This window comes from Veillonella sp. ACP1, assembly GCF_000286635.1.
GTDB lineage: Bacteria > Bacillota > Negativicutes > Veillonellales > Veillonellaceae > Veillonella > Veillonella atypica.
This window is the reverse complement of sequence record NZ_ALKL01000001.1, coordinates 173,015-223,529: the sequence shown is the minus strand read 5'-3', so window position 1 is coordinate 223,529 and position 50,515 is coordinate 173,015. Positions and strand designations below refer to the sequence as shown.

Below are 50,515 nucleotides of genomic sequence, written 5' to 3'. Positions count from 1 at the left end.
TCCGTCTAATTCATAGCTATTTGTAATATATTCTTGTTTTACATTATGTAAAAATTCAGTATAATAAGTAGTAGGCATATAAGCTCACATCCTTTCTTTAGGACTTTGACACTTTTATTGTAAAGCATGTGAGCCTTATATGCTTATTTTTTTGCAAAAAAATAATGTTGGAAGTGACACCGTAGTGGTGTCACCCCAACATTTATTATAGAGCCAAAAAGTCGGCTCTCGCCGACTTTTTTAATGTACTTTTATGCGTTTATGTTGTTGTTCATCAAATACACCATCTACATCAAGAGTATCTAAGATACGTTTTAGTTCATGTACATCGATTTGACCTGGTGCCGATGCTTTGCCCGCTGAAGCAAAGGTCATAGCATTGCCAAACAAAGCTCCTGAAGCACGTGTAATAGCCCCCAATGGCCCCATGGCCATCGTAATGATTGGGTCTGATGGATATAAGGATTTCACCTCAGCCGTCGCTTCAAGAAGTGTTAATACATCACCTGTTGTATGAGGCATAACGGCTATCTTTGGCACATCCGCTAAAAATCCTTTCATTTGAATGAGTCGATTTACAATAACATCTCTACTTGGTGTACCATTAAAATCATGATTGCTCATGACGATTGTTACACCATGAACCTTGGCGAATTCTATGGTTTTGACCATTCTATCTTGATCAAAGAATAACTCAATATCAATAGCATCTATCAAGCCCGTGGGGATAAGGCGTTCTAACATTGTAAAGTAATCTTGTGAGGAGATAGATTTCTCGCCCCCCTCACCCTTCGTGCGCCACGTAAACAGCAGTCCACGACCTTTTAATTGAGGTTTCATGAGCATCAATAGTTCAATAATAGCATCAATGGAATGAGCTCGTTCGTAATAGTCAATGCGTAGCTCCACCACATCACAGGGTGTATTGCATGCCACCGCAGTAGCATCTAGAATTTCTTTTACCGTTGTGCCCACAATAGGCACGCATATCTTTGTACCCTTTTCTCCAAGTACAGTTTGGCCGATACGGATCATAACAACTCCTTTGCATCTCATACGAAACAAATGATTTCCTTAATACTATCTATGACTCATCATAGTGCTATTCATGTTTTTTAGATAATTTTCTAGACTGAAAGCCCATATATAACAATAACAATCCAGTAATACTGAATACGTAGGATATGCCCACATAGGTCGATACAATACTAGCAAATACAGGACCTACCATAGAACCAAATTGTTGAGCCGTCGTCGTCATACCAAACATACGACCTCTAAAGCTTGGATCTGTATTAAGGGTTACTGCTGCACTCAAGGATGGATTAATCCCTACAATGCATGAACCAATTAGAACCTGTAAAACACCAAACCACCATATACCCACTGGTAAGCTTTGCAGCAATAGAACGATACCACTACCCATCATACAGTAGGAAATGGTCTTAAAATAACCACGACGTTCACCAAGGCGAACCCATAGATTAGTCGTTAAGGAGCCTGCTAAACCGCCGATACTTAGGATAGTACCTGAAATAATAGCGGCCCCTTCCATGGTGCCTTGCATATCCCCCACATAAAGGGCCAAAATAGGCTGTAGCATCATGATGACACATTGCATAAAGAAGAAAATCCCAAGCAACCGTACTAGTACAGGTTGTTGTTGAACGGCCTTAAAGTCTTCACGTAAAGATGTAGATTTAGTAGGTTGAGTAGCTTGCGCTGTTCCATCAGGGCCTACAGCATGTAATTTTGGTTCTTTCACAAAGAACAATACAGCCAATGTCGCAATCAGTACAGCAACACCAGATACATAGAATACAGGACGCATCCCTACTACACTTTCAACAGCACCACCTAAAAATGGACCAATGACATTCCCCAAGATAAGCCCTGTCTGGAAGATACCTAGAGCTCGACCAACCTGTTTCTCATCGACACTGAGGGATACCATAGTCATTGCCGCGGGATAGAACCCATTGGCAAATCCAACGAGGGCCCGCCCCATGAGTAGTTGATATTGGTCTGTAACTAAACCAATTAATACATAACAGATAGCAATGCCAAAGCCAGCGCGCAAGGCCATCCGTTTTTTCCCTTTATTATCGGCGATTTTTCCCCAAATTGGAGCCATAATGCCCGCAATGAGGAATGTAATCCCAAAGACAAGCCCCGACCAAAGGGCTACATCCGCTTTTGGGACACCTAATTCCAAGAGATATATAGGCAAAAAAGGAATAATCATGGTGTAACATATAGCTAATACAGTCATGGCAGCCGTAATAATCCATACATTTCGCATGCCACCACGAGTATCATCTGCGATTGTACTCATCTTTCGCCTTCTTTCCACATATAAAAGTGTATAAAAATATGCTTTTACAAAATTATATAAAGAAGAGTCGCATATAAAACGCGACTCTCTCAATTATTCCACTGGAAACTTGTGATCCATTACATCTTGCAAGGAAACGCGCTCCATTACATGGCGAAACTCATCTTGTAAATACTGCCATAGAGGAGCAGTCAAACAATCATTAAACATAGGACATGGCTCTACATCATCCTCTAAACAGGACACAAGAGCAATAGAGTCCTCTGCAGCATATAAGATTTCATATACATTATATTCAGCAGGATCTTTAACCAAGCGATATCCACCGTATTTACCACGGCCACTTTTAACGAGGCCTGCAGAGGACAAGCGAGATACAATTCCTTCTAAGTATTTATCTGAAAACCCTTGGCGTTCTGCGATTTCACGGATAGGCACATTTTTTTCCGTCCCGTGTTCTGCAATATCCGCTAGGATTCGCAAGGCATACCGCCCTTTTGTAGATATTTTCATAAGTTAACCTCTAAGTCATTCACAATATATGTATAGTATAACATAAATTCATACAAAAAATGGTGGGAAATATGATACACTATAGGTATATCGAAATATTTTTATTTGATATGATTTATAATTTCATACAGGGAGGATTTATCTAATGTTAGATAAACTATTTAAACTCAATGAACGAGGTACCTCCGTTAAAACCGAGATTTTAGCGGGTATTACCACGTTTATCACGATGGCGTACATCCTATTTTTGGCGCCAAACATCTTGAGTCTTGCTGGCATGGACAAGGATGCCGTCCTCATCGCTACAGCTTTAGGTGGTGGCCTCGTAACGATTGCTATGGGTTTATTTGTTAACTATCCAATCGCACTGGCTCCAGGGGTTGGCCTCTTAGCCTTTTATTCCTTTACCGTAGTTCTCGGTATGGGTGTATCATGGCAAACGGCACTAGGTGCGGTGTTCATTTCCGGTCTCGTATTCCTCGTCTTAACGCTGACATCGATACGACAAATGATTGTTGTAGGTATACCGGCTTCTATGAAAGTCGCTATTACCGTTGGTATTGGGCTATTTATCTCCATTATCGGTTTAAAACTATCCGGTTTGATGGCGATTTCCATCAGTTTATCTCCTAACACCTTAGGCCAAGTTATACAAACACATGGCAATCTAGTACCTCCAGCATCTGAAGCATTGTTAACACTAGGTAACTTGCACAGTGGCGAAACATTGTTAGCCCTATTCAGCCTCATCTTTACCGCTCTATTGATGGCTCGTAAGATTCAAGGTTCACTCTTGATTGGTGTGTTGGTAACAACAATTGTGTCCTATGTAACGGGACTATCTACAATGCCTGAGAACTTCACAGTATTGGCAGTGCCTGACTTCTCAAAAGCCGCATTTCTTCAATTAGATATTCCTAGTGCGATCCACATGGGCTTGATTACGATTATCTTCTCCTTCACCTTCGTAGAATTGTTCGACTCTATGGGTACGTTAATCGGTACTGCTACAGAGGCGAAAATTGCGGATCCAAAATCTGGTAAATTCCCAGGTCTTGGTAAAGCGATGACTGTTGACGCTATCGGCGTTAGTGCTGGAGCATTACTCGGTACATCTACGATTACTGCTTTTGTTGAAAGTGCAGCAGGTGTAGGTGCTGGTGGCCGTACAGGCTTAACAGCTGTCACAACAGGCGTATTATTCCTAATCTGCTTATTCTTGGCTCCATTGGTATCCTTGGTACCAAATGCAGCCACATCTCCTGTTCTTATCATTGTCGGTGCCCTCATGTTAGGTGCTATCCGCAATATCGACTTCGATGATTGGACAGAAGGATTTCCTGCATTCCTCGTTATCGTTTTGATGCCATTCACATACAGCATCGCTAACGGTATCTCTGCAGGTCTTATTGCATACCCTCTACTCAAAATTATTGCAGGTCGTGCAAAAGAAGTTAACTGGATTATGTACGTATTAGCGGTACTCGTTATCATCCGTTACGTATTCTTCTAATTAATAGCTAAAAGAACCTATCTCAAAAGATATTACTGAACCGCCCCCTTAATGTTAGACCAAAAATCTTAACGTTAAGGAGGTCGGTTCACTTTGATATCTAATGGATAGGTTCTTTTTTTAGTGCTATTTAGTATTAATGAATTGTTTTTACACCAATTAAGTCTGTACGACTTGGATCGATATCTTTTAATGGCACTACATGATTTCTATAAAAGTCTGCTTCAGAGGCTTTCACAGGCACTTGGAAGAACAAGAAATACGCCATATTATCCTTGTACCACGTAACACTGCGTACTAAGCCCTTATCTACATCCCCTGTATATTGAACCTCCCCTATTGGAGTGGAGTCGCTCCACTGTACGTCATGGTACTCCCATGGGATATATTCTTCAGGCCATACAGTATCCATAGAGTAGCTCATGCGGAAGACCATAGTATGATTTACCCAACGACCGCTGCGCTCTTGATACTCTTCACCTTGCTTCCAATATACAGTTTCTAATACATCATTGTCATAAAAATGTGTAGCATAGTATGTATAGCCAAACGGTAAATAACTTGGTACAGATACGTCATAGGACATCTTATGAGATGCATTAATTACACCGCTAGGTAAACCGATGGTTTTTCTCGTAAGTATAGGCCACACAGAATTCGTATGTGTACGCAATGGCAACCCAATCGTTTCATAAGGAGGCCAATCCGGATCATCATTTTGTTTAACCTTTTTCGCATCGTTTTCTTCAACATTTTGCTTATCATTGCGGTCACCACGTAGTCGAGTATCATCAGCAGCTACGTTACTCACAGGACCTACAGAGTCTACAATTTTGCTTACAAAGCTTTGGTTTCTTGAAGAAGCAAAGTAGAGCATATACACTTTGTGATCTTTTTCCCAATAAGCGATTTGAATAGCGTCTTTACTATAACCTAACGTATGTACAGAAATCCCATTAGGGGTAGTAAAGCTAACTGCATCCTTAGCATTGTACTTTGTCTTTTCTAATATAGGTGTTACCACTGTATCGATAGCCCATCCCATACGATATACAATATCTGTATTAGAGAAGGTTAGCTTCGGACCATATTCTCCATCACGACCCGTTTCCGTATATACAATTTCTAATACGTCATGATCCTTGGCCTTTACATCACGTACCGCATAATCCTTAGGCATATAAGATGGAACTTGTATAGGATAGCCAAATTCCTGCGCGGTACTCTCAATATTAGTATTAACTAAATCATAATCATCAACTTGATCATACCAACGATAACGATCAGCGAGTTTTTTATTATCATCGATGAGATTTTTATTATCTACATCTCGTTCAACAGGAACGGTATTACCATTTTTATCTATTAACGGGTATGTAGCACTAACTGGCAGTACGCCAAAGGTGCTTACTGCAGTAGCCATCGCGGCACATAAAACAGCAGATGTTATTAGTTTCTTCATATTCTCTCCTCTTCGAGCGGTTACACACATTTTCTCTTTATTCCAAATAAATTGCTACGTGAGCTATCTCTTTTTTACAGGCGCCACATGTTCCTTATAGAATTCAGCATCAACTGATTTCACAGATTCTAAGAACAATAAGGAATATGCCATACCGTCTTTTGTCCACGTAATGCTGCGAATTAGTTGCGCTGCTGGATCCCCGGTGTAAAAGACTTCGCCAGATTCACCTTGTTCAGACCATTCAAAGTCCTTATACTCAGCAGGAACATACGGTACATCTTTTACATCTTCCACTGAATAGCCCATTCTATAAACGAAAATACTACCAGAGTTTCTCTTCCCAACTCGATATGTTTGGGAATTTTTTATAAAATATACAACCTCTAATACATCATTTTTGTCTTGCCGCACTGTATAGATTTCATAGCCATAAGGGATATAACTAGGTGCCTCAACCTCATATGGAAGCTTCTTCGCTGCCTCTATTAGATTTCCCTTAAAAGTATGCGCCTTTTTTGTATTCTCTATAGGCCAATCATGAAAGTGCCACTGCAAGCTATCAGTTCTAGGCTCAACATTTTTAAAGTTATGTCCGAGCTTAAGTATTTTAGTGGATCCAGCCTGATCTGTAGTATCAGGAGTATCTACCGTTTCTGCTGTGGCCATTCCTACAGATAATAACCCAGCAGCAATAACAGCTAAAACGGACTTATACATTGTTTTTCTCATATTTTTTCCTTTTTATAAGCGATTACAAATTCCACCGCTATTACATAATATATTGTTCTAGATACAATTTATATAACATCAGTTTATCTGCTAAGGAATCATTCGTTCTTTATTATATTCATCAATTGTTTTGTTTGAAATCTTCGTAACCGGATAGTTTCCCAATAATTCATAACGTGAGCTATCTATATTTTTTACAGGTACCACATGTTCCTTATAGAATTCAGCATCAACTGCTTTCACAGGTTCTAAGAAGAATAAGGAGAACGCCATTCCACCTTCCGTCCACGTAATGCTACGGATCAATTGTACTCCTGGCTTACCTGTATAATACACCTTGCCAGATTCACCTTGTTCAGACCATTCAAAGTCCTTATACTCAGCAGGAACATACGGTACATCTTTTACATCTTCCACTGAATAGCCCATTCTATAAACGAAAATACTACCAGAGTTTCTCTTCCCAACTCGATATGTTTGGGAATTCCTTATAAAATATACAACCTCTAATACATCATTTTTGTCTTGCCGCACTGTATAGATTTCATAACCATAAGGGATATAACTAGGTGCCTCAGCCTCATATGGAAGCTTCTTTGCTGCCTCTAATAGCTTTCCGTTAAAAGTATGCGCCTTTTTTGTATTCTCTATAGGCCAATCATGAAAGTGCCACTGTAAGCTATCAGTTCTAGGCTCTACATTTTTAAAATTATGTCCTAGCTTAAGTGTTTTAGTGGATTCAGCCTGATCTGTAGTATCAGGAGTATCTACCGTTTCTGCTGTGGCCATTCCTACAGATAATAACCCAGCAGCAATAACAGCTAAAACCGACTTATACATTGTTTTTCTCATATTCTCTCCTATTACAAAAATTTATAATATACTCCACACATATAATGATATATTTTCTTATTTATATCAAAATCAAGAAACCTATTCTGTATCTCCAGCTACTTCATAAAACTTTTATCTTTCCTTTTGTGAAAGTATCGTCACAACCAAATAATGTATCTAATGCTTAGGTTCGATATAAAAAAATCCTACTGAACGCTATATCATAATAGAGTTCAATAGGATTGTTGTGTCATTATTTAGTTAATGGAGGCATAATAGCATCTTGTTCAAGTTGTCTTCGTCTTTTGGCCGTATAGTCGACAATTTTAATTTGAACTACGCCCACAGAGTTTACCATGGCTTCCGTAAAAGTAAACTCACGACCTGTCTGATGTTTCATCAATACTTGTAAGCCATGAGACTTTTCATCAATAGCCTCTAAATAGGTAGCCTCTCCACGGCCCATCACACTGGAATAAACTGAACTATATGCACAAGGAATATCACCACCTGAAACAAGGGCTTCATCACTGCCATCAATTTCGATAAATACATGAGGATTTGCTTTAATCAAGTCAAACTTCTTTCCCTCATGATGCCCATGCACATAGATATAAAGCACCTCATCTATAAATTCAAAACCAAAATGTAAGGGTACTACGTAAGGGTAATCACCATCCATCATGCCTAGGTGAATGATGCGAGTGCTATTTAAAATGCCCTTAATTTCTTCTATATCTGTAACTCTTCTGTCTTGTCGTCTCATAATAACCTCCACTACTTTACGTAAAAGATAATCTATCAATTATTATAGCAAATTATGAAAACCTTTTAACGCATAGTATGCTTTTAAAAGTATGAATACACTTTCTTTTATTCGTATGTTAATAATACTATTTACAGGATGTGTCTACTGTAAAAATACATTTGACTTTTTATAATAGATACTGTATTATAAGAAAATAGTTTTATATATTCTATAGATTATGAAAGTTATGGTCATCCATGGCTTTTTGTATTTATAGGTAGTTTGTAGAAAAGAGGTCTTTACTATGTCTGATACGAATCAGTTAGAGCGGGGCCTTAAGAATCGCCACGTACAATTGCTCGCCATCGGCGGTGCCATTGGTACAGGCTTATTCTTAGGTTCCGGTCGGGCCATCCATTTGGCAGGTCCATCCATTCTTTTTGCTTATCTCATTACTGGTCTTATATGTTTCTTTGTAATGAGAGCGTTAGGGGAATTATTATTATCTAATCTTAATCATCATTCCTTTATCGACTTTGTAGAGGATTATCTAGGTGATCGCGCTGCGTTCATCACAGGGTGGACATATTGGTTCTGTTGGCTATCACTAGCCATGGCCGATTTAACGGCCGTCGGACTGTATATGCAATACTGGATACCATGGCTTCCTCAATGGGTACCAGCCCTCGTCGTCTTAATAGCTCTATTACTCATGAACTTAACAGCCGTAAAGCACTTTGGTGAAATGGAATTCTGGTTTGCTATGATTAAGGTTATTGCCATTGTATCCCTTATCATCATCGGCTTAATCATGATTTTCTCTGGATTTAGTACCGATGCAGGTGTTGCTGCCGCCTTTAGTAATTTATGGAATTACGGCGGATGGTTCCCAAATGGGACAATGGGCTTTATCTTATCCTTCCAAATGGTTGTATTTGCGTTCACCGGCATTGAACTTGTAGGTTTGACAGCAGGTGAAACTGAAAATCCTGAAAAGGTTATTCCAATGGCCATCAATAATATTCCATTGCGTATTATTTTGTTCTATATCGGTTCTTTAGCCATCATCATGAGTATTTACCCATGGACGGCCGTTAACCCTGCAGCCAGCCCATTTGTGGCCGTATTTACAGCTGTTGGTATTACCGCAGCAGCAGGTATCGTCAACTTTGTTGTACTTACCTCTGCAGCATCTGCCACAAACTCAGGTATTTTTAGTACAGGTCGTATGATCTATGCCCTTGCTAAACGTGGTCATGCACCTAAATCGATGCGTCGATTAACACATAGCAGCGTGCCATACCAAGCGACAATTTTCTCTGCTGCCGTACTACTTATTACAGTCGTACTTAACTATGTTATGCCAGAAGCTGTCTTTGTTATGATTACATCTATCTCTACGTTCTGCTTCATTTTCATCTGGGCTATCATGGTTGTTTGCCACTTAAAATATCGTAAGAAAAATTCTGAATTAGCGGCAAAATCTAAATTTAAAATGCCTCTATATCCAGTGATAAACTATTTAATTCTTGCATTCTTTGCGTTCATCCTCATTATCTTGGCCTTGAATGATGACACAAGAGTTGCCTTATTCTTCACACCAGTTTGGTTCATTATCTTGTGGGCCTTCTACTCCATGCTTAATACAGGGGACGAAGATACACTTGAAGAAGAACTATTAGACTTAGCAGGTGCTAAAAAACAACACAAAAAACAAACAACAGATGATCACGATGATTATGTAATTTAACACAAAGCCCCTACCTCACCGAGGTAGGGGCTTTCACTATATCCATACTATTTTAAATTAGGAAAGTTAATTTGCTCATAGTTTTGTTGATAGATTCCAATATCTCCTATATTTTCATCGTAATTCATAATGGTTCGAATGCGACGACCTTGACTGGTAACGATAATATCTATAGAACTAGGGATTTCTTGATTCGTTTGTTGTAGATACCTATATAAGTCCTGCACTGCCTGAGACTGACGTAATGAGCCAGCTCTATATTTTCCCTTGGATAAACCAGTATTTTTAATTGTTTGACCACTGTAAACTTGACCCATCGTATCCGTATAATAGAAACGGACTATATTTTCAGATGGTATTGCCTTAATATAAATGGTTTTCCAATTCTTTTTAATCATCGACTTAGTAGATACGGCCACATTATTTACCATTGTTTGTGTTTGTTTATTGATTTCTTTTGTAGTACCATTACCTACCGAGATTTCATCATTCGTCGGCATTTGTAACATAGTCATGGTTGGGTCTGGTTTAACTGATTTAGCATCTATAGATTGCATGCCACAAATACTAATTGCAGTCATAACTGCTAATGTGGATAACATAAATTTATTCATATCTCTCTCCATACTATTGGCAATATATGATATCAACAATATTTTATACAATTTATTATAGTAATTAAAATTATAATTATCAAGTATCTATCCTATATGCAAATGACCGATATTTTCCACTGTTCAGTGGTCAATACCGGTCATTTCTTATATAAAATTAGTTACTAAAATCCGTATCTACAATAGCAAATTGTGTATAATCTGGATAACGGTTATGAAGTTCCGCCTTAATCTTTTCTAATGTACCATGTGGATCTTCTTCATCAAAGTTAAAAATAATATCATAATAGATAATCTTTTTATCTTCTCGTACGTAGAAGGCATGGAGTTGGACTACATTAGTATACAAACTGATAACTTGATCAAGCGCTTTTTTGATTTCAAGAACTTCTACGCTTGGTTGATTTTCTGCGTATACGCCGACAGTCATATTAATGCCAAACTTTTTATAAAGATGAACTGCGATTCCTTTAGTTAACGGATGGACCTCACCCACTGTCATCGTATCTGGCAACGAAATATGAACAGAACCAATCACTTCACCTGGTCCATAGCTATTTAGCACTAGGTCATATACACCGCCTACATTTGGATGTTGCGCGATAGTTTCTTTGATGTTTCGAATAAGATCATCATCGGCCCGAACACCAAGCAAATGATTATACATATCCCGTAAGATCTCATAGGCTGCTTTCAAAATTAAGAGGGAAATTAAAGCCCCTACATAGCCTTGAATATCTACATTGAAGAAATATACGAGGCCTGCAGACACCAATGTAGCAAAGGTAATCACCGCATCAAAAAGAGCATCAATACCAGACGCTACAAGGGCATCAGATTTATATTTCTCACCTTGAGACTTAATGTATCGCCCCATCACAACCTTTACAACGATGGCAACAGCGATGATGGCAAGGCTTGGAATATCAAATGTGGATACCTCTGGATGAAGAATTTTATCTATCGATTCCTTAAGGGATCCAATGCCTGCACCGAGAATGATGAAAGCAATAGCCATGGTAGTCATATATTCTATACGGCCATGTCCAAATGGATGTTCCTTATCGGCTCCTTTTGCGGCCAGTTTTGTACCGGCAATTGTCAACACCGAAGAAAGAACGTCTGTTAAGTTATTTACCGCATCAAGGATTATGGCGATGGAATTCGATGCCAATCCTATTATCATTTTAAAAATGACAAGCACCACATTACCTATAATGCCCTTGATACTGGCGAGCGTAATACCCCGATTACGTTCAGCACTATTTTCTTGTAAAATCATTCTATTACACCTCTTACATACTATATGTACAATATTAAATAATTTATATGTGTACGTTTATTTGTATTATAGCTTATGGATTATCATTTGTCACTATAATTTTCGATATTTTTTCACGAAATCCATTGATTTTACTGAACTTATCAGTCATTCTCATTTCTCAATTAGGAACTTTTATATAGTTAAGAACTCATTCTACTACTGAATGCCCATTCTAGTTAAGCTTGAACGGTTATACGGTCTCCAGAACGCATATGTGTAAAAATAACCTTTATTGCACGTAGTGCAAATGGTTCGCCCGTAGATTTCGCCCCATACAATGTATCCCCTAACAAAGGATGACCTATATGACTAAAAGCCACTCGGATTTGATGTGTTTTACCTGTATATAAGCGAACTGCCACTGCTGTACAAGGCTGATTTCCTAAGTTATGCACAGAATTATCCACATTTTCACCCTGTTTATCCACAGTATTCACTGTGCTGTCCACATTTTCATGGGATATATCCACAATATTTTGTAGGTTATGCACAGAGTTATCCACAACCCCATTCGGATATCGGTGTAAAACGGTAAAATCAGTCCGTGTTTCTTTCCCCTTAGAATTTACTTCGTAATGAATGCCATCAATACTTCTATCCATAGGAAGCACCAACGAATCCGAATCTGATTCGACAATGCCTTCAACAATAGACATGTACCACTTTTCAAATGTGTTATCATCCATTTGTTGTTGATATAAACTTTGGGCTAAACCGCTTTTGGCAATCACTATACACCCTGTAGTATCACGATCAAGGCGATTTAAGAAGCGAATCTTTCTTTTAATACCTCGGTCCTTAAAATAATAAGCTATACCATTAGCAAGGGATACTTGATCTTTTGAGTTTACCGTAACACCGGCAGGCTTATCCACAATGAGCAAATCGTCATCTTCATAGAGAATATGTAAATCCATTGCAATTGGCTCATAATCAATCTTCTCTTTGGCCATAGCTATCCAAATTTCATCATCTACGGCAACCTCTGTATGAGGTGTTGCTTTGTGACCATTTACATGGATTAATTTCTCATCAAATAACTTTACCATCGCTTTTCTTGGATATTTAGTATCTAGCAGTTGCCCTAATGTTATAGCATCTGTAGTTGCATGTTGTATGGATTCTATATCCTGGGTAGTAACTGGCCAAATAATATCATCTGGTCTATGCGTTTTTCGTGCCATTACACACTCCTTTCTACGAGTTTTACATCCCTTGGCATATAATCAAGGAATGCACTTGGCGCTGTGCCTTGGCCGCGTTGTGATTCATTGGCATAGGTAATAACTAGCTCCTGTTTTGGTCGCGTAATGGCCACATAGAACAAGCGTTTTTCTTCATCCTCATTGCCCTCGCGTAAGGACATAAAACTAGGGAATGTCCCTTGATTCATACCCGCCAAAAATACATGGTCAAACTCACTACCCTTTGCTTGATGAACCGTAATAATCGGTATCTTAGATTGTTTACTCATCTGTTGTGGCTCACCAGCCGTCAAGGCAGCCAATTGCAAAATATGATTGAGACGAGCTAATCCCGTTGTACCTTCATATTCCTTATCTAATGATTCCATAATACGATACAAATCTCGTATATGTTCAACCTTGGCCATTTCGCCATGACTCTTATAATAGTCTAGTACGCCCATTTGATTCATAATATAGGCCAATAATTCCGTAGGATTATCGGTATGCATCTTTCTGCGCAAGGTTGCCATTTGAGACGCAATCGTTGTGAAAGCCGCCTTATATTGATTAATGGCTACCATGCGATCTGTCGTTGTGGGCACAATATTTTCACGGACTGCGTAGATTAATAATTGGCCCGTAGCGATAATATCATCCATCGCATTATGGGTAGGCGTATGATTGATAGGAAAATATTTTGATAAAAATCCTAACTTATGATTTTCCAGTGTTGGATAGAACCGTCTAAAGATATCTAGTGTATCATATACGGCCTTAAATTGAGGCTCTCCTAAATTATGGCGCGCTAATTCATGGCTCAAAATGCTAATGTCATAATTTACATTATGACCTACAATGATACGATTGTTAGAAAATTCTTTGAAAGCCTCCAATACGACCTTTGGACTTTCACCATGCTCTGCTAAATATTCATCTGAAAAGCCATGAACAAGTTGGGATGTGCCCACCGATTTACCAGGATTGATAAAACGTTCAAACCGTTCTATTTCATTGCCATCTTTATCAATGCGCATCGCCGCAATTTGTATAATTCGGTCTTCTGTCGTATCCGTACCAGTGCTTTCTACATCGTATACCACCACTTCACCCACCTCAAGACCTGCTACCAATTTGGCATATGGCTCAGCTTCAAAAATGGGCATATCCATAAAATCTGTCAATTTTAGCCCTACACTACGATTTTTTGGACTTTCAATATCGCGAATACGCGCGTCGCCAATGCCCGATACATAGCGTTTAATAATGCGTTTCGCACTAACCGCATCATTAGGATTCATCAAGAGCTTAAAATACGCCATGATATCCTTAATCTCCTGACGACGGAAGAATTTATATTCATCAATAATCATAAACGGACGACGTTCCGATTCTGGTTTCTCTTGATTATATCGTTCAAACTGCTCACTTAAACGCTGTGCCTTGCGATTATCACGGACCAACACACCGATAGATGCATCCTTTGGAAGCGCGCAAATACGGTCATAAATAAATTTTGATTCCGTATATTCATTACGACAACCTTTCACGAGGATAGGTGCCCCATCACTAGCACTGTTGGCCTCTGGCATTTCATCATATACATCGCCTACCAGCTGAGGAAACATAGTTTGCAATGTTTTGAAAGCCATTGTAAACAAGGTACGATTAGAGCGATAGTTTTTATAGAATATGATTTTTAGAGGATTAAAATCACGGGTAAATGCCTCTAATAAACGGAACGGATCTGAGCCGCGCCATTCGTAGATAGTTTGAAAATAGTCGCCACATAAAAGAACGTGATTGCCTTCCCAAAGCATTTCCATAACCTTATATTCTAATGAGCCCGTATCTTGCATTTCATCAACGGAAATATATTGATAGCGACTACGCCAGCGTTCTCGAATATCTGGATTTTGAAATAGTCGATGCACACCACAGATTAAATCAGTAAAATCAACGCCGTGAACGGATTGTAAACTTTCATCATAACGAGCAATCCATTCATGACCATGCGCCCAAAAGTCCGACAAGTCCTCAGTAGCAAGAGTATTGTAATTGTAAAATAATTTCTCTATTTGCTTAGATTGCTCCTGCTCTAAACGTTGTATCGTTCGTTTGTAATCATCTATCAACGATTCAGAATAGAATTCATACACAGAACGATATTCCTTTACCATGCTTATAAGGCTAGCAAAGTTCATATCCCGCATATTTCTCGGTTTATATGGCAAATATAGTTCTTTACAATCCTCTTCATCAAATATAGTCACATCTGTATAGAGCGACTCATCTCGCTTGCCCTCTTGTTGAAGAACGTAAAAACAAAAGCTGTGGAACGTACTAATATCCACAGCCTTTGCAGGTTGGCCAACGAGGGATTCGATGCGCGACTTCATCTCTTGTGCCGCCTTGTTCGTAAAGGTCATACACAAAATCTGATGCGCCTCGCAGCGGCCATTTTCAATAATATGGGCCACTCGATAAGCCAGTGTATTCGTTTTTCCCGTCCCAGCGGACGCCAACAAGAGGATGTTTCTATCTAGTTCATCGATGACGCGTTGTTGTTCGCTATTGATAACCATGATATCCTCTCCTTATTTTATAAGCCGTAGTATAGAGCGGCCAGTACCATCGGAATGGGGCCAAATAGTACGGTCAAAGCCCACACACCAAAGCCAATATCCATTGGTATATGCAATACATAAATGCATACCATGTATGTCACAATGCCTAATACTACATTTAGAGCTACCTTTTTAATGGTAAAAAAAGCAAGTTTCAAGGCGATAACAATGACCAATACAGATATAATCGCCTCAGTCATAGGCGCTGCCAATAATGGCGCGAGTAATATGTTCATATTATCCTTTCATCTCCTGACGGTTTACAACGGCACCGCCCAAGGTCAATTCATCGGCATATTCGATATCTCCACCTACAGGAACACCGCGGGCAATACGCGTTACCTTGATGCCAGTCGGCGCTAGTAGACGTGCCAAATATAAGGCCGTCGCCTCCCCTTCTACATCAGGGTCCGTTGCGAGAATAACCTCTTGTACGACACCATCACGCAAACGAGCAATCAGCTCTTTAACGCGAATGTCTTCAGCACCGATGCCCTCTAAAGGTGACAACGCCCCCTCTAAGACATGGTAGAGCCCCTTGTAATCACCGCTGCGTTCAATGGCAATCACATCACGAGACGTTTCAACCACCATAATCGTGGTTTGATCCCGATTTGGATTAGAGCAAAATTCACAAGGGTCCTGCGCAGATAGATTAAAACAGATAGAACAATGGCGGGTTGCCCCTTTAGCTTCAACAATGGTATTGACCAATCGGTCCACCTCTTCTTGCGGCATTTCCACAAGATGGTATGCCAAGCGACGGGCAGATTTAGAGCCAATGCCTGGCAATCTGCGCAACTGTTCTACGAGCCGTTCTAATGCGTTTGTCATTTAGAACAAACCTGTTGGCAAATTAAGACCACCTGTTACCTTGCCCATTTCTTGAGACAATAGGTCATCTACTTTTTTGCTTGCTTCATTAACAGCAGCCATTACCAAATCTTCAAGCATTTCCACATCTTCAGGATCAACTGCAGAAGGGTTCAATTTCAAAGATTCAATCATCTTTTCGCCATTCATAACAACGGTAACAGCACCGCCACCTACGGATGCTTCTACTGTACGAGTTTTTAACTCTTCTTGCATTTTTTTCATGTCAGCTTGCATTTTTTGAACTTTTTTCATCATGCCTGCCATATTGCCCATACCTTTACCGAACATTATATTTCCTCCTTATAGGACTATGAAAGTCCTTACAAAATAAATTAACTATATACTGAAAATTATAATTTACTCATCTATGACCTCTACATAAATGTCATGGTCTTCTGAAAGTTTCTCTAATGTTTTAGCCAACAGTGGGTTTTGTTGCTCTTCAACGCCCATATGTTCAGGGTCCCACTGGTATTCACGCTTTGGGACGGCTTCTACCTCCACGGTGGCACCGCTATCCATAGGCCGATTGATAACTTCACCATCATCGGTCATTACCTGTGTTCCGTCTAGACTCATAACGGGTATACCACCGTCATCATGAGCTGTCTTTTTCTTAGCAGATGAATCCTCATCTCCCTTACTGCTCGGTGGTTTTATACCTCTTGCTTTAAGAGCAGCTAACGCAGCCTCTCTAGCATTATTGCGAGCTTCGGAGCTTATAGGCTCTGGCGGTTTTACACCACCAGATACATCTTGGGTTTCAGATTGTATAGTAGCTCCAGACTTCTCTTCAGTATCCTGAGTCGCTATAGGCGTAGAGGATATTGTTTCACCATTATCAAGTAAGTCTGCTTCTACCGGTGGTGGCGGGGCCTCAACAACCGGTGTAGGCTGTGACCTCTTAGGCTGTACAGCTCGATTAGACCGCGCTCCGCTAGCCATCATATATTCTTTATAAACATCTGTCTCTATATCGACAATCTCTAAAGACACGGAATAGCCCAACGCATATTGGAACGCTAATGCAATTTCCTTGCGATTTGCTTCATTAGTAGCCAAGGTAAGGGATATTCCCTTTTTAAAAGCTACTACTGCTTTTTCACGATCTACATAAATAACTTGGCCTTGACCAATAATATTATATGCTAATCCCTTATCGCTGTCCTTTAGATATTTTATCACAGTAGTCTGAATGGTTCTATATTCCCTAGAGTCCACCATGGTTTCACCGATAACAGCGACTTGGCTAATACCTGTATTCTTTTGACGGCCCGTATGTCTCGTCGTTCGAGACGTACCAGTCTTAGGTTGTACCGCACCAGAATTCTTCATCGGTGGTGGTGTCATACCAACACCATGCATAGGTGCCGTAATTGGTGGTGGCGTCAAACCTGTAGCAGCCGTTTGATTACTACCGCTAGGTTTCGATTCCGCTACAGTAGGTGCAGGCTTATAATTTGTTGGCACTTCATGAATCGTAACAGATTCGTATTCCTCCATAGGCGGTGGAATAAAATCATCATCTACCACATTAGACCTTGATGCATTAGATGTAGCCACAAAATTAATAGATGGCGCCGCCATTGATGGACCTTGTTGTTCCAATTTGGCCAGCCGATTGAGTACGCCTTCGCGTGACTCGCGTTCAGACTGTTCTAATGCAGCCAAACGGTCCTCTACATCGTCATGAGCCTTGGATACGCCGGCACATAAAACCAATAGGCCCATTTCAATAACCGTACGTGGGTTATCTACCTGTTTCGCATCGCTCATGATGGATTGTAACTGTTTAATATATTGATTGATGGTACCAAAATCAATGTCTTGTGCTTGTTCTAAGAATTCAGTGCGGAACGAATCATATACCTTTAATTCCTCCGCATCAGGAGCGACCTTAGCAATCAATAGAGCTCGTAAATGTTGCGTTAGGGCCTCCATGATTTGAGCCCCATCACGCCCTTCACTGAGTGCATTTTGAATATATTTCAATACAGCTGGCCCGTCTCCATCGTGTAAGGCAGATAGGAATTTAATAATCCAGTCCTTACTAACGAGGCCAATGAGTTCCTCTACAATGGCCGGTGTAATCTCGCCACTGGCCATGCCCACACATTGATCTAGAATACTTAACGCATCGCGCAAGCCACCATCCGCATGAACCGCGATGAGACGTGCTGCATTATCTTCTAAGGCAAAGCCTTCTTTATCCGCAACATATTGTAACCGCTGTGCAATATCATCAGAAGTGATACGTCTAAATGTATATCGTTGGCAACGAGATACGATGGTAACAGGCAGTTTTTCAATCTCAGTGGTCGCAAAGATAAACATCACGTGATCTGGTGGTTCCTCTATCGTCTTTAATAGGGCATTCCACGCTTCATTGGTAAGCATATGGGCTTCGTCGATGATGAATACCTTTTTACGCCCCTCTACAGGCATAAACTTTACACTTTCACGTAAAGCACGAATCTCATCGATACCACGATTCGACGCCGCATCAATTTCGAGGACGTCCATAGACTGACCACTCAAAATCGATTTACATACGCTACATTCATTACAAGGATGGTCAGTAGGACCATGTTCACAATTAATGGCACGTGCAAAAATCTTAGCCATACTTGTCTTACCAGTCCCGCGCGGGCCGGCAAATAGATACGCATGAGCCACCTTATCCTCGCGAATAGCGCGCATCAACGTATCTGATACCTGATGTTGCCCAACCACATCGGTAAACGTCTGCGGACGATACTTACGATATAGCGCCATATATGCCATAGGAACACCCCCTTTTCCCTGCAAACAGTCCGTAATTAGTAATACTTTATTATACCATATTACACAAAAAAGAGGGCGTCCTTTCACGTCCTCTTTGCATGTAACTAATACCCGTTTTAGCTTCAATAATAGGATAAAAAAAGCGGCCCCCAAGGCCGCCTTGCAATATTCGATCACGACAGCCCCCGGGTTCCCCGTGGCACATGAAGGTTACCGCTTAGTGCTGCTACCTCTCAGTCCTGACACGATTCACAGGCCCCCATTGCACGGGCCCGAGAACTGCCATGATCCAATATTGCAATACAAATATTATACATGAAAATGCCTCTATAGTCAAAACTATAGAGGCATTCTACATTACATTCTCTCTAAGTTATATTAGATTAGAACTTATTTTGCATATTTTTCTTTAAATGCAGCCAATTGAGCTTCTTCTAAGGACAAGCCTTGTTCTTTGAATCGTTCAATAGCAGCATGCATTTCTTCGTATGCTACAGGAACAACCTTAGTAAATCTATTTGCAAAGTTATTCCAGTTTTCAAGGATATGACGGCCTTTTGTGGAATTAGTATGCAATACATGTTGTTCGACTAATTCTTTGATTCGTTTAAGGTCATCATTATTAGCAGGACGTAATTCTACAAGACCAGTATTTACATAACGTTCATCGCAATCGAGGATGTACGCATAGCCACCGGACATACCAGCTGCGAAGTTACGACCAATTTTACCGAGTACAAGAACCTCGCCACCTGTCATGTATTCACAACCATGGTCGCCTACACCTTCCACAACAGCTGTAATACCACTGTTACGAACGGCGAAACGTTCACCAGCTACACCATTGATATAGGATTTACCAGATGTAGCACCATAGAAGGCAACGTTGCCGATAAGGATGTTTTCGTCAGCTTCAAAGATAGATTTCTTAGGTGGGTAAACAACGATGGTACCGCCGGATAAACCTTTACCGAGGTAGTCATTCGCATCCCCTTCGAGTTCTAATGTCATGCCTTTTGGAATGAAAGCACCAAAGGATTGACCTGCAGAACCTTCAAAGTTCAACTTGATTGTGTTATCTGGAAGTCCGCTTTCACCATAACGACGTGTTACCTCAGAACCAACTAATGTACCTACTACACGGTTAATGTTGTTAATAGCCAATTTAGCGCGAATAGGTTTTTGATCTTCGATAGCAGGACGGCACATACGCAAGAGTTTGGACATATCCAATGTGCGTTCCAATTCATGGTCTTGATCGATGGTATGCATATGACCAACAGACGCATCGATGTATGGATGGAACAAGATACGTTTCAAATCGACACGAGACAATTTGAAGTTATCGTCTTGAGATTTTTGACGAACAAGATCGATACGGCCAACAAGTTCAGCTACGGAACGGATGCCTAAGCGAGCCATGATTTCACGCAATTCACGTGCAATGAAGATCATCAAGTTTTCTACATATTCAGGTTTGCCGTTGAAACGAGCACGCAATTTTTCATCTTGTGTAGCCACGCCATAAGGGCATGTGTTGAGGTTACATACACGAGCCATTTTACAGCCTACAGCTACAAGTGGTAATGTACCGAAACCAAACAACTCAGCACCAAGCATAGCCGCAACAGCTACGTCGAAACCAGTCATCAATTTAGAGTCTACCTCTAATTGAACGCGGTCACGCAAACGATTAAGCATCAATGTTTGATGAGTTTCAGATAAACCAAGTTCCCAAGGCACACCAGCGTGTTTTACAGATGTACGACCAGCCGCACCTGTACCGCCGTCATAACCGGAAATCAAGATATTATCTGCTTTTGCTTTCGCCACACCAGCTGCGATTGTACCAACGCCAGCTTCGGAAGTCAATTTAACGGAAATGCGAGCATCTTTATTGACGCATTTCAAATCGTAAATTAATTCCGCCAAGTCTTCGATGGAGTAAATATCATGATGTGGTGGAGGAGAAACAAGTTCTACACCTGGTGTGGAGTGACGAGCCTTACCGATTTCAGGATATACCTTTTTACCTGGTAATTGACCACCTTCACCTGGTTTAGCACCTTGTGCACATTTGATTTGCAATTCTTTGGCATGAATCAAGTAATTAGCAGTTACACCGAAACGACCGGATGCAATTTGTTTTACTTCAGAGTTCATGCTGTCGCCATTTGGCAATGGTTTAAAGCGTGCAGAATCTTCGCCACCTTCACCAGAGTTAGATGTAGAACCAAGACGATTCATCGCAATAGCGATTGTTTCATGCGCTTCTTTACTGATGGCACCATAACTCATAGCGCCTGCTTTGAAACGTTTTACGATGGATTCTTCAGGTTCAACCTCTTCAATAGGAATACCACCGCCTACAGGATAGTTCAATTCCATCAAGGAACGCAATGTTACATGGTAATCGTTGCGGATAGCTTTAGAGTATTCTTTATATTTAGCATAGTCGCCGTTGATAAGAGATTCTTGTAAAAGATCAATTGTTTTAGGGTTGAATAAATGTTCTTCCCCGTCTTTTACAGGACCGTACCAACCGCCTGGTTCGAGAACAGATTCGTCTTTTTTGAAAGCTCGATCAAAACGAGCCAACGCTTCTGTAGTAACACCATACAAACCAATGCCACCGATACGTGTTGGTGTATTTACGAAATATTTTTTAATGAAATCAGAGTTAAGACCTAATGCTTCAAAAATTTGAGCACCATGATAGGAACGCACTGTAGAAATACCCATTTTGGACATAACCTTCATAATACCACCGACGGCGGCCTTAATGTAGTTTTGTTCCGCCTTTTCTAATGTAATATCACCAAGGCGTTTGCGCGCATGTAAATCTTTGACTGTTTCAAATGCCAAATAAGGGTTGATAGCAGTTACACCATAACCGATCAATGTACAGAAATGATGTACCTCACGAGGTTCACCAGATTCAAGAATCAAGCCAATTTCTGTACGCAATACTTTGCGAATCAAATGATTATGAACAGCTGCCACAGCTAAAAGTGCTGGAATTGGCGCATGGTTCGCATCAACACCACGGTCAGATAAAATCAATACGTTTTGATCTGTACGTGCTGCTTCTTCTGCTTTTTCACACAATTCTTTAAGTGCCTCGCGCATTCCGTCTACACCCTTAGATGGGTCAAAGAGGATTGGCAATGTAACAGATTTCATACGACGGCAAGCAAGAGCTTTGATAGATGCCAATTCTTGGTTTGTAAGAATTGGTGTACGCATAGACAATGCATATGTACCAGTCTTATTAGGATCTGTTAAGTTGCCGGAGTTGCCAAGCATTACGCGTGTAGATGTAACCATTTCTTCACGAATCGAATCGATTGGAGGATTCGTTACTTGCGCGAACATTTGCTTAAAGTAGTTATATAGTAATTGTGGTTTTTCAGAGAGGATTGCCAAAGGCGCATCGGCACCCATGGCACCTACAGGATCTTTACCATCCTTTGCCATAGGCACAATCATGCGTACCAAATCTTCTTGCGTATAGCCAAATGCTTGTTGTTGCTTAAATAAATCTTCTACAGCTGGCACATCACTTTCATCAGCTTGCGTAATTTCAGACAAATGAATAACATGTTCTTTTACCCATTCATTATATGGCAATTCAGTTGCAATGCGTTGTTTGATTTCATCATCGGAAATGATACGTTGTTCTGCCGTATCGATAAGAAGCATTTTGCCTGGTTCCAAACGACCTTTTGCGCGAATATTTTCTGCATTTTCGTTCACAACGCCCACTTCGGATGCCATGATAACGCGATCATCAGTTGTTACATAGTAACGAGCAGGACGCAAGCCATTACGGTCGAGAACACCGCCGATAACAGTCCCGTCCGTGAAGCCCATAGCAGCAGGACCATCCCATGGTTCCATCATAAAGCTATTGAATTCGTAGAAGTCATGTTTTTCTTGGCTCATGAGCTTATTGCGTTCCCAAGGTTCAGGAATCATCATCATGATTGCATGAGGCAAGGAACGACCTGTCATGTGCAAGAATTCCAATGTGTTATCAAACATAGCAGAGTCAGAACCGCTATCATCTACTACAGGGAATACCTTTTTAATATCAGGGAACAATGGAGACTCAGCTTTACCTTCACGAGCATTGATCCAGTTTACGTTACCGCGAATTGTATTAATTTCACCATTATGAACTAAGAAACGGTTAGGATGCGCCCGAGCCCAGCTTGGGAATGTGTTCGTACTAAAACGGGAGTGAACCATTGCCAATGCAGATGTGAAATCAAGGTCGCTCAAATCAAGGTAGAAGTCACGCAATTGACCAGGAGTCAACATACCTTTATATACAATTGTTTTAGAGGACAAGGATGCAATATAAAAGTCGCTAGATAGTTCCTTACTCAATGGAATAATGCGTTTTTCCGCCAATTTACGGATAACATATAATTTACGTTCAAATTCCGCATTATTCGTTACATCAGGGCCTTTACCAATGAGAATTTGGATCATCCAAGGACGAATAGCAGCCGCTTCCTTACCAACTTTAGTACCATCTACAGGCACTTCACGCCAACCGAGAACGACTTGCCCCTCTTCGCGTACTACTTCTTCAAAAATACGTTTTTGCTCATTGCGAAGACTTTCATATTTATGCGCAAAAATCATGCCCACACCATATTCGCCTGCTGCAGGTAAACTAATGCCCAACACTTCGCATTCACGTTTAAAAAATTCATGTGGGATTTGTACCAAGATACCAGCACCATCGCCTGTATCCTTATCTGCACCAGCACCACCACGATGCTCAAGACGCTCTAAAATACGCAAGCCATCATCGATGATATCATGGGATTTTTTGCCCTTAATATTTACGACAAAACCCATACCACAGGCATCTTTTTCAAATTGGCTGCTATACATGCCATTTGCTTCAAGTCTAGCCTGATCTAAACGTTGTTGATCAATAACGCTACCATTCATCTCCATAGCTTTTGTACTCCTTCTCATATCACTTGATGTTTCACAACCTCTATAATCATTATATATAAGCCTTGTGAAAGTTAATTCCATTTCAATATTCATATAAAATTCAAATTCTATAGAATTTAGTGTCTATACACAGTATACCAAAGTCCACTGTAAATTGATAATATAAAAACCGCAATCTAACTTGCGGTAAAATCATAGCCATATGCGTATTTTGTATACATGATTCATTATAGGAAAACAAAAAGGGGTAAAATTTTTCCACCAGCCGATTTTACTTAGCCCTCAAGGCTTCGTATGGCTAGCGTCAAAACTTTAACCCCTTCCCTTTACAGTACTACTACTGGTAGTTATAGATTAAGCAAACACTTCATCAAAGCGTGCTTCATCAATCAACGTTCCTACATAGAAATCGCTGAAGATACCATATCGTGCACTCGCTTCTTCAAAGCGCATATCGTAAACAATTTTCTTGAATTGAATGTCATCATTACTAAAAATAGTAACGCCCCATTCCCAATCATCAAGACCAACACCACCTGTAGTGTACTCAGATAGTACTTCTAAATATGGTCTACCAGTGATGCCATGTTCACGCATCATACGACCGCGTTCCTCTTGAGGCAACATATACCAATTATCATTGCCTTCACGCTTCTTCGTCATATTATAAAAACAAATATATTTATCCTTTGGTACAGTTGGATACAATTTCGCATCCACCTCAGGCGTATCAAGCTTAGCTTTCACATATGCACTGACCTCGGTTACAGACGTATAAGAATACGTTTGAACAAGCACAGACGCAATCGTTAAACGACGGAATTTGCATTCCCATTTCGCCAAATCCTCAAGAGACGGCGCCAAAATCCACAACAAAAGATCGCCCTTATAACCATTCACATCATAAAATGCATAACTGCCTTCTTTAGCTTGGTGCATAGACTCCAACTCAGCCAAAAATGCCTTTAACTCATCGCGAGCCTCAGCCTTCTCCTCTGCATCAAAACAATTCCAAGCACTAAAATCCATGGAAAACACCATATGTTGACTATGCCAACCCTCAACAGTAGGAATTGCCTTACCCATAATACCACTCCTTTTCACATAAAATATATAAAACACAATTTACAATTTCAAAATCGAGCCCCTAACCCGAAGACCGTTTTCCTCTAACCTAGGCTAAAGGACCTTGTACTAGATGGAGGCTAAAATCCGCTACAGTAGGCAATGGATAAGCCTTCTGAAGCGACTTTAGTAAGTCGAGGCCCTAGGCCGAAGACCGTTCCCCTATAGTCTGGGCTAAAGAACCTTGTGCTACGGTTGTTTAAAGAAATCTACAGTAGGTGAGGAATGGGTCTCAATAGGTAACCATTGTACATTCAGTATCTACTATTGTAGGCGATGGATAAGCCTTCTGAAGCGACTTTAGTAGGTCGAGGCCCTAGGCCGAAGACCGTTAAGCTAGCTGGAGCTGAAGGAGACTTATCCATCGCCGGCAACGTAGTACTTATACCAACAACCTATTGACGCCCATACCGAATCGGCTACGTAGAATTACAACCGTTGCACAAGTTCCTTAGCCTGCTTCACCCCATCCGGTATCCCAATCCCATCAAACGGTGTCCCAATGAGATACAAATTAGGATAATGTTCTTTCACATGCTCCCGAACGGCTGCGATAGCAGCACGATGACCCACATTATATTGAGGCATGCAATGTATTAAACGATTGATTTTGATCCATTCTGGATTTGCATTAAAGTTCATAATACGTTGAATTTCTTTAAGAGCTAATGCAGAAAGTTCTTCATCACTATAACGTTCCACCACATCATTACCAGGTTTACCGATAAAAACGCGAAGAACGATTTTATCATCTGGCGTTGTTTGTGGCCATTTTTGATTTAATATAGTACACGCTGTTAATGGTGTATCCGTTTTACGAGTAATCAACAAGCCAGAGCCTTTTAGTTCGCCATCAAAGGACGCTTTATCAAAGGCCATGATTGCAATAGCACAACTGGATTGTTCCATATTGCGTACGCCATCAAATCCAGTATCTCCAATAAACCAATCTTTATACGTAGCCGGTGGTGTAGAGATAACCAACATATCAGAGGTTTCTTCTAAGCCATTCACATTATAACGATACACTGCATGAGCATACGATATATCTCGAACAAGGGCCTTAGTAGTCAATGTAACATTGGATGGCATTTGTTCCACAATCGCACTTACCACGCTTTCAAGACCACCCGTTAATTGTCTAAACATACCGGATTGTGATGCGGTTCCTTTTGATGCTTTTAGATTTCCATTCGTTCGCTGAATACTAGATTGTTTCTTATCAAATTGAGCATCCGTCATCGTTCCTTTACCAGCACGGGGAACGTCGCCTTCATTAACAGCACCTTTGGCAGCCTTAGATACCCCCGCCTTTTGATGGCTCATCTTAGCAGCAATCATGCCCTTAACCATATTGCCATATTTTTGTTCTACTTGAATAAAATGTGGAAACGTAGATAATAGACTGATTTTATAAATATCGCCACCATAAATACCCGCCAATAATGGCTCAATTAATTTATCCATCATTTCTTGACCTAAATGATAGCGGAAGAAATGACCAATCGATACATCACCGTGAGCATCTAATGGATACGGTTTCTTAAAATAATCAAGACCAGCACGCACTTTACCAGCCCAGGAAATTAAGGTCGCTTTCACAAAAGGCATCATTTCCGTAGGAACGCCCATGATGGAACCACCTGGAATTGGATGAATGTTACCGCGGTCATACACATAGGCTTGCCCCGTTTCATTGGATACAAGCGTATCTGCTAGACCAAGATCTGTAATGAGATCCGTCATTTCCGTTTTGCGGCCCAAGTAGGAATCCGGTCCTAACTCAACCACAAAATCATCTACTTGTTGCGTTTGAATTTTACCGCCAAATCGAGGGGCCTGTTCATATAATTGTATCTGCCAATCTGGTTTGGCATGGCCTAAATAATAGGCTGCAGTAAGCCCCGTAAGGCCACCACCAACAATCGTTACCTTCACTTATTAATCCTTTCTCGTATAGCCTTTGCCATGGCCTCCATAAATAGGGTATTTCCATTGGGCATAGGCAGACGTTCGTATGTAGCCCCAGCATTTTCAACGATATTCCGACAAATAATATCATTATCATACAAAATTTCTACATGATCGCTAACAAACCCAAAAGGAATACATACAATCCGTTTTGCTCCATCTATAAGAGCCTGTTCAATGACACTTTCAATGGTAGGACCTAACCATTCACCATAGGGCGCCGCACTTTGCCATGCCTGATACCAGTGATTAAGGCCTACCATTTTTGCAATTTGATTTGATGCGGACATGACTTCATCTTCATAACTACCAACCGTTGAAGTAGGTACACTATGGGCAGAGAAAATACAGGCTGTATCAGCTTGTAATGGATTCACGGCCATCAACTGTGAACGCCAGTATTCAAAAAACTGTGGTCTATTCCACCAAGATTTGATAATTTCACAAGATATATCCGGATACGCTCGTAATATAGAATGTAATTTCCGTTCATATGCGCCCGTTCCAACCATAGAATAAAACGGCGATGTGACAATGCATACAATAGAAGTATACCCTGCAGTTGCTATGGATTCTATAGCTTGTTCCATACTATTAGGCATATGAAGATAGGCCAAATACATCGCGTCTATCGCCAATAGGGATGTAAGAGTTTTCTTTTGCTCTTCCCCCATCGTTTGCAACAGCTTATTATCCCATTGTCCGATGGCATCGTAACGAGCAGTTAGAACCTTCAATTCTCGTTCTGTCGGAATTTTTCCGCGTCGAATGCTCGTCAAATAGGGTAATAAATCAGATGGTTGACGAGGTGTACCAAAAGATAATAACAGTATAGCCTGCTTCATATTATCGGTTTTCACGAGCCCACAATTCACGGCTCTTTTCATGAACATAGTCTGTCAACCAATGTAATTTTGCTGGATCCGCCTCAGGGAATACACCATGCCCTAAGTTAAATACATGTTTACCATGGCGAACGCCATCCATTAAGATTTCATCTACCACCTTGGCTATTGTTTTTGTATCCCCGTATAAATAAGCCGGATCAAGGTTCCCCTGTACTGTTTGTGTAACACCTCTATCCTTAGCCGCCCCAATAGAGCTTCGCCAATCTAAGGCGATAACATCAAGAGGTAATTTAGCCCAAGTAGAAACAAGGTGATCTGTACCGACACCATTCATAGCGAGCGGCAAGTTAGGGAATCTAGATTTTACTGTGGAAATAATACGTTTCATATGAGGGAAAATAGCTTGCTCATATTCTGTACTATTAACGGCCCCCACCCAAGAGTCAAAGATTTGTAAAGCATTAGCACCAGCGCGCGCTTGCATTGACAAATACTCGATGGACATATCCGCTAGTTTTTCCATTAGTCTATTCCAAATTTCGGGTTCGCTAATTAACATCCCACGAGTTTTGTTATAACTTTTCGTAGGACCTCCTTCAATAAGGTAAGACGCGATGGTGAATGGTGCACCACAAAAGCCAATAAGAGGTACATCAAGCACCTCGGTAGTCAACAACTCAATAGTTTTGGCAATATATTCTACCTTTGTTGCATCAAACGCATATAATCGTTCAATATCTTCCATACGGCGTATTGGAGTATCAAATACAGGACCTACACCAGGTTTAATATCCACATTCACGCCAATAGCCACCATAGGGCTCATAATATCCTTATAAAGAATAGCCGCATCAACGCCATATTCTTTAACAGGCAGTTCTGTCACTTGTGCGCAAAGTTCTGGTTGTTTGGTAATTTCGAACAATGTGTACTTCTCTTTTATCTTACGATATGCAGCCTGACTGCGCCCTGCTTGGCGCATATACCATACCGGTGTTATGCCAGGGTTCTTGCCCTGAATCATATCTAAATAAGCAGTATTCAAATTTCCACCCCTTTCTACAAAACACACCCATACATGTATATAAGATTTTATATTAGAATGTCACGCTTATATTAAAAGTGTACCCCAAAAGTGATGAATATGCAAAGCCACTTATTATCTATATTTTTAGGGATAGAAATTTATGCACGTTGTAATATATGCGTATCTATACCAGCAATAGCTTGACCCATGTAATACACTTGTTGCTGACATGTAAACAACCAAATTTGTTGATGTTCACCAAGTTCAGCTAACAACTCAAGTGCACTCTTTTGGCGTTCTTCATCAAATCGGACTAGGATATCATCTAATATGATTGGCAATGCATCCACTTGGTACGAAAAGACCTTTGCTAGTGCCAAACGCAACGCGAGATACACCTGATCCGCTAAACCACTAGACCAATGATGAATCGGTAATCGTTCACCCCGTTCATTCAAAAGGGCTAAACCGTCTTGCAATCCCCACATATCAAATGTATAAGCACCATTCGTTAAACGTTTAATGTACTGAGATGCTAATTCTAACATCTTTGGTTGTGACTCTTCTTCGTATGATTGTTGCGCTCGTTCCATACAATGAGCGATGACAACTTGAGTGGCCCAATCTTCCAAGGCAGATTCCAATTCAGATTCTAACTCTTGTCGTTGTTGAATGGCTTCCCGTTGCTCCTGATCTGAACCCAATGCACGCATAGCTTCCACGATTTGGCCTCGTTTCTCATAGAGGTTAGCCATCGCATCCTTGCGCGCATTCAGCTCTTGATCTGCATGGGCTAATTCATCAGTCCAATTCTCTTTATTCCCCTCACGCAAGCGGCGATAGAATAAATCTTTATTTTCACCATCTGGAGTTAACAAATCAAGCTGTACTTGGCTTTGTTTGTAAATCGTTTCCCATTGCTTAAATTGATCTTCATCAATGAGTTTTTGACGATATTCATTGGCCCCGGATAATCCGCTTTTTTCAAGCAATGCTTTTTGTTCTAGTAAAAGCTCTTTTTCCTTGCGATGCCAATTATCATACTCCATACGGTAGCTCTTACGCTGTGATTCTTTTTGTTCCCAACGAATCATTTGTTGTTGAAAGTTTTTATATTGGTTATAAATACGTTTTAGCTCAGTAGGAGACACAGGGGCTTCAACACCAAGGTTATACCATAAGGTAACAGCTTGGTCCTCTATAAGGCGCAAAGATTCCTTATGTTCATCTAAGCGTTTCTCGTATCCTTCAATGGTCCGCAATTGTTCAGAGTACTGGTCATATTCATGCTTCATACTAAAGAAATCATCTTCATCGAGACTCTTGGCAGCCCCTTCAGGAATCCATGCTTGCCATTCAGCCAAGGCTTTTTCATAATTAGCCTGTAATTGTTTACCTTCATCATTGTAACGTTGCTCAATAGCTGCCGTTTCCAAGTTCGGTATATCTGACGCCACAGGTAAAGGTACATCCAATTGTGTTTCCAAATACGACTTACGTTGCTGTAAGCGTTCTAGTTCACGCATCAACCGAGCTACATCGGAATCATCTACATGGCGAAGGCGCCATCCATACCAGAACAATCCCAGTCCAAGTATTAACAAAATAATACCACCGATACTATATAGTACAGATTCTAGCGCAATGAGGCCTGCCAAGGACATCAATACACCAACGACGGCTCCAATCCCTCCAATACGTTGCAACCAAATCGGCATCGCGGCCATACGTATGGAACCATGTTCTCCAAGTCGAGACTCTAGATCTGCAATATCAATCATAACAGCCTGCAACTCTTGCTGAGCCCAGGTGTTAACAGGGCTATTTTCACCAGTGTCAACAGATGAACTATCTTCACTTATTTTTGGTTCTTTTTGCAAGGATGGTGCTTGGCTTTGCCAATATAATAATTGGTCCTTTGCGGTACGCAATCGTTTGGATAAACGTTCCCCTTCAAACCAATTCACATCAGTTGGCACCGATTCATCCTTGCGCCATGAAGATTGTAACCCTCTCGAGAAATCAAGTTGCTCTTTAACCTTAGCAATGTAGGCTTCGCCTTCTTCACACTCACGGCGCAATTGTTCCCACTTCGCACCTTGTTGAATCAAATCCTCTATATCTTGGCCATAGGTAGTAAATGGACTATTAGGATCAAAATTTTCCGGTTTTAGTGCTTCTTCTTTATCAAGCCAAAGCTGCATATTCTGACGAGCTTCACGAAGGCCCTCATCGATACTTAAAAACGCATCGCGATCTAGTGTATCAGGAGATGTAAACTGTTGCATACGACGACGCGCCTCTTCGCTACGTCGATACGTATCCCATGCACGAAGCACCATCTCTACGCCTTCACGATAATCTTGCCATTCTTTGATTTGATTCTGAATTTCTGCTTCTGTATCCTCGGAAGCCTTCAACGCTTGTTGTAATTCTACATATTGCGTTTCATGTTCACCCAGTGCGGATAGACGAGCCTTATTTTCTTGTAATCGATCTATCAAAACATTGATGCGGCGTTTGCCTGATGCAGACGCAACCAGTAAGTCATTAGCATTGGTTTCAATGCTTTTTACTACACCACCGAGTTGCTCGCCCCCTTCGGCGCCAAAGAATCTAGCTCGTACATCTACTTCATTGAGTATATCTACGCCTTGAAGGTCCTCTAACGTAAGGCCGAATATGCGGTTATACGTTTTTTTATCGAGCCCATGCCACCACAATTGATTCGGCTCGTCCTTTATGCTAGGCTCACCAGGAGAATAAAAATCTAAATTCTTGTTTTGTCGGCCTAAATGATAAGCCGTCCCCTCTTTGTCGAGCTCAAGAGATCCACTTACATAACCATATTTTTTATGTTTACCGCCAAATAAAAGAGAACGCATACCTTCTAATAAGGAGGTTTTCCCACTTTCATTAGCGCCATATACAAGCTGTACACCGTTAGGACCGGATTTAAATGTCCAGTTTTCATACGGCCCAAATGAGTCGAGTCGAATCTGTTTAATGTTCATCGTTTACCCCCATTAACACCGTAACCCCTTCCATTTCACTGCGTTCCATAACTCGTTTCAATACATCGTCTGATAATAAATCTAAATAACTGCCAAGTCGTTTAGACTCAGGACGATCGACCAAGATTTGACGTACGGCCTCAATATCAGTAACGGTTTCATCATAGGCACGTAGATAATCGCCTACCATGTCGGACAATAAACGGCGTTCTGCCAAATTAACAGTAGGACGCGTTTTAGCAATCATGCGGTATGGCATAACAAAAATAGATTTACTCTTTTCCTCTGCCTGCGTCTCCCGTAGCCATAATTTTCGAACGGACTCATCCACGCATAAGCGATGCATTGGACCAGTTCCTACTAAATAGACCGATACCAATGTATTCTTATTATATTTTTTACGTAAGGACTGCTTTTTATGGCTCAACAAATCTAATAACTCACGTTCAGTTTGTATGCCTGCAATATCGATCTTTATATCTTCAAAACGAATGGCACTGGTCTCAATAAATTCTAATTCACAATGTCCATTATGTGATACGTTGACCATATAGCATCCTTTAGCGCCAGATTCCTTCCGATGTAATCCTTGAGGATTGCCCGCATATACGACCATAGGGTCTTCTGAAATCACCTGTGATTTATGGATATGACCTAGTGCCCAATAGTCCATAGCGCCTTGCATGATATCCGTCAAATTACAGGGCCCTGTTACATCATGATGTTCACTGCCCACACTAGATCCAACCGTTCCATGCATGACAGCAAGGGAAAACTCATCTCGTTCAAAGGCTTTATATTGTGCAGCAAAATTAGATTGTTCATTGCCATGACCACAACTGATGCCGTAAACACCACCAACTTCAATATTATTAACCATCAATGGAAATCGTTGTACCTGTGTATCCGAAAACACATGTACATTATCAGGCATTGATAAGCCAGCGCGCCAGCTTTCAGCAGGATCATGATTACCTTGCACCATATATACGGGAATATGCGCCTCCCACAAGCGATACATGGCACGCACAAATCGGACCTGAGCCTCTAAATTATGATCTTCACTATTATAAACATCGCCGCTAATCACAACTGCATTAACGCGTTCGCGCACAGCGATTTCAATGATATTATTGAAAGCTTCATAGGTTGCTTCTGCGACGGCACGATCTACATGCCGACTCATCCCCATAGCATATTGAAAAGGAGCCCCTAAATGAAGGTCTCCACAATGTATAAAACGAAAGGGTTGCATATTGTCTCCTTTCCTAACTTATAGAATACTAATATCTAATTATACTATATATTTCTATATAATATGTAAGATATCATATTGTAAACTAATTTATTTATACAGTTGACAATTAGTATCCAAGAATACTACAATTACATTGTAAATATATTCGTTTTTATAAGTTAACAATAACAAGGAGGCTATAATGGCACTTCCAGTAGAGCAACAAACCCAGGTGGGTTCTTATGAAAAAATATTAACCATTGCCAATCGTATATTACATGGTGGGGAAATCACTAAAGAGGAAGCCATCGATTTAATCCATACATCCGATGAAGATACCATGATTTTATTGGCTATGGCAGATAAAATAAAACAACATTTCAATGACAATTCCGTCGATATTTGCGCAATCGTAAATGCTCGTTCTGGTAAATGTCCTGAAAACTGTAAATTCTGTGCACAGTCGGCACACCACAATACAGGCGTTCAAGAATATCCATTTATGGATGATGAATCGATTTTAGATGCTGCTAGAAAAGCAAAAGAAGCTGGTGCTATTCGCTTCTCTATCGTTACAAGCGGTCGCAACACTTCCAACCCTAATGAATTCAACCAAATCTTACGCGTATTAAAAGAAATTCGCGAAAAAATTGGTTTAGAAATTTGTTGTTCCCTTGGTTTGTTAACCTATGAACAAGCTCTTCAATTAAAAGAAGTTGGTGTTACTCGCTATCATTCCAATATCGAAACTGCACCAAGTCATTTCCCTGACATCTGCTCCACACATTCCTATGAGGACAAGATGTCTACCATAGAAAATGCCAAAAAAGCCGGCATTCGCGTTTGCTCTGGCGGTATCTTAGGTCTAAACGAAACGCTAGAACAACGCGTAGAAATGGCGTTTGAACTTAAACGCCTTAACATTGATTCCATTCCATTAAACATATTAAATCCGATTAAGGGTACTCCATTCGAACATAACAAAGCGTTAAAACCGATGGAAATTTTACGTACCTTCGCTGTATTCCGCTTTATTTTACCTCATGCATTAATTCGTACCGCAGGCGGTCGAGAAGTAAATCTTCGCGATTTACAATCGTACGCACTAAAAGGTGGTCTTAACGGCATCATGGTAGGCGGTTACTTAACAACCGGCGGTAGATCCCCGCAAGACGATTTACAAATGATTAATGATTTGGAATTAACCCGTACAGCCGCTCAGCTATAAACTAACGGTTGTTACCAATCACTAGTGAATATCTTAAATTTTATCTATCTACAAAGACTGTAACACCTCTGCGTGTTTACAATACATTTACACACAAAAAATACCTAGCTAGTTGCTGTCTAGCTAGGTATTTTTATATTTAATTTTTTAAATTTATATCTAAAATATTAAATTCAAGCTATTTATTGCCATAACAATCTATAGATGGCTTGACCATTCGTATTGCCTTCAATCGGTTCAGGATCTTTATCATAATCAACATTATCATATTGAGTTCCGTTTGGCATATACGCATCTACTTCTAGAATTTCCATGGTCCGATTATAACGGCTAATATATACCTTATAGCGAAGTTCATCACCACCTGGTTCATTAACTTTTAGCCAAAGAACAGCATCATAATCGCTTTTTTGAACACTATCATTATCTATAAAGAGTTGATTACCTTTGTCATCAGGACTTACATAGTACCAATCAGTCGCTTGTGCTGTATTCGAATATGTTATGAGGCAAAAAAAGGCCATCAAAGCTATAAGCAACTTCATAGTGGCCCCCTTTCTAACCCAACAACAAAAGTCTTATAACTAGAACGATTTTTTTAAATATTTTTAAAAAAAATAAAGAGAAGATATTATCCTCCTCTATTATCATATCAAGAAGTATGGCATTTATCAACATTTAATAAACGAATTTTACATTTCATCTAAATTTCATAAAATATTTTTTAGAAGTTCATTTTACCTTCATAGTATTTACTTATAATTACTACATCAAATGATAATTATAAGTAAATATTCCCTGATTACTTAATGTATTTATCTCCCGACAAGTAATACTAACCCCAAACCTACTACTTGTTTAAATACATAGGTCATTTGATGTTAATACTAACACTCCCCTTACATGAAAAAGGACTCCATCAGGAGTCCTTTTTTCGTTGTCAAACCTATACACTTATACAAAAAGCTGCCCTAGGGCAGCTTTTTAGTTTGTAGTTCACGACCTAAATCAGATGGTACAGGTGCGATAACAGTCACCAGTTCAGATTGTCCATATGGTATAAATGTCAACGAATAGGCATGTAAGGCCTGTCTCGTATACGGTTTTTTCCGCATACCATACATGGCATCGCCAATGATAGGGTGACCAATATGAGCCATATGAACGCGAATTTGATGAGTTCGTCCGGTTAGCAATGTAAACTCTAACAACGATTGTACATCATCATATTCAATCACATGATATTCGGTTACAGCATCTTGACCAAATTCATCAACACAGCGGCGATTATCAAATACCGGATCCACACCGATAGGTTCATTCACCACACCATCAGATGTAATCTTTCCTTCTACGAGACCGCGATAGACACGGTGAATTCGACCTTCTTGTAGCTGTTTAGTGTAATATTGTTCTGCCTCACGGGTTTTGCCAAACATAATAACACCTGTTGTATCTCGATCCAAGCGATGAACAGGCCGAATTTTATGAACTTCGCCGCGTTTAGCATAATAGCCAGCCACCAGATTACTCAATGTATGATATTTCGTTTGACCTGCTGGATGAACTAGCATAAATGGAGACTTATACACCACAAGTGTGTGTTCATCCTCATAGAGAACCTCTATAGGTCCTTTTTCAACCTCTACACCATAATCCTTATCTTGTGGTAACTCAATAGTAATAACATCCCCTTTTCTTAGCATACGCTTGGAATGAGCAACGCGGCTATTGACCTTCACCCGTTTCTTACGGAATATCATCTGCACATTTCGAGAGGATAAAGAAAATCGCTCTTTTACATAAGCAGATACTGTTGTATCTACCTCTTCTTTTACTGTATATGTTCTCCAGCTCATATTACCACCATTCGTTGATATATGTATTTTGTTTAGGATATACCATATCTAGATAATCAATCCAATGAGATTCGCCTTGTAATTTACCTTCAAACACAAGATCTTTAGCTGATACAGCCCCCATCAACAGGACTGTTAGACCGCCAATGTCTATGGTGATATCGATTTCATCCACAGATTCAGCAGAAACGCGTTTTACGTTAGGTAAAGTGCTTTCACCTAGGCTAAGGGCAAATACGCCATTATTCCAATCGCATAATGTATCGGTAACCTTAATGTTTAAGGTAATTGGCATCATAACGGCTTCTGGATTAACAGGTACCGTAGTCAACGCTGTTTCTACGTCTACGATACGCGCCATCATATACGGCATCGTTGTATGACCTGTTTTTCCATCAGGAACAAATCTATAACCCGTATCATGCAACCCTTCATTCCAGCGAATGCTTTCACCTTGAGAACGATGGTTATAAAAATAATTAAGCAAACCACGTTGAGCACGACGCGTTGTATATACAAATTCTGTAACAGGAATTTCAGGAGCCCCTAAACGATAGACGGCGTAACCTTCGATTTGACCTTCATCGTTTTTCACGACCGCAATGTTCACACCTTCAGCAAAGAAACTGCCTAATAGACGTTTCCATTCCTTCTCACCCCGTTCCGCATAGCCATATAAATCCTTCGTATAGGCTTTGTAAACAGGATCAAGCAATGTCCATTGCTCTACATCATTTAGCAATCCAAAGGATAAGGTTTTATCCGTCAAAGGACGCAAACTCTCTAATGGCATGGTCTGTACCCATTGATGAGCGTACAAATCCCAGCCATATTGTTGGTAAAATCCCGCTTTAGAAGGCATTAAAATGGTAATGCCTTGACCACGACGGCGCAATTCTTCTAAGGAGTGCAACAATAATGCACCACCTACGCCACCACGACGTGCAGCTGGATGAGTAGCAACACCAACCATATAACTAGTAGGCAAGATAGCGCCGCGCACATTGATGTTATATTGACGCAAATGAACAGTGGAGAGTAATTGACCTTCTTGGATACCTACGACAGTATTCTCCGGTTCATAACAGTTAGAAAAATAATATTGAAAGAAGGGATCTTCTTTTGGTTCAAAGCAATACGCCCATAGCGCTTCAACTTGAGGGGTATCTTGTGATGTAGCAATTCTAAAATCCATACGATTTCCTTTCTATCCTAAATAGCTCTAGAGCTATATATTTCATGTAGTAGAATGTATTTCACACACTCTACCCTTTATTATAACGGAAAAGAGTGGCACCATACAGTACCACTCTCACATTCGTTATTAAATTGACCTGATTATTTACCGCCCGTTGCATTATCTGCTTCATTAGCATATACAGCATCATATTTTTCTGCAAAATGATCAGGATTATAAGATTCCTTCGCTTGACGAAGACCAGGCAAACCCATATCTTCTTCACGATTGATAAACTCTACATTGCTAAATTCATGGCGGATGAATTCATTATTAATTGCTTGATACAAACCGCGAATATCCGGATTGGCTTTTTCGATGTGAATTAAAGCCATTCTATCATTCATTAATTCGCCGATACTGAAAGCCTCTACGCGACCAAACAACTTAATAGCGCCGCCTTTTAAGCCCAAGACATCCCAATGATCAAAGAGTAAATTAATAGCCACTAATTCATCTTCAATACCTTCTTCGTGATGAGTTTCCACCCAAGACGCTGCTGTCTCACGGCACAATGGAATGATGTCTTCTGTAATTGGCACATATTCATAGTTGGAATATTGCATACGGAATTGATTCAAGTGATTTTTCTTTTGACGGAATTTCTTACCGGACAAATTAATAAGATCTTCAGACTTATAAATATATTCGTAGTTATCACGGTCAGGTGTGAATACGTAACGGCCTGGGCATAGTTCCTCCATCCGTTCTTTCACAACCTTGCTAACACCTTTGAAAATGAATGGTAATTTATTTTCTACAAACCATTCTTTTGCACGCAATAAACCATCGAGGAACTTCGCATCCTTACCAGCAAATGGAGGTAATAGGAATGGATCGCGCTTACCACCACCTTGGATGTACAATACGCCATTTTCTTCAGCCCAACGAATGCCATAGGCTTCTTGCCACATATACAATGTAGTAAAGCAATTATCCGACGCTTCGTAATGATGTTGTTCAAAATATTTATCGATTAATGGTTTATCTCTTAATTCAAAACGTTTAAATTCTAAAATAATAATCTCCTCCTTTTTAACATTCATGGTTGCTAGTTTCTAGCTACTCATAAGATATTTATTGAACCTTCACCTTTTCACCTAGTTCAAAGGTTCCCTTGGTTGTAATAACTTGTTCGCCTTCATTGAGGCCTGTCATGATGGACACATACCCATCTTGTTCATCCCCTACTTCAACGACACGTACGTCTACCGTATTATCAGCGGTTAATACATATACATATTTACCATCTTGATTTTCACGTACTGCCGCAGCAGGAACAACGAGCATCTTAGCTTGAGCACTAGATTCGATGGTCAAACTATAAAATTCACCAGCCTTAATAGTTCCTTTTTCGTTGTTGAAAGTAGCCTTAACTAGTACACTTGGTACATTTTCAGGCTGGTTTGTATCTATATAGGTCAACTCACCTGGAATATCTGAATCACCGACATGCAAAGACACTTTAATACTTGATTTTGCCTCTGGGCTAGCTAATTTCATAGCCGCATCACGAGGAATACTCAAGGATGCTACCATAGGCGTCTCTTGTTGTATCAACATAAATGGACGATCTGCAATCGCCATTTGACGATCTTCATTGTAAATAGCAGTCACCACACCAGCTATAGGAGCCGTAATATTAGCGGCAGCTATTTGTGCGGACACCTGAGCAATTTGTGCCTCAATAGCAGCAACACTAGCACCGTTGCCACCACCGCCACCACCAGTTGTGGTTGTCACAGTTTGAGGTCGAGACCGTTCTAGAATACGATTATATTCCTTTTCTGTAATATTACCAGCCTCGCGCATTTGGCGAGCACTTTCAAGCTGAGCACTGCTAACCGTAGGCGCCGTCGTTGTCGTCGTTGTTTCAACAGCAGGCGTATAGGATTGGGCCGCACTAAGCTGACCTTGTAAGGACGCTAATTGTTGTTGCAATGCCGACGTATCAATCGTCGCCACCACTTGACCTTGTGTTACCTTATCGCCTACCTTCACAGCATACGTAGCCGCACCTGATACAGCGGGCGTAATAGTGGACTTATTAAGAGCTGTTACATTCGCTTCATTATGAATTTGTAACGGCATATCTTTATAAGTAACATCGGCAACGGATACTGTAGATGTACCACAACCTGCAATCGCACATACAACAATGACCAATAGTGCCATTACAGCACCAAGTCGAAATTTGTTCATACTTTCACCTTATCTCTATCCATTGTATTGATTTTTATCAATACCTTAGTATATCACAAAATCAATAAGAATTGTATGAAAGCTAATTCCCTATATGATTAGATATTACTAGTCAGAAATAATATCTGATATAATATTCCTAAACAAGTATACATATGGAGGTTTCTCATGGAAGAACGTATGGATTTTAGAATTTTAAATAATGGTAGCTTTGTGCCATCCATCGGATTTGGCACCTACAAAACAGGAACGTCGGAGGAAACGGAGCAAGCTGTAACGAATGCCTTACAGGCTGGATACCGTTTACTCGATACGGCAGCTTATTATGATAACGAAGAAGCCGTCGGCAAGGGCATGAGTGCATCTGGTATTAATCGGTCCGACATCATTGTAACCACTAAAATTTGGCATACCAATGCCGGTTACGATGCTACGATGCGCGCTGTTGAAAGTGCTCTAAAGAAGTTAAATACTAATTATATAGATATCATGCTTATTCACCAACCACTAGGTGATTACTACGGCTCTTGGCGCGCTATGGAGGAATTATACGACCAAAACGTGCTACGCGGGTTGGGTCTTTCCAACTTCTACGAAGACCGTTTAATCGACTTGCTATACCACTGTAATGTAAAACCTGTGGTGAACCAAATCGAGTGCCACCCGTTTAACCAACGTCAATCCTTATTACAATTAATGCGTAAGCATCAAGTAGTAGGTATGGCGTGGTCCCCATTCACACGCAATCGCCAGCCTATATTCGAGCACCCTATCATCAAGAGCTTGGCTGAAAAATATGGAAAAACGAAGCATCAAATCATCTTGCGTTGGCACATCCAACGAGGCATCATTCCATTGCCAAAAGCAACAAGCTTAGAGCATATGAAGTCTAACTTTGACGTCTTTGACTTCAAATTATCCATTACAGATATGGATCTCATGGAGCTACTTGATCAAAGAGCGTTTTTGGAAAATCATCATACTGCTGCAGGTCTTGAGCGGATTTTACAACTAAAATAGTTATAGTTTATGAATCCTCGCATTCTTATCTCTAGCAACATACATAAATGAAATATCCCCTTCGTCAAGCCTCCACCGGCCGGGTCTGACTTTGCCCTGCGGGCTTCGCAGGGCCAAAGTTGTTTGACGAAAGGGAAACGTTAAATATTTTGTACGATAAGCATATACACTATAGTACCTACAGCAATGGATATGAGCATGTTACGTTTCCATAGGTGTAACCCTACTGTAACCAGTAATGCAATTAATTCAGGGATACCATAGGGATATGCTAAAACAACGGTTTCCTTAAAGGTATACACGACGAGCATCCCCATAACGGCAGCAGGTAATGCTTTACCTAAGTAGAGTACAAAATCTGGTGCCTTTTTTCCTGGTGGAAATACGAGGAAGGCACCAAAACGAGTGAGTAATGTACCGGCCACGACAATAGCAACGGTAATGACCATTTCTGTACTAGTCAAGATGAACACCTCCCCATTTGTACGCAATATAGCAAACCACCAGCATACAGCTCATAGATAGAAGCATAAAGAGCGATTTGCCTACCAATAAGAGCATGGCTAGTGCTATAGCTGCACCAGCTACACCAAAGGCTCTAATCTTGTTATTTTTCGCATTGAGTAGCATTTCAAGGAATACTACTATAAAGAGACCTGGTAATACAAAATCGATGCCTCGTAAATCTACGGTAGCCAATAGATTGCCAAACAGACCACCTACAAAGGTGCTAAACACCCAGAATACGTAGTTGAGCCAAGACACATGGAAGTAAAACCACTTTTCATCTACATCATCGGGCAATCTTGTAGACATGTTGATAGCAAAGCTTTCATCACACATCCAAGCAACGGTAGGAAACCACTTCCAACCCATATGAACATATCGTTGTAGCGCAGATAAACCGTAGAAAAAATGACGACCATTAACGAACATGGTTAAAACAAAGGCATTAATAGGATCAAATCCAGCCATCAACATACCTATCGTTACAAACTCCATGGATCCTGCAAAAATGGTTGCTGCCAAAACAGGTGGTGTCCACCAAGGGAACCCTTGGCTCGTAGCATATAAACCAAATCCTAAGCCTATGAAAAAGAAGCTTATGCCCATAGGAATCATAATAGGAAAAGCATAACTAAAAGCTTGACGCCCTTTATGTAATTGTTCCATTAATATATCGCCTTCTTTCATTTACACTAGATTATGATATTCATAAAATGTATATAATACCATCATATTCTCCATACAATGTACAAAGAAAAGACACCTACCAGGTGTCTTTTCTAATATATACACTATTCTACTAATTATAAGGCACGCGTTAAAATTTCGCGAGCCACTTCTGGTGTGACATCACCTTTTTCACCAAGTCGAGTCATACCATGACCTTCTAATTGTTTTACAATTTTATCAACTGCTTCTTCGCCTAGACCATAGTCTTTTAAATGCGTTGATACGCCAAGAGACTCGAAGAATTCACGCGTTTTAGCGATAGCCTTATCTGCTTTTTCTTCTGTTGTACCTTCTGTGATATGCCATACGCGCGTAGCATATTGTGCCAATTTTTCAAGCTTGTCTGCTTTTTTCACTTCTAACAATGCAGGCAATACGATAGCTAATGTAATCCCATGGTCAAGATGGTATGCAGCAGTCAATTCATGACCGATAAGATGTGTGGCCCAGTCTTGTGGCACACCGGCACCAATCAAGCCGTTTAATGCCAAGGTAGAAGCCCACACGTGATTAGCACGAATATCGTAGTTTTCTGGATTTTCTACCGTTTCTTTACCGATTTCAATCATAGTTTTCAAAATGCCTTCGCTGAAACGATCTTGAATACGGCCTTCCACAGGGTATGTTAAATATTGCTCTGTAGTATGTACAAAAGTATCGATGACGCCGTTCTTGACTTGTTTTTCAGGCAATGTGAAAGTCAACGTAGGATCAAGCATGGAAAACTTAGGGAATACTAAGCTACTGAATACAGGGTATTTACCATCACCATAGGTAATAACGGCACCATTGTTCATTTCGGAACCAGTCGCTGGAAGCGTCATAACTGTACCAAATGGTAATGGACTTGGTACCATTTCCACCGGAACCTCTGGTACACCAGCTTTCATAACTTCAATGACAGGTCCATTATAAGTAGCGCCCATAACGATAAGTTTTGTAGCGTCTACTACAGAACCGCCGCCTACAGCGAGAACGAAATCTACTCCATGTTCTTTAATGAAAGCTACTGCACGTTCACACGTTTCAAGGGATGGGTTTGGCTCAATACCGCCGAATTGCTCTACCTTGCGGTTGCCAAGGGCTTTCACAATACGATCAATCAGACCACTGCGCACAGCAGATCCACCGCCGTAAGTAATGAGCACCTTTGCATCCTTTGGTACCAATGTATCTAATTCACCTAAACGATCTTTACCAAATACGATATGTGTAGGATTATAAAAATCAAAGTTAAACATAGGGACCTCCTAAGTATTATGTTTGTATTCCACCGCTTTAATTGTATAAAACTTATCTGTATTATATCATATTTCGATTTTTTTAGATATGTCTAGATAACGCTACTTTCAATTACTTAATAACTCTACTTTACAATCATCGTAGGAGCCATAGTTTTAATCTATATCCAACCCTTATATTTTTATCTATATACAAAACCCCATTTACATGATAGGATATATCCATTATATGTATATAGAAAGGGATGTTCACATGAAATTAAAGAAATTTATTGCCCCTCTTCTCGTTGGCGTTTTAGCATTCGCCATCGCAGGCTGTGGCACAAATACAAATCAATCTAGTCAGACACCAAAGGAAATTAAAATTGGTGCTACTGCTGGTCCTCACGCTCAAGTAGCAGAAGCTGTAGCAAAAGAGGCTCAAAAGCAAGGTATCGACCTTAAGGTTGTGGAATTCTCCGATTATGTAACACCGGACAAAGCATTGGCTGATGGAGATATCCAACTCAACGCATACCAACACGTTCCATTTATGGAAAACTTTAACAAACAAAATGGTTCCGACCTTGTAGCTATTGGCAAAACGATTTTAATGCCTATGGGATTGTATAGTAACTCTGTACATAGTGCACAAGATGTACCAAACGGCGCTATCGTAGCGATTCCTAACGATCCAACAAACGGCGGTCGCGGTCTTGCATTACTTGCTAAAGCGGGCCTCATTACATTGAAAGAGGGCGTTGGCTTTAAAGCAACAGTAGCAGATATTACATCTAATCCTAAAAACCTTCAAATCCAAGAGCTTGAAGCAGCTCAATTGCCACGCAGCTTAGATGATGTTGTTGTGGCAGCAATTCCTATGAACTATGTTCAAAGCGCAGGCCTTAACGTAGAAAAACAAGGTTTCTTCTTAGAACCTAAAGACGAACCTTTAGCTGTTATGATACTTGCTGTACGTAGCCAAGACAAAGATAACGAAACATACAAAAAAATTGCAGACATCTACAAATCTGATGCAATCAAACAATTCATCAACGATACTTTCAAAGGTAGCATTACCTCTGCAAACTAACAAAAAGCGATACTCTAACTTTTTTAGAGTATCGCTTTTATTTTATTCTTTAGTATCAATCACGTTTATTCTTCAGTGTCGAATGTAACGTCCAATGGTTGGCGTTCCACAATATTGCGGTAACGAACCTTTGGATAGCCCATTAAGATACCACCAGCAATGATTTTATCCTCAGGTACACCTAATAGGTCCAATAATGGCTCATATTCTGCTTCCCCAGCATGTTCAAAGAAGCCTGCCCAACAAGTACCTAATCCTAATGTTGGTGCATACAACTCTGCATAAGACAAGCAAGAATGACCACTATCGTGAGTACGATGAATATCCTTTTTAGAACCGATAGCCACTACTAACGCAGGTGCATCGCGCAAGATGTATTCCTTACCCTTATCCACTTCAGCTTGTGCTGCACGAGCATAAAGACGCATAATAGGCACAGTTTTTGCCGCTAAATGCATCCACTCAAGAACGAGATCTGCAATGCGGCGTAATTTTTGTTTATCCCGAATCACGATATATGAAATTCCTTGCGTATTTGTCGCAGTTGGCGCCATACGAGCCACATTCAATACCTTGCGAATCAATTCAGCAGGAACTGGTTTATTTTGATAATTACGAATAGAGCGACGGCTGCGCAAGAATAACTCAGCTTGCTCTGGCGTTAATTTTTGTTCTTTTGTGATATCGATTTGCTCTTTACGTGGTGTCATATCACTATCAAGAGCAAGCGTTGGGCATACGGAAATACAATGCCCACAGGAGATACAACCTCCCTTGCCAGTCACAGGCCCATTCTCGGACATCACTAGCAAGCCTGTCGGACAGTCAGCTACGCAAAGGCCGCATCGTGTACAGACTTCTGTATTGACGGTAAATAACATCTGATAAATCCTCCAAACACTACTATAAAGCCTATTATAACACAATCAATCAAGGGTTATCTAGGCAACATATGCTTTTCAAGGTTATTCTCCCTATTTTGATGGGGCCCCATTTCATTTCTACAACCTAGTTAAAAAAGTACGAATATACTTGCTTGCTATGGGACTAATTCATAGCAGGTGTTATAAAAATAAAACTAGGTATTTCTGCAGCGACTTTACGAAGGACGGAGCAAGGAGATACCTAGTTTTATTTTTAATTAAGTTGTCGTAGTGAAACGGGGCCTCATAGCAAACGACATAATATCTGCTCAATTGCTGGGGCCCTATCACAAGCGGAAAGCATATTTACTCAAATGCTTTTACAAGTTCCATATATTGAGTCTTATGAGTCAATCGCCAAGAACCAAAATCCGCTTCTGGTGCCTCATTAAGTATATTGGCTAACGCCTCCATAAATGCTGGAATTTTTGCAGCTACAATATTCCCAGCCATTTTACCAAAACTTTCAGAACCCATATGTTCTGAACCACCATCTACGATGATGAAAGCAGGTTGTGGTTTCTTATCTACGAGTTTTACAGCACCGTGAAATCCAATTTCCCCAATTTGATGAGTCCCACAAGAATGTGGGCAACCAGAAATATGTACTCGCGGCAATTTTTTCGTATCAATACCTTTTTCTTCAAGATGATCAAAGACAGCCTTTAGCAAGCCATTAGAATCTTGCATTCCGATTTGACAAACTGTAGAGCCCACACAGGATACGGAACGACGAAAATCATCGCGTGCGCTATCATCTGTTAATTCCGCAATTTTTCTAGCTTCGTCAGCGGTCAAATTGATGAAAAACAAGGCTTCATCCGGTGCAATGCGAGCCTCCACTTGGTCTAATGTAACAGCATAATCAAGGGCCGCCAATATATGTTCAACGTTCGCATCGCCACCAATTGGGTGGTATTCTACAAAGTACAGACCTTCTTGTTTTTGACGATGAATACGATGATTTTCTACCGAATCATCGCGCTTGCCCGTCTTCGTAATTTCATAAGCATAATCTGCAGGATTAATGGTCAATTTTTCAACCTCTTTCACCATTGCCAATGTTTCTTCATAGGTTTTGATGAAAGCTTCCGCGCCCCCCATTTCTGCAGGCATATAACGGGTACGTGCTTTGCCGCGATTTTTAAAGTTACCATGGTTTGCAAATACCATGAGCATAGCTTTCACATGATATAAAACATCCTCAGGTTGCACATCACGAGCTACGGGAATACCGATGCGAGGATTAGGACCAATACCACCACACGCATATACATCAAAAGTATGATGTTTTGTTAAATTGAATCCCAGATCCTTAAAGGTAGCATGTGGTGTGCTATCAAATCCATTATCGATACCCATCTTAAATTTACGGGGAATCTTGATATAAAACATTTGCTCCATAAGAAATTCGCTAATGGCTGCCGCATATGGTGAAATGTCAAAGGTCTCGCGAGGATCAATGCCGCGTAAGATACTGGCTACTACATTTGGATTATCGCCGCCTGCACCGCGATTATAAATGCCATGTTCATAACATTCCTTGAAGAGCTGTAAAATAGTTTCCCCATCGAGTCCATGCATTTGTAAGCATTGACCAGTTGTGAAATGAATATGTGTAAGATTGTACTTGCGGATAGTATCTGCTAAGAACCGCATTTGTTCTTGTTTGATGCGACCACAATTAAAACGCCAACGGCTCATGCCCGTAGCAGCACCACGTTCGGCGTAGCTACCATATGCGCCGGACTGGCCCTTATAGTCCGCAATAGACATCTCTTTCTTATAAAACTTGCGTGTCATATCTTCAAACTTTGGATAATCTGCAATTAAACGTTCTTTTACTTCTTCTGTAATCATAGTACTACCTCTTGGCTTATATTTATTAAGCATATATAGAAACTTTTATATGTACATTATACGCTTATGTAATACTTGAAAACGTATCCATAGTCACAATTATGTATATAAATATTTGTATTTTGATATTACAAAATGTAATAATAATTATTTTCGATTGCACCGAAGAAGGGTATAAATTCAATTGCATTACAATCTATGCATTCTACTACAACACATAGTCCAACTACGCAAAAAGCAGCAGACCTAATGTCTGCTGCTTTCACAATCAATATAATTATTTAACTATTATTCCTCACCTTGTGTAGGATTGTTATACGCATCTTTATCAATGGTGCCCATAATTTTATCTACCACAAGTGCATTTGTTAAGGAACCGGATACGTTCAAGCATGTACGTCCCATGTCGATTAATGGATCGATAGCAAGGATCGGGCTGATGGATGTGAAGTATGCACCAAGACCAGTACCACTAAGGGATACGGATGCAGCCATTGTAGCCGTACCAGGAACGCCTGCAATACCAACGGAACCAATAGCGATAACGATAACGCTCATGATGTACATTGTCAAGTCAAATGGAATACCCGCTACATTAGAAATGTAAACTACCACAAGGGCTGGGAATACGCCGGCACAACCTTGCATGCCTGCAGTAGTACCAAAGGATGCTACTGTATTAGCAGTTGTAGCATTTACGCCAAGACGTTTTGTCAAGGTTTCAACAGTCAATGGCAATACGCCCATAGAGGAACGAGATGTGAAGGCCAACAACAATGGAGCCTTCGCTTTTTTAAAGTATGTAATCGGGTTGTAACCAAAGCTAGCAATTAAGATAGCTTGAACGACGAACATGATCAAAAGACCTACGTAAAGCAATACTACGAAAAGTCCCATATCGAGGATGGCTTGCAAGCCACGTGTCGCTAATGTAGATGCCAATAAAGCAACTACGCCGTATGGCATAAGGCCAATAATGAAATCGGCAACCCAGGAAATCAATTGATGAAGCTCATCAAATAACTTTGTAAAGATTTCCATGTTATTGGTGCCCGTTTGTTTTAAGAGACGGGCTACGCTGCCCAAGATGATGGCAAATACTACGATGCCAATAACATTTGTTTCTGCAGCAGCTTGAATAGGATTGCTAGGAATCAAAGCACGGAATGTATCCACCATCGGTTTGATTTCACGGATTTTTTTACCGGACTCAACAATATCAAAACCTTGACCTAATCCAAAAGCATTACCGAGGATAAGGCCTACGATAGCGGCTACAGCCACCATGCCGAGGTTAGTGGACACCATGGCAACTACCAACTTCTTAAGATTAGCCCCTGCCTCCATGTGTAAAATAACATGGACGATGGAGATAAATACGATAGGAATAACAAGCATGCGGATTAAGTCGATGAACCCCCCACCCACAAGGGAGAACCACTTCGTACTTTCCTTGATGTAGACCACCTTAGACGGATCATCAGGAAAACCAGCAATAACTTGAATTGCTACGCCTAATACGGCACCAACAATAGTGCCAATAATAACAAGATTACCAAAGGATGTACCCTTACGTTGCAATACATAAATACCGATTAAGGCAAGTACAAACACTGCGATAATACCAATACTCAATGAATTGCTTAGCATGAGGTAATCCGTAAAGAATGGAATATTCATAATACACCTCGTTTAATTCATATTAAAATAATAGGTTATGAACTTAGTATATCATACATCGAAAAATTTACAAGTGCTATATCGAAATTTCTACAAATAGATGTATGCCTATTTTGCATTCTATACAAAGGTGCAAAAAGGCGACCTTCCATCGGAAGATCGCCTTATACAGTCTTTAGTTATATTAAGCCTCTAGTATTAGGACTATCTGTTAACAAGGACATATGTTACTTGGATAGGACCATGAGCACCATCTACAGTAACGAGCTCGATATCAGCCGTACGAGACGGACCAGAAATCAAGCAGATATTTGTAGGGAAATTAGCTGGATCATTGTGGTAACGTTCAGCCAAATGTTCCATTGTTTGTGTCATGCGTGGGTTGATTGTATCAGTGTACAATACAGCAATGTGAGTTGTAGGCAACAAGCTGATAGCACGACCAGATTCTTCGCCAGATGCTTGTACTACAGTAGCTGTTTCAGCAATACCGCAGTATGGGAATGTAATACCAATATCTGCATTTGCAGTATTAGAAATACATTCTTCACGGCCTTTAGCTGGGTCCCATTGGAAGTATGTACGAGTGCCGCCATTATTAGCTGCATCTTGTTCGAATAATTCTTTTAATTTATATTCGTCTACTTCAGGAGTGCTTGGGAATACAATCTTACCATTGCCCCAATCTTCGATAGCTGCCAAAATTGTTTCACCTAATTTATCAGGTGTAGTTTCAACGAATTTTGTACCAACACGTTGACATTGTTCCTTAAACATTGTCAAAATTTGATCTTGATTCAAATCTTTGAACATAGTTTCTTGAGGACCATGGCTGTAATCAAAATCCTCTACATAGGCAGGGCACATTTCTTGATCACGGCCTAATGCACGAGATAAACGTGCAATAAATTGTTTACGTTTAGCTTCATCCATTATTTTTTCTCCTTCTTCTTGTTCTTTTCATGTTCAGCATATAAATCGCGGAATTTCTTGAATTTCAAGGAACCCAATTCTTTAGATTTAGTCCAGCCATTCATTACAGGCACAGCTTGAGTCCATGCAGGCATATTACCTTCTTTATTACTAATCAAGTTCATGCCGATAGCACCAGCTTTTGTACCAAGGTCGAATAATGTGGAGTTACCAAACATCTTAGCCGCTGCAGTGAAGATTGCTTCTTCTGCTTTCGGACGAGTTTTTTCGATGTCAGCCATAATATGACGGTGTTCCATCAATAATTCATGCAATGGAATAGCTACTGGACAGTTTTCTGTACATGCACCGCACAATGTAGAAGCATATGGAAGATCGCCTGCTACGTCGTAACCTTTGAACAATGGAGTCAATACAGCACCCATTGGACCTGGATATACGGAGCCATAACCGTGACCAGAGATGTGACGGTATACAGGACAGATGTTCATACATGCACCACAACGGATACAACGTAACATTTCTTGGA

The 50,515-nt window shown here is 40.4% G+C and carries 41 protein-coding genes and 1 other RNA gene (1 of these 42 only partly in view); 6 read left to right on the top strand and 36 right to left on the bottom strand.

Features of this window, described 5'->3' with window-relative positions; translation table 11 throughout:
- Positions 1 to 240 precede the first annotated feature (240 nt).
- The 3 genes from aroD to HMPREF1151_RS01005 form a co-directional block, all read right to left on the bottom strand.
- Positions 241 to 1,035: a type I 3-dehydroquinate dehydratase gene (gene aroD, locus HMPREF1151_RS01015; protein WP_009660611.1), complete on the bottom strand. Its 795-nt coding sequence runs from the start codon at positions 1,033 to 1,035 to the stop codon at positions 241 to 243.
- Positions 1,036 to 1,102: 67 nt separating this feature from the next.
- Entirely contained in the window at positions 1,103 to 2,335 is a 1,233-nt protein-coding gene (locus HMPREF1151_RS01010; RefSeq protein ID WP_009660690.1) for an MFS transporter, read from the bottom strand.
- A gap of 93 nt (positions 2,336 to 2,428) precedes the next feature.
- On the bottom strand, positions 2,429 to 2,848 hold the full coding sequence (locus HMPREF1151_RS01005; RefSeq protein WP_005377450.1) for an Rrf2 family transcriptional regulator: 420 nt from the start codon (positions 2,846 to 2,848) through the stop codon (positions 2,429 to 2,431).
- A 145-nt stretch (positions 2,849 to 2,993) separates the two neighbouring features.
- Between HMPREF1151_RS01005 and HMPREF1151_RS01000 the strand changes: the two genes are divergently transcribed.
- The gene (locus HMPREF1151_RS01000; RefSeq protein ID WP_005379645.1) at positions 2,994 to 4,361 is read left to right on the top strand and encodes an NCS2 family permease; all 1,368 of its coding nucleotides are present in this window, start codon (positions 2,994 to 2,996) and stop codon (positions 4,359 to 4,361) included.
- Positions 4,362 to 4,497: 136 nt separating this feature from the next.
- Here the strand turns inward: HMPREF1151_RS01000 and HMPREF1151_RS00995 are convergent, their stop codons facing one another.
- From HMPREF1151_RS00995 to HMPREF1151_RS00980, 4 genes are all read right to left on the bottom strand, one after another.
- The gene (locus tag HMPREF1151_RS00995) at positions 4,498 to 5,823 is read right to left on the bottom strand and encodes a hypothetical protein (RefSeq protein ID WP_009660741.1); all 1,326 of its coding nucleotides are present in this window, start codon (positions 5,821 to 5,823) and stop codon (positions 4,498 to 4,500) included.
- A 63-nt stretch (positions 5,824 to 5,886) separates the two neighbouring features.
- Positions 5,887 to 6,555: a hypothetical protein gene (locus HMPREF1151_RS00990; RefSeq protein WP_038141075.1), complete on the bottom strand. Its 669-nt coding sequence runs from the start codon at positions 6,553 to 6,555 to the stop codon at positions 5,887 to 5,889.
- Between the two features lie 90 nt (positions 6,556 to 6,645).
- Positions 6,646 to 7,407 carry a hypothetical protein gene (locus HMPREF1151_RS00985; RefSeq protein WP_009660659.1) on the bottom strand — a complete coding sequence of 254 codons (762 nt, stop codon included), beginning with the start codon at positions 7,405 to 7,407 and terminating at the stop codon, positions 6,646 to 6,648.
- Positions 7,408 to 7,642: 235 nt separating this feature from the next.
- Positions 7,643 to 8,155, bottom strand: coding sequence for a pyridoxamine 5'-phosphate oxidase family protein (locus tag HMPREF1151_RS00980; protein ID WP_005384090.1), 513 nt, complete (start codon positions 8,153 to 8,155; stop codon positions 7,643 to 7,645).
- Between the two features lie 286 nt (positions 8,156 to 8,441).
- On the opposite strand from HMPREF1151_RS00980, the gene HMPREF1151_RS00975 reads away from it, so the two are divergent.
- Complete coding sequence (locus tag HMPREF1151_RS00975; RefSeq protein WP_009660695.1) at positions 8,442 to 9,887, top strand: amino acid permease; 1,446 nt, start codon at positions 8,442 to 8,444, stop codon at positions 9,885 to 9,887.
- A gap of 47 nt (positions 9,888 to 9,934) precedes the next feature.
- Here the strand turns inward: HMPREF1151_RS00975 and HMPREF1151_RS00970 are convergent, their stop codons facing one another.
- The 11 genes from HMPREF1151_RS00970 to hemQ all read right to left on the bottom strand — a co-directional run bounded on the left by HMPREF1151_RS00970 (position 9,935) and on the right by hemQ (position 25,359).
- Positions 9,935 to 10,501, bottom strand: coding sequence for an immunity protein YezG family protein (locus HMPREF1151_RS00970; protein ID WP_009660613.1), 567 nt, complete (start codon positions 10,499 to 10,501; stop codon positions 9,935 to 9,937).
- Between the two features lie 157 nt (positions 10,502 to 10,658).
- Positions 10,659 to 11,783, bottom strand: a complete 1,125-nt coding sequence (locus HMPREF1151_RS00965; protein ID WP_009660735.1) for a cation diffusion facilitator family transporter — start codon at positions 11,781 to 11,783, stop codon at positions 10,659 to 10,661.
- A gap of 218 nt (positions 11,784 to 12,001) precedes the next feature.
- Entirely contained in the window at positions 12,002 to 13,009 is a 1,008-nt protein-coding gene (locus HMPREF1151_RS00960) for an RluA family pseudouridine synthase (RefSeq protein ID WP_009660704.1), read from the bottom strand.
- Entirely contained in the window at positions 13,009 to 15,594 is a 2,586-nt protein-coding gene (locus tag HMPREF1151_RS00955) for a 3'-5' exonuclease (protein WP_009660682.1), read from the bottom strand. Before HMPREF1151_RS00955 ends, HMPREF1151_RS00960 begins: the two co-directional genes overlap by 1 nt.
- Before the next feature lie 17 nt (positions 15,595 to 15,611).
- A complete protein-coding gene (locus HMPREF1151_RS00950) occupies positions 15,612 to 15,872 on the bottom strand; it encodes a hypothetical protein (RefSeq protein ID WP_009660610.1) in 261 nt (86 codons plus the stop codon).
- Position 15,873: 1 nt separating this feature from the next.
- Positions 15,874 to 16,470, bottom strand: coding sequence for a recombination mediator RecR (gene recR, locus HMPREF1151_RS00945; protein WP_005384103.1), 597 nt, complete (start codon positions 16,468 to 16,470; stop codon positions 15,874 to 15,876).
- Positions 16,471 to 16,800: a YbaB/EbfC family nucleoid-associated protein gene (locus HMPREF1151_RS00940; RefSeq protein WP_005377304.1), complete on the bottom strand. Its 330-nt coding sequence runs from the start codon at positions 16,798 to 16,800 to the stop codon at positions 16,471 to 16,473. It lies immediately after the preceding gene.
- A gap of 69 nt (positions 16,801 to 16,869) precedes the next feature.
- Entirely contained in the window at positions 16,870 to 19,296 is a 2,427-nt protein-coding gene (gene dnaX, locus HMPREF1151_RS00935) for a DNA polymerase III subunit gamma/tau (protein WP_009660588.1), read from the bottom strand.
- 179 nt (positions 19,297 to 19,475) lie between these two features.
- An RNA gene (ffs, locus tag HMPREF1151_RS09605) (signal recognition particle sRNA small type) lies at positions 19,476 to 19,575 on the bottom strand.
- A 111-nt stretch (positions 19,576 to 19,686) separates the two neighbouring features.
- The gene (gltB, locus tag HMPREF1151_RS00930) at positions 19,687 to 24,270 is read right to left on the bottom strand and encodes a glutamate synthase large subunit (protein WP_009660595.1); all 4,584 of its coding nucleotides are present in this window, start codon (positions 24,268 to 24,270) and stop codon (positions 19,687 to 19,689) included.
- A gap of 357 nt (positions 24,271 to 24,627) precedes the next feature.
- The gene (hemQ, locus tag HMPREF1151_RS00925; RefSeq protein ID WP_009660691.1) at positions 24,628 to 25,359 is read right to left on the bottom strand and encodes a hydrogen peroxide-dependent heme synthase; all 732 of its coding nucleotides are present in this window, start codon (positions 25,357 to 25,359) and stop codon (positions 24,628 to 24,630) included.
- 315 nt (positions 25,360 to 25,674) lie between these two features.
- Between hemQ and HMPREF1151_RS09930 the strand changes: the two genes are divergently transcribed.
- Entirely contained in the window at positions 25,675 to 25,800 is a 126-nt protein-coding gene (locus HMPREF1151_RS09930; protein WP_005384109.1) for a hypothetical protein, read from the top strand.
- A gap of 27 nt (positions 25,801 to 25,827) precedes the next feature.
- Here the strand turns inward: HMPREF1151_RS09930 and hemG are convergent, their stop codons facing one another.
- The 5 genes from hemG to HMPREF1151_RS00900 all read right to left on the bottom strand — a co-directional run bounded on the left by hemG (position 25,828) and on the right by HMPREF1151_RS00900 (position 33,513).
- Positions 25,828 to 27,336 (bottom strand): protoporphyrinogen oxidase, encoded by a 1,509-nt coding sequence (gene hemG, locus HMPREF1151_RS00920; protein WP_009660616.1) that lies wholly within the window; start codon positions 27,334 to 27,336, stop codon positions 25,828 to 25,830.
- A complete protein-coding gene (hemH, locus tag HMPREF1151_RS00915) occupies positions 27,333 to 28,229 on the bottom strand; it encodes a ferrochelatase (RefSeq protein ID WP_009660687.1) in 897 nt (298 codons plus the stop codon). The genes hemG and hemH overlap by 4 nt, the downstream gene beginning before the upstream one ends.
- Positions 28,216 to 29,262 carry a uroporphyrinogen decarboxylase gene (gene hemE / locus HMPREF1151_RS00910; protein ID WP_009660667.1) on the bottom strand — a complete coding sequence of 349 codons (1,047 nt, stop codon included), beginning with the start codon at positions 29,260 to 29,262 and terminating at the stop codon, positions 28,216 to 28,218. The genes hemH and hemE overlap by 14 nt, the downstream gene beginning before the upstream one ends.
- Before the next feature lie 140 nt (positions 29,263 to 29,402).
- Positions 29,403 to 32,258, bottom strand: a complete 2,856-nt coding sequence (locus HMPREF1151_RS00905) for an AAA family ATPase (RefSeq protein WP_009660674.1) — start codon at positions 32,256 to 32,258, stop codon at positions 29,403 to 29,405.
- Positions 32,248 to 33,513: an exonuclease SbcCD subunit D gene (locus HMPREF1151_RS00900; protein WP_009660591.1), complete on the bottom strand. Its 1,266-nt coding sequence runs from the start codon at positions 33,511 to 33,513 to the stop codon at positions 32,248 to 32,250. The genes HMPREF1151_RS00905 and HMPREF1151_RS00900 overlap by 11 nt, the downstream gene beginning before the upstream one ends.
- A 184-nt stretch (positions 33,514 to 33,697) precedes the next feature.
- Here HMPREF1151_RS00900 and bioB point away from each other — a divergent pair, with 184 nt between their 5' ends.
- Positions 33,698 to 34,723 carry a biotin synthase BioB gene (bioB, locus tag HMPREF1151_RS00895; RefSeq protein WP_009660699.1) on the top strand — a complete coding sequence of 342 codons (1,026 nt, stop codon included), beginning with the start codon at positions 33,698 to 33,700 and terminating at the stop codon, positions 34,721 to 34,723.
- Between the two features lie 182 nt (positions 34,724 to 34,905).
- Here the strand turns inward: bioB and HMPREF1151_RS00890 are convergent, their stop codons facing one another.
- The 5 genes from HMPREF1151_RS00890 to HMPREF1151_RS00870 all read right to left on the bottom strand — a co-directional run bounded on the left by HMPREF1151_RS00890 (position 34,906) and on the right by HMPREF1151_RS00870 (position 40,021).
- Positions 34,906 to 35,268 (bottom strand): hypothetical protein, encoded by a 363-nt coding sequence (locus HMPREF1151_RS00890; protein WP_005375251.1) that lies wholly within the window; start codon positions 35,266 to 35,268, stop codon positions 34,906 to 34,908.
- A gap of 426 nt (positions 35,269 to 35,694) precedes the next feature.
- Positions 35,695 to 36,582, bottom strand: a complete 888-nt coding sequence (locus tag HMPREF1151_RS00885) for an RluA family pseudouridine synthase (protein ID WP_009660679.1) — start codon at positions 36,580 to 36,582, stop codon at positions 35,695 to 35,697.
- A gap of 1 nt (position 36,583) precedes the next feature.
- Positions 36,584 to 37,777, bottom strand: coding sequence for an enhanced intracellular survival protein Eis (gene eis / locus HMPREF1151_RS00880; protein ID WP_009660635.1), 1,194 nt, complete (start codon positions 37,775 to 37,777; stop codon positions 36,584 to 36,586).
- Between the two features lie 143 nt (positions 37,778 to 37,920).
- On the bottom strand, positions 37,921 to 38,865 hold the full coding sequence (locus HMPREF1151_RS00875; protein WP_005375748.1) for a DUF2156 domain-containing protein: 945 nt from the start codon (positions 38,863 to 38,865) through the stop codon (positions 37,921 to 37,923).
- Between the two features lie 31 nt (positions 38,866 to 38,896).
- Positions 38,897 to 40,021 (bottom strand): efflux RND transporter periplasmic adaptor subunit, encoded by a 1,125-nt coding sequence (locus HMPREF1151_RS00870; protein WP_009660742.1) that lies wholly within the window; start codon positions 40,019 to 40,021, stop codon positions 38,897 to 38,899.
- A 168-nt stretch (positions 40,022 to 40,189) separates the two neighbouring features.
- On the opposite strand from HMPREF1151_RS00870, the gene HMPREF1151_RS00865 reads away from it, so the two are divergent.
- Positions 40,190 to 41,041 carry an aldo/keto reductase gene (locus HMPREF1151_RS00865; protein WP_009660639.1) on the top strand — a complete coding sequence of 284 codons (852 nt, stop codon included), beginning with the start codon at positions 40,190 to 40,192 and terminating at the stop codon, positions 41,039 to 41,041.
- Positions 41,042 to 41,181: 140 nt separating this feature from the next.
- Here HMPREF1151_RS00865 and HMPREF1151_RS00860 read toward each other — a convergent pair whose 3' ends face one another.
- The 3 genes from HMPREF1151_RS00860 to HMPREF1151_RS00850 form a co-directional block, all read right to left on the bottom strand.
- Positions 41,182 to 41,505 (bottom strand): branched-chain amino acid transporter permease, encoded by a 324-nt coding sequence (locus tag HMPREF1151_RS00860; protein WP_009660684.1) that lies wholly within the window; start codon positions 41,503 to 41,505, stop codon positions 41,182 to 41,184.
- A complete protein-coding gene (locus tag HMPREF1151_RS00855) occupies positions 41,498 to 42,214 on the bottom strand; it encodes an AzlC family ABC transporter permease (RefSeq protein ID WP_009660623.1) in 717 nt (238 codons plus the stop codon). The genes HMPREF1151_RS00860 and HMPREF1151_RS00855 overlap by 8 nt, the downstream gene beginning before the upstream one ends.
- Positions 42,215 to 42,351: 137 nt before the next feature.
- Complete coding sequence (locus HMPREF1151_RS00850; protein WP_009660597.1) at positions 42,352 to 43,518, bottom strand: iron-containing alcohol dehydrogenase; 1,167 nt, start codon at positions 43,516 to 43,518, stop codon at positions 42,352 to 42,354.
- A gap of 253 nt (positions 43,519 to 43,771) precedes the next feature.
- On the opposite strand from HMPREF1151_RS00850, the gene HMPREF1151_RS00845 reads away from it, so the two are divergent.
- Complete coding sequence (locus HMPREF1151_RS00845; protein WP_009660678.1) at positions 43,772 to 44,590, top strand: MetQ/NlpA family ABC transporter substrate-binding protein; 819 nt, start codon at positions 43,772 to 43,774, stop codon at positions 44,588 to 44,590.
- 65 nt (positions 44,591 to 44,655) lie between these two features.
- Here the strand turns inward: HMPREF1151_RS00845 and HMPREF1151_RS00840 are convergent, their stop codons facing one another.
- The 5 genes from HMPREF1151_RS00840 to HMPREF1151_RS00820 all read right to left on the bottom strand — a co-directional run.
- A complete protein-coding gene (locus tag HMPREF1151_RS00840; RefSeq protein ID WP_005375737.1) occupies positions 44,656 to 45,471 on the bottom strand; it encodes a nitroreductase family protein in 816 nt (271 codons plus the stop codon).
- A gap of 348 nt (positions 45,472 to 45,819) precedes the next feature.
- Entirely contained in the window at positions 45,820 to 47,373 is a 1,554-nt protein-coding gene (locus tag HMPREF1151_RS00835; RefSeq protein WP_009660631.1) for a nitrite/sulfite reductase, read from the bottom strand.
- Between the two features lie 288 nt (positions 47,374 to 47,661).
- Entirely contained in the window at positions 47,662 to 49,053 is a 1,392-nt protein-coding gene (locus tag HMPREF1151_RS00830) for a cation:dicarboxylate symporter family transporter (protein ID WP_005379686.1), read from the bottom strand.
- A 204-nt stretch (positions 49,054 to 49,257) separates the two neighbouring features.
- Positions 49,258 to 49,986: a lactate utilization protein C gene (locus HMPREF1151_RS00825; RefSeq protein WP_005375730.1), complete on the bottom strand. Its 729-nt coding sequence runs from the start codon at positions 49,984 to 49,986 to the stop codon at positions 49,258 to 49,260.
- Positions 49,986 to 50,515, bottom strand: partial view of a LutB/LldF family L-lactate oxidation iron-sulfur protein gene (locus tag HMPREF1151_RS00820; protein ID WP_005384145.1) — the final stretch only. It continues 916 nt past the right edge of the window; only the last 530 of its 1,446 coding nucleotides appear in the window; its start codon lies off the right edge, out of view — the gene reads right to left on this strand; the stop codon is at positions 49,986 to 49,988. Before HMPREF1151_RS00820 ends, HMPREF1151_RS00825 begins: the two co-directional genes overlap by 1 nt.

Coding starts and splice junctions, on each gene's coding strand:
- aroD (WP_009660611.1), bottom strand. CDS start 1,035: ATGATCCGTATCGGCCAAACTGTACTTGGAGAAAAGGGTACAAAGATA.
- HMPREF1151_RS01010 (WP_009660690.1), bottom strand. CDS start 2,335: ATGAGTACAATCGCAGATGATACTCGTGGTGGCATGCGAAATGTATGG.
- HMPREF1151_RS01005 (WP_005377450.1), bottom strand. CDS start 2,848: ATGAAAATATCTACAAAAGGGCGGTATGCCTTGCGAATCCTAGCGGAT.
- HMPREF1151_RS01000 (WP_005379645.1), top strand. CDS start 2,994: ATGTTAGATAAACTATTTAAACTCAATGAACGAGGTACCTCCGTTAAA.
- HMPREF1151_RS00995 (WP_009660741.1), bottom strand. CDS start 5,823: ATGAAGAAACTAATAACATCTGCTGTTTTATGTGCCGCGATGGCTACT.
- HMPREF1151_RS00990 (WP_038141075.1), bottom strand. CDS start 6,555: ATGAGAAAAACAATGTATAAGTCCGTTTTAGCTGTTATTGCTGCTGGG.
- HMPREF1151_RS00985 (WP_009660659.1), bottom strand. CDS start 7,407: ATGAGAAAAACAATGTATAAGTCGGTTTTAGCTGTTATTGCTGCTGGG.
- HMPREF1151_RS00980 (WP_005384090.1), bottom strand. CDS start 8,155: ATGAGACGACAAGACAGAAGAGTTACAGATATAGAAGAAATTAAGGGC.
- HMPREF1151_RS00975 (WP_009660695.1), top strand. CDS start 8,442: ATGTCTGATACGAATCAGTTAGAGCGGGGCCTTAAGAATCGCCACGTA.
- HMPREF1151_RS00970 (WP_009660613.1), bottom strand. CDS start 10,501: ATGAATAAATTTATGTTATCCACATTAGCAGTTATGACTGCAATTAGT.
- HMPREF1151_RS00965 (WP_009660735.1), bottom strand. CDS start 11,783: ATGATTTTACAAGAAAATAGTGCTGAACGTAATCGGGGTATTACGCTC.
- HMPREF1151_RS00960 (WP_009660704.1), bottom strand. CDS start 13,009: ATGGCACGAAAAACGCATAGACCAGATGATATTATTTGGCCAGTTACT.
- HMPREF1151_RS00955 (WP_009660682.1), bottom strand. CDS start 15,594: ATGGTTATCAATAGCGAACAACAACGCGTCATCGATGAACTAGATAGA.
- HMPREF1151_RS00950 (WP_009660610.1), bottom strand. CDS start 15,872: ATGAACATATTACTCGCGCCATTATTGGCAGCGCCTATGACTGAGGCG.
- recR (WP_005384103.1), bottom strand. CDS start 16,470: ATGACAAACGCATTAGAACGGCTCGTAGAACAGTTGCGCAGATTGCCA.
- HMPREF1151_RS00940 (WP_005377304.1), bottom strand. CDS start 16,800: ATGTTCGGTAAAGGTATGGGCAATATGGCAGGCATGATGAAAAAAGTT.
- dnaX (WP_009660588.1), bottom strand. CDS start 19,296: ATGGCATATATGGCGCTATATCGTAAGTATCGTCCGCAGACGTTTACC.
- gltB (WP_009660595.1), bottom strand. CDS start 24,270: ATGGAGATGAATGGTAGCGTTATTGATCAACAACGTTTAGATCAGGCT.
- hemQ (WP_009660691.1), bottom strand. CDS start 25,359: ATGGGTAAGGCAATTCCTACTGTTGAGGGTTGGCATAGTCAACATATG.
- HMPREF1151_RS09930 (WP_005384109.1), top strand. CDS start 25,675: ATGGATAAGCCTTCTGAAGCGACTTTAGTAGGTCGAGGCCCTAGGCCG.
- HMPREF1151_RS00905 (WP_009660674.1), bottom strand. CDS start 32,258: ATGAACATTAAACAGATTCGACTCGACTCATTTGGGCCGTATGAAAAC.
- HMPREF1151_RS00900 (WP_009660591.1), bottom strand. CDS start 33,513: ATGCAACCCTTTCGTTTTATACATTGTGGAGACCTTCATTTAGGGGCT.
- bioB (WP_009660699.1), top strand. CDS start 33,698: ATGGCACTTCCAGTAGAGCAACAAACCCAGGTGGGTTCTTATGAAAAA.
- HMPREF1151_RS00890 (WP_005375251.1), bottom strand. CDS start 35,268: ATGAAGTTGCTTATAGCTTTGATGGCCTTTTTTTGCCTCATAACATAT.
- HMPREF1151_RS00885 (WP_009660679.1), bottom strand. CDS start 36,582: ATGAGCTGGAGAACATATACAGTAAAAGAAGAGGTAGATACAACAGTA.
- eis (WP_009660635.1), bottom strand. CDS start 37,777: ATGGATTTTAGAATTGCTACATCACAAGATACCCCTCAAGTTGAAGCG.
- HMPREF1151_RS00875 (WP_005375748.1), bottom strand. CDS start 38,865: ATGAATGTTAAAAAGGAGGAGATTATTATTTTAGAATTTAAACGTTTT.
- HMPREF1151_RS00870 (WP_009660742.1), bottom strand. CDS start 40,021: ATGAACAAATTTCGACTTGGTGCTGTAATGGCACTATTGGTCATTGTT.
- HMPREF1151_RS00865 (WP_009660639.1), top strand. CDS start 40,190: ATGGAAGAACGTATGGATTTTAGAATTTTAAATAATGGTAGCTTTGTG.
- HMPREF1151_RS00855 (WP_009660623.1), bottom strand. CDS start 42,214: ATGGAACAATTACATAAAGGGCGTCAAGCTTTTAGTTATGCTTTTCCT.
- HMPREF1151_RS00850 (WP_009660597.1), bottom strand. CDS start 43,518: ATGTTTAACTTTGATTTTTATAATCCTACACATATCGTATTTGGTAAA.
- HMPREF1151_RS00845 (WP_009660678.1), top strand. CDS start 43,772: ATGAAATTAAAGAAATTTATTGCCCCTCTTCTCGTTGGCGTTTTAGCA.
- HMPREF1151_RS00840 (WP_005375737.1), bottom strand. CDS start 45,471: ATGTTATTTACCGTCAATACAGAAGTCTGTACACGATGCGGCCTTTGC.
- HMPREF1151_RS00835 (WP_009660631.1), bottom strand. CDS start 47,373: ATGATTACAGAAGAAGTAAAAGAACGTTTAATTGCAGATTATCCAAAG.
- HMPREF1151_RS00830 (WP_005379686.1), bottom strand. CDS start 49,053: ATGAATATTCCATTCTTTACGGATTACCTCATGCTAAGCAATTCATTG.
- HMPREF1151_RS00825 (WP_005375730.1), bottom strand. CDS start 49,986: ATGGATGAAGCTAAACGTAAACAATTTATTGCACGTTTATCTCGTGCA.